Raw genomic sequence first — 57671 nt, 5'->3', positions numbered from 1 at the left:
CCCGCCGGACAGGGTCCGCAGTCCCTCGAGGTGTCCCGTCGTACGACGGGACAGTTGACCCGGGACGGCGGGACACACTTTGGGTGACAATGCAGCGGTGGGGGAGGACGCACGGAGGGGATGGGGGCCGGCTGCACTCGGGGCAGTCGCGCTCCTGCTGTCCGTCGCGACAGTCGTCCTCGATGTGCGCAACGGCACCGACATTCCAGCCGCGGCCGAGCTCGACGCGGGGTGGACCGCCGTCCTGTCCGGACTGGCTCAAGTCATTCCCGGCCTGCTCCTGCTGCGTCGTCTCCCGCGACACCCCATCGCCTGGATCCTGACCGGATCCGGTCTGCTGTGGATCGTCGACGGGTTCGCCTCGAGCTGGGCGACGTACGCGATCTACACGTCTCCCGGCCTGCCCGGCGCCTCAGCGGCGTACTGGTTCTACTCGCGCTTCGGAGCGTTCCTCCTACTCGGGCTGCCGCTGCTCATCCTGCTGTTCCCGGACGGCCGGCTGCCCACGGCGAGACTGTGGCGCGGCCTGTCGATCGCCAGCCTCGCGCTCACCACCCTGCTTCCGCTGCTGTTGCTCGTCGCACCGATCGACGTGATGGAGCGCTATCAGTCCGCCGCGCTCCCGCCCGAGATCCGGCAACTGAACCTCGACCCGATTAGCCTCGACCTGCCGTACAACGTGTGGGCCGCGCTGCTCCGTGTCGCGTACGCCGCTGTGATCGTCAGCCTGGTCGTACCGTTCGCCGTGACCGTCCATCGCTATCGCGCGGCCGAGCGGGAGCGACGCGCGCAGATCCGCTGGCTCATGTGGGCGGCCCTGGTCGACCTGATCGTGCTCGTCGTACCGCTCGAGAATCCACCCGCGGTGTCGGCGCTCCTGTTCGCCCTCTCCATCGCGCTGACCTCGGCCGCGATCGTCTTCGCGGTCACGAAACACCGCCTGTACGCCGTGGATCGGTTGCTCTCGGCCACCTTCCTGTACGGCGTCCTCGCGGTCCTCGTGGTCGGCGTCGACCTGGCCGTGTTCGCCGTAGCCGGTGGTGTGCTCGGCGAGCGGGATGCGGCGCTGGTCGCGATCGCGGTCGTCGCCGTGGTCTACGCGCCACTGCGGAGCCGGCTCTGGCAGTGGGTACGACGGCTCGTCCGCGGCTCCCGTGATGATCCGTACGCGACCATGTCCGCCTTGGCCGAACGGCTGGAGTCGGCCGCCGACCCGGACGAGCAGTTGCATGCCGTCGCCCGCACGGTGGCGGAGGCGTTCCGGCTGCCGTACGTACGGGTCGAGGTCGAGCGGTCCGGTGGAGGGTTGGCGATCGTGGAGCACGGCCGGGAGGTGGGCCCGACTCATGCGTTGTCGGTCGGTTATCGCGGTGAGTCGGTCGGTCGCCTGGTGTTCTGCCCGGGCGGTGGTACGGCGTTGTCCGACCGGGACCAGCGACTGCTGGGTGACCTGGTCAGGCAAGCCGCCGCGGCGGCGCGGGCGAGTGAGCTGAGCACCGAGTTGCAGCAGGGCCGCAGCCGCTTGGTCGCGGCGCGCGAGGAGGAGCGGCGGCGGCTCCGGCGCGACCTGCACGACAGCCTCGGCCCGAGCCTCGGAGCGGTGGCTCTGCGCATCGAGACCGCCCGGAACCTGGCGAAATCCGCGCCGGCCGAGGCGGATCGCATGCTGGATCAGGCGACGACGGAGGTCGCGGCTGCGCTCGCCGACGTACGGCGGTTGGTTCATGATCTACGGCCTCCCGCGCTGGACGAGCTCGGCTTGGTACGCGCGATCGAGCAGCAGGCCGAGCGGTTCCGGCTGAGTGGATTGGCGGTGTCGGTCGACGCGGATACGCTCGGCGCGTTGCCGGCCGGCGTCGAGGTCGCAGCGTTCCGGATCGCCTCGGAGGCGTTGACGAATGTCGCCCGGCACGCGGCGGCCTCGCGGTGCGACATCGCGCTGCATTTGGCCGGGACGGCGCTTGAGTTGTCCGTCAGCGATGACGGCCTCGGGATCGGCCCGGACGTGCAGGCGGGCGTGGGGATGCTGTCGGTGCGGGAACGAGCCGCCGAGCTCGGGGGAGTCTGTAGTGTCACGTGTCCGGCCGGCGGTGGCACCGTCGTACGTGTCAGGTTGCCGCTGGACGCCGTACCGGAGGATGTTCATGGGTGAGGCTGTGCGGGTGCTGCTGGCGGATGACCATCCCGTCTACCGCGACGGGCTGGCCGCCTTGCTGGGGTCGCTGGACGGCGTCGAGGTCGTCGGTACGGCGGCCGACGGGGTCGAGGCCGTGGATCGCGCACGGGACCTGCAGCCGGATGTCGTGGTGATGGACGTGCAGATGCCGCGGCTGGACGGCATCGAGGCGACCCGGGCGATCACCGCGGACAGTCCGCACATCGGCGTCGTCGTACTCACGATGGCCGAAGAGGATCAGACGCTGTTCGCCGCCATGCGGGCCGGTGCGCGCGGGTACCTGCTGAAGGGCGCGAACCAGGCCGAGATCGTCCGCGCGATCACCGCGGTTGCCCAGGGCGAGGCGATCTTCGGACCGGCGATCGCCCGCCGCGTCGCCGAGTTCTTCGCCGCGGCGCCCGTCGCCTTGGCCGGCAGCCCGTTCCCCCAGCTCACCACCCGCGAGCACGAGATCCTCGCGCTGGTCGCGGCCGGCCACTCGAACGCCCAGATCGCCACCGAGCTCTACCTGTCCCCGAAGACCGTCCGCAACAACGTCTCGAACATCTTCGCCAAACTCCACGTCGCCGACCGCGCCGAAGCCATCATCCAAGCCCGCAACGCCGGCCTCGGCCGCTGAGCCCAGGGTTCCTTGGCCGGGTTCCTGGGCCCGGCCCCTAGGTCCGGGCGATGCGGCGTACGGCGAGTTCGGCGAGGAGGGCGGCGGCGTCGGGGAGGATGGCGTCGTCGAAGTCGGCCAAGGGGGAGTGGTTGTCGGCGGCGGCGTCGGGGTGGGGGTTGCGGCAGGCGCTGAGGTTGAGGTAGACGCCCGGGACCTCCTGCAGGAGGTAGGACATGTCTTCGGCGCCGCACCTCGGATTGGGGCGCTCGCGGAACCTGTCGGGGCCGAAGAGGTCGACGATCGTCGACCGGGCGAACTCGTACTCCGTGGCGTCGTTGACCGTCACCGGGTAGCCGATCTGGTAGTCCACCTCCGCGGTGAGGCCGTGCGCGGTCGCCAGCGCCTCGACCAGTTGCACCGACGCCTGCTGTACCTTTGCGCGGGCCTCGGCGGAGAACGTCCGTACCGTCGCGTCGAAGAACGCGTCGTCCGGGATGATGTTCTCCTTCGTCCCACCCGCGATCCGCCCGACCGTGAGGACGACCGGGTCGAACACGTCGAACTGCCGCGTCACCATGGTCTGCAACGCACCGACCATCTCGCAGAGCACCGGGATCGGGTCCTTGCCGCGGTACGGGATCGATCCGTGTGTCCCGGCTCCGACGACCCGCACGTGCAACTGGTCGGCCGCGGCCATGAACGAGCCGGGCCGGCTGCTCCACATCCCCAACGGCTGGCCCGCGGACCCGACGTGCAGACCGTAGGCGGCATCCGCCCGACGTCCGGCCGCATCCAGCACACCTTCGCGGATCATGATCGGTGCGCCGCCGCTGGTCTCCTCGCCGGGCTGGAACATGAACACCACGTCGCCGGCCAGCTCGGCCTGCAGCGAGGAGAGGATCTTGGCCGCGCCGACGAGTCCCGCGACATGGAGATCGTGGCCGCAGGCATGCATCATCCCGGGATGCTGCGACACGTACGGTACGTCGACCCGCTCGGTCACCGGCAGCGCGTCCATGTCGCCACGCAGCAGTACGACGGGACCCGGTCCGCGACCACCCCGTAGTACGGCGGTGACCGAGGAGAGCTCCTTGCCGAGAGTGATCTCCAGGGGCAGACCCTCCAGCGCGTCGAGGATGAGGCGCTGGCTCTTGGGCAGCTCGAGGTCGTACTCCGGAACCTGGTGCAGCGCGCGGCGGAGCGTGACGATCTCGTCGCGGAACTGCTCGGCGAGCTCGCGGGTGCTCATCCACGTCCTCGCTTCGCTCCGGGCGCGGATGAGACACGAGATGCGCTGTGCTTGATGATGAACTCGCTTCGCTCGTTCATGCCTTCGGTCCCAGGTTGAGCGCGGACATGACCCGCTGGGCGCTGCCGCCGAGCTCGAGCAGCTCGACCAGGTCCAGCCAGCGCTCCGGGTCCTTCACCTCGTGCGGGATCGTCGGGTCGAAGGTGCCGACCGGCGCGTCCTTGGCGACCGCGACGACCTTCGGGGCGACGTCGAGGTAGTCGGCCGCCTCCAGGATCTTCCGCTTCACCGACGCCGACATCGGCGTACTCGCGTCTGCGGCGGCCGCGCGGATCGCGTCCAGATCGCCGTACGCCGTGACGAGTGAGGCGGCCGTCTTCTCGCCGATGCCCTTCACCCCGGGCAGTCCGTCGGAGGCGTCACCACGGAGGGTGGCGAAGTCGGCGTACCGGTTCGCGGGGATGTCGTACTTGACGAGCAGCGCCTTCTCGTCGTACACCTCGGCCCGGCCGACGCCGCGCGCGGCGGTGTATACGACGCGGATGCCGCGGCTGTCGTCGATCAGCTGGAACAGGTCGCGGTCGCCGGTGACCACGTCCACGGGCATCGTCGCCTGGTGCGAGAGCGTGCCGATCACGTCGTCGGCCTCGTGGTCGGGCGCGCCCACGATGGCGATACCGAGTGCCTCGAGGCAGGCGCGGATGTAGGGCACCTGGACCTCGAGTCGGTCCGGGACGTCCTCGACCTGCTCACCCTTCGGCGTGACGAACTCGACCCGCTGCGCCTTGTACGACGGGATCAGGGCGACCCGCCAGGACGGGCGCCAGTTGTCGTCCCAGCAGGCGACCAGGTGGGTCGGCCGGTGGTTCTCGGTCAGGCGGGCGATGAAGTCTAGGAGTCCGCGGATCGCGTTGGTCGGCGTACCGTCGGCGGCCTTCATCGTGTCCGGCACGCCGAAGAACGCGCGGAAGTAGAGCGACGCGGTGTCGAGCAGCATCAGCCGCTGTCCTGTCTCAGCCATGGGGCGATGCTTTCATGCCACGGCGTCGCGGCAGTAGGGTCGCCAGAATGGAGGACCTGGACCGCAAAATTGTCGGGCTGCTCGCCAGCGACGGCAGGATGAGTTTCACCGACCTCGGCAAGGCCACCGGCCTGTCCACGTCGGCGGTGCACCAGCGGGTGAAGCGGCTGGAGCAGCGCGGCATCATCCAGGGGTACGCGGCGAAGGTCGACCACACCGCCCTCGACCTCCCGCTGACCGCCCTGATCTCGATCCGCCCGATCGACCCGTCCCAGCCGGACGACTCACCCGAACGCCTCCGCGAGGTCCCCGAGATCGAGTCCTGCTACTCGGTAGCCGGCGACTCCAGCTACATCCTCGTCGTCCGCGTGGCGTCCCCCGCGGCCCTCGAAAACCTCCTGGCGATCATCCGAGCCCGAGCCAACGTCTCCACCACCACCACAATCGTCCTCAGCACCCCCTACGAACGCCGCCCACCAGCCTTCTAACCACACCGGCCAAAGGACACCGCCTTCGGCGGCGACAGCTCCTTCGGCCGTCAGTTCGCGGATCGGTCGCACGGCCTGAGGTGGTCGGCGAGGGCCATGTGGTCGGGCGGTCAGGCTGTTGAGGACGTGCATGTGTGGCGGTGGGTGAGGCCGGCAGACGATGGGTGCGGCGGCGTCTCCGATGGCTGGTTTCCGACCGCGGGGCTGATTCGCATGCGGACGGTTTGCGGTAAGTAGTTTGCGGTGAGAGGCGGTTTTGTTCCGCAAAGCGACATTGGGGCCGGGATAGGGTCGGCGTGTGCGCAGAGTCCTTTTGAGTGATCTGTTCAGCACTCTGGTTCCTGATGGTGAGGCCGAGCGGGATGTGATCCATGCACAGATGGCTCGGGTGTTGGGGGTCGACCCTGTGGCGTTCGCTCGGGAGTTCGAGGCGACCTCGCGGGAGCGGTTCGTCGGCGCGTACGGCGACCTGCCGAACACGATCCGGGTGATCAGCCGCCGCGCCGGCGGCGACCCGACGGACGAACAGGTGCAGCGGGCAACGAACGTCCGGCAGGGCCTGTCCCGCCGGCTGGTGGACGCCGTACCGGCCGGCACACTCGTCGCCTTGGCCGGGCTGAGATCGGCCGGTTGGCGGATTGGGCTGGTCAGCAACATCACCGCCCACACCGAGCTCCAGTGGCCGGCGAGTCCGCTTCCGCCGTACTTCGATGCGACGGCGTTCTCCACCCAGGTCGGCGCGGCCAAGCCGGATCCGAAGATCTACCTCGCCGCCTGCACCGCGCTCGAAGTACCGCCAGCCTCATGTGTGTACGTCGGTGACGGACGCGACAACGAGCTTCAGGCGGCGGCCGCGCTCGGTATGTACGCGATCCGGACGACGGAGCACTCGGACAGCGATCCGAGCTGGACCGGCCCGACGGTTTCGTCGTTCACCGAGCTGCCCGCCCTGCTCGGGGTGTGATCAGACCACCTCGAGCGAGGACGGCGTCGGGGCCGATCTGGAGGCGGGTGCCTTGGGGGAGGGTGAGGAGGTCGACGCCGCCGGTGGTGATGTTCTCGCCTGGTTCGCCGGGCTTGACGTCGTACCCGTGGTGTCGGAGCTCGTCGTGGATCTCTGACTGGATCAGGCCCGGATCACGCCTCCTCCGGTCGAGCTGCTGTTCAGTATCCGCCGGCGTCGATGAGTTGGGACTCGAAGGAGAGGAGGGTGATCTTGCCTGCGCCCTTGGCGGGGACCAGGAGGACGGCGTCGTGCAGGGTGGTTCGGGTGAGGGCGTTCTGGTACTTGACGGTGGCGGGGCTGAAACCGATGGGATCACCGCTGGACCAGTTGAAGCTGTAGTTGGTGCCGATGTCGAGCTTGAAGTCTTCGGTGACTGTGGCGAAGACGAGGGCCGCACCCGACTTGGTGACGAAGGCGGTCGGCGGGGTCGCGATGGTGAACTGGTCGCTGACGTGCTGGTAGATCTTCGGCTGCTTGGCCGCGGTCGAATGCCAGTCGGCGACGGTCGCGAGAAGCTTGGTGACGTCGGCGTTCGGAGTGAACGACGCGGCACGCGGGGACTTCGCACCCACCGTCAGGTACTCGGCGAGTGCCGTCGAGGCGGCCTGGGGTGCGGCGGCCAGCCTCTTCGCGTCGGCGTTCGTGACCGGATGCAGACCGGTGATGTCCGGGACCTTCGCCGCGGCTGCGGGAGCGGCGGCGAAGGTGAGCATCCACGGGCTGCCCGCGGTGGTGCGTTCCCAGACGCCGAGGTAGCGGTAGTCCTTGGTGTCGGAGATGCCCGCGGACACGACGAAGTGCATCGGGTACGTGCCGTAGTTCGGTGCCCCGACCACGGGCTTGGTGTACGTGAACGGCTTGATCAGGTCCTTGCCGGACTTGTCCAGCGTTCGGCTGATGGCGTAGCCGGCCTGGCTCTCGCGGACGACGGTCCCGGCCTCGATGGTCGCGATGAGCTTGTCGTCGCGGCGGCGGTTGGCGGCGTTGTTGACCTCGTTGTAGTGCTTGACGACGGCGGCCGCGGTCTCGTTGCTGACCGCCGGGCGGGTGAGGCTCTCGACGGTGTCCCGCTGCGGGATCGCCGAGCAGCCGGTGACGAGGCTCAGCGCCACCCCGATCACCGCAACCCGCCGCACCGACCCAGTAGGAGCCTGGGTAGGTGGCCCTTGAACAGGTTGTCCGTGAACATACGGTGCGAACACCGGCTGCGGTGAGGTGGGGCGACGTCGCCGGAACAGGAGCAGCAAGATGCCAATGGCAACCAAGAGCAGGCCGGCCACGAAGACACCCAGCGCGGTGAGGAATGCGTGCGGGATCTCGATCCCGAGGTCGACCTGAACGTCCGGCGCGGTCTTCCCATCCGCGCTCATAACAACCACGTCGTACGGCCCATCGCTGATCGGCCACGCGATCGACTGACTGCCGGTGCCGTTCGCCTTCGCGACCCACCAGTCGAGCGTCGCCGGCGCGGTGAGCGGACCGGCGGCGCCCTTCTTCTCCTGGGTGGTCAGCGCGATCGGGTACTGCACCTGAACCAGCGACGTGTGCGCGAAGCCCTTGAGATAGCTGGCGACATCGAAGTCCCGGGCGACGCCGACGAAGATCGGCTTGCCGTCGCTGGACCGGGCCTCGACATGCAGTACCGGTCCGTGCCGATCCAGGAGATCGGGGGAGCTGGCGATCGCGAGCCCCTTGCTGGTGAGGTGCTGATCACCCGACTTGACCGTGTCGTCCGGGCCGATCAGCCAGAACGCGGCCGCGGCGCCGGCCAGACCGACGAGCAGGCCGATGAGGGCAAGCAGGACACCAAGGACAGAGCGGACGACCCGCACGCAGACTCCCGAGATCTCGGCATGCCCCAGACATGCCGAACGATTGACGACGGAAGACTAGCGGCCACCCGGTGCACCGGAGCATCAGGTTGCAGCAGGCAACAAGAGAAGGCCTCCGGTGCCACCCCCTGCATTGGTGGCACCGAAGGCGGATCGGGGCGGGTTAGTTGATCTCGAGCAGTGTCTGGGCCTCGGCGGCGGTGCGGGAGGCGGCGGCGCGCTTCTCGGCCTCGGCCAGCGAGGTGCCGGCGTGCTGCTTCCACCACTCCTGGCCCTCGGCCGGAAGCGAGTCGATCGGGTCGTAGTACTCGTACGTGCGGTTCAGCGCCTCGGGGTCCTGCTGCTCGATGCCGGTGCGGTAGTTCTTCTTCCAGTACGAGATGCCGCGGACCTCGTCGTACTCCGACAACTGGTGCACCCATCGCTTGCCGACGTACGGGACGTCGCAGACGATGCGCGGGGTAGCGAAGCCGGGGAGGTAGCCGAGGATGCCGTGCTGCAGGTGCTGCGCGTCCTTCACCGACACCCGCCAGTGCTCGGAGAACGGGATCATGTCGCACATGTAGAAGTAGTACGGCGTGATCGTCGCGCCATCGAGCAACGCGAAGCACAGGTCCAGCAGCTGCGGCACCGAGTCGTTCACGCCGCGCATCAGCACACCCTGGTTGCGGACGTCACGCAGACCGGCCTCGAACATCGCCTTCGTTGCCTCGGCCACCAATGGCGTCACCGACTGGGCGGCGTTGACGTGCGTGTGCATCGCGATCATCACGCCTCGCTGCCGGCCGAGCTGAGCAACCCGCTCGACCCCGGCCCGGACGTCGTCCGACAGCCAGTGCTGCGGCATCCCCATCAGCGCCTTGGTCGCCAGCCGGATGTCGCGGATGTTCTCGATCTCCAGCAGGCTCGTCAGGAACGCCTCGAGGCGCGGCCAGGGCATGTTCGCCACGTCGCCACCGGACACGACGACGTCCCGGACTCCCGGCGTACGGCGCAGGTAGTCGAGCATGTCGTCGAGCCGGGCCTGCGGCTTCGCGACGAACTTCAGCTTCTCGATGACGGGAGTCGAGTTCCCGACCAGGTCCATCCGCGTGCAGTGACCGCAGTACTGCGGGCACGTCGGCAGGATCTCCGCGAGGACCTTGGTCGGGTATCGGTGGGTCAACCCCTCCGTGGCCCACATCTCGTGCTCGTGCAACGAGTCCCGGGTTGCGTGCGGGTGGGACGGCCAGTCGGCACGACGATCGCTGAACACCGGCAGCATGTAGCGGCGGACCGGGTCGGCGTAGAACGCTTCCGTGTAATCAGGAGCGCCCTGAGGAACGATCGTGTTGAGCATCTGCGGCGGCAGCAGCATCGACATCGTCGCCCGCTCGGCCTGGTCGCGGGTCAGGTCCTCGTAGACCCGTTCCTCGAGCAGATCGCCCATCACGTCACGCAACTGCTTGACGTTCTTCACACAGTGCGACCGCTGCCACTGCACCGAGCGCCACTCCTCGGCGGTGACGTTCTTCCACCCGGGGAGACGGGTCCAATCCGGCTCCACCAGCTCGGCCCGTCGGTACGCGTACGGCTGGCCGGCCAGGTCGGCAGGCTCCGGTACGGCGACATCAGGGCTGATCAAGTCAGTCATGCGGGCTCCGAAGGGGCTTCAGTGGTGATGCGGTCACATGTGAGGATAGCGATAGAACTTCCCTTAGATCCAACAGTATGCCGCAAGAATTCTCGTCACATCGCACTATCAGTAGTATTTTGCCTGACCGCAACGAGGAGGATCCGTGTCATCCAGCCCGGTAGGACTGCATCGCGTACTCGCGCCGTCCGGCGTGTTGCCGCAGGCGGCGGACAAGCTCGACGCGCGGGCCGAGATCTGGCCCGACGAGGTCCGGATCGCGGTCGAGCGACTGAATCTGGACGCCGCGTCGTACCGCCAGCTCGCCGAAACGCACGGCGGTGACGGTACGGCGATCCGCCGAGCGGTCCTCGACATCGTCGCGACCCGCGGCAAGATGCAGAACCCGGTCACCGGCTCCGGCGGCATGCTCGTCGGCGTGGTCGACGAGGCCGGTCCGGAGTCACCCCTCGGCGTCCGCAAGGGCGACCGCGTCGCCACGCTCGTCTCGCTCACGCTGACGCCGCTGCAGATCACCGACGAGCTCGCGAGCTGGGACGGCAGGAGCGAGCAGGTTCCGGCGCAAGGCCACGCGATCCTGTTCGCCCGCTCGATCGTCGCCAAGCTGCCTGACGACCTGAAGCCCGAGCTGTCGCTGGCCGTCATGGACGTCTGTGGCGCACCCGCCCTGACCGCTCGCGTGGTTCGCCAGTATGTCGACAAAGGCATAAAGCCTGTCGTGTCAGTTATTGGCGGCGCAGGCAAATCGGGGTCGCTGTCGCTGGCCGCGGCACGGGCTGCCGGAGCCGCGCGCACGATCGGGATCGTCCCCGTGCAGGCCGAGGTGGAGCGTCTCACTACTGCGGGGATCGCCGACGCGGTCACCTTGGCCGATGCCCGTGATCCGGTGGCGCTGGCGAAGGCGGTCGAGGAGGCCGGCGGACCGGCGGACATCACCGTTGTCTGCGTCGACGTACCGGGCTGTGAGCACGGAGCCGTCCTCTCGACGGCGGCCGGCGGCACGGTGATCTTCTTCTCGATGGCCACGTCGTTCTCCGCCGCGGCACTCGGTGCGGAAGGTCTCGCGGCCGACGTGACGATGCTGGTCGGCAACGGGTACGTGCCTGGTCACGCGGACTACGCGCTGGAGCTCTTGCGAGCCGAGCCGGGTGTCCGCGGACTGTTCGAGAGCAGGCTGGCGGAGGATTAGTTCGTGCGCACACTTCTGACGAACGGTTCCGTCTACTCACCCGTCGACCCTCACGCCACCGCGATCGCCTTCGACGACGGCGTGGTGACCTGGCTCGGTGACGACACCGGCGCGGGCTCGTACGCCGACGGCGCCGACGAGGTGGTCGACCTCGACGGCAAGCTGGTCACGCCGGCCTTCGTCGACGCTCACGTCCACACCGCGCAGACCGGCGCGCTGCTGACTGGGCTCGACCTCGCCGGCACGACCTCGTTGACCGAAGCCCTCGATCGCCTCGCCGCCTTCGCGCGGACTCTTCCGGCGGACGCGGTGATCGACGGCGCCGGCTGGGACGAGACGAGGTGGCCCGAGGGCCGCCCGCCGACGGCCGACGAGCTGGATCGCGCGGCCGACGGTCGCCGGGTGTACCTGTCCCGGATCGACGGGCACTCCGGGGTCATCTCGTCAGCTCTGGTCCCGGCGGCGAAGGGCGACGGTTACGACCCGAGTGGCCGCGTGGAGCGCGACGCGCATCACGCCGTCCGGGACGCGCTGAGCGAGCTGATCGGGCCGGAGCAGCGGCGCACGGACATCGAGGCCGCCCTCAAAGCGATGGCGTCGAAGGGGATCGGAGCCTTCCATGAGATGGCGGCTCCGCACATCGGGCCGTTGTGGGAACTTCCGCTGGTCCGCGAGATCGCACAGCAGGTCGGGCTGTCCGCGACGCTCTACTGGGGTGAGCCCGGTGTCTTCGAGCACATCGCGACGTACGACCTCGCGGGTCTCGCCGGTGACCTGAACGCCGACGGCGCGCTGGGCTCGCGGACGGCGGCGCTGCGGGAGACGTACGCCGATCGCTCGGACCACCGTGGTCACGCCTACCTGACGCCCGAGCAGATCGCCGAGCACGTGATCGCCTGCACCGAGCGGAACGTCCAGGCCGGCTTCCACTGCATCGGCGACCAGGCCCTCGACAACATCGCCCGCGGCTTCGACCTCGCCGCCGAGAAGGTTGGGGCCCAGGCGCTCGTCGCCGCGCGGCACCGGCTGGAACACGTCGAGATGGTCGACGAGGCAACGATCGCGACCCTCGCCCGGTACGGCGTCGTCGCCAGTGTGCAGCCGATGTTCGACGCGCTGTGGGGCGGGCCGGACGGGATGTACGCCGAGCGGGTGGGCGACCGGTGGCAGGGGATGAACCCGTTCGGTTCGCTCGCCCGGGCCGGCGTCGTACTGGCGTTCGGTTCGGACGCACCGGTCACCGAGCTCGGTGGCTGGGAGGCAGTGCGGGCGGCCGCATTCCACCACGAGAAGTCCGAGCGGGTGACCGTTCGGGCCGCGTTCCAGGCGCACACCCGGGGTGGCTGGCGGGCGGCCGGGATCGATGACGCCGGTGTCCTCGCGCCGAGCACGGCAGCGACGTACGCGATCTGGGAGAGCGACGCGAACCTGGTCGTGCAGACGCCGGACTCACGCGTTGCGGCGTGGTCGACGGACCCGCGCGCCGGGGTGCCCGTGCTGCCGGACCTGAGCGAGGGCGTCCCCACTTGTTTGCGAACCGCCGTCGGCGGCCGCGTGGTTTATGAAGCAGAAGGATGGTCGCTGTGACGCGTGCGGTGAAGAAGCTTGATCTTGATCCGGTGACCGTCCGGAAGGCGCGGAGCCTGGCCCGCAAGGCCGGGCGGCCGATCGTCAACCTGGCCCGGCAGCACACGACGGTGTCGGTCGAGCGAGCGGTACTGCGGTTGGCCGGGCTGTCCGGCGCGGACACGGAAGGGATCCCGTGGGTCAACCGGCTAGCGGACACCGTCCGTGCGGACGTCGGGCTGGAGCACGGGTTCGCCCTGCCGGTCTGGGACGCGCTGGTGCGCGGCCAGGCGGAGGACCTGGGCGTCCTGGCGCAGAAGGCGGCCTCAGGGTCCGTGACGTTCCGGCTGCCCGAGGGGCGGGACGCCGTCCGAGCGCGGGCGGCGGCACGGAAGGCGGCGGCCGCCGGGTTGAAGAAGGTCGACGGGCGGCGGCGCGAGCGCGACCGGATGATCAAGCGGTACGGCGACCCGGAACAGCGGCCGTGGATCTACCTGATCGTTGCCACCGGCGACATCTACGAGGACATCCCGCAGGCCCAGGCGGCGGCGCGGGCGGGCGCGGACGTCATCGCGGTGATCCGGTCGACCGGGCAGTCGTTGCTGGACTACGTTCCGGAAGGCGCGACCCGCGAGGGCTTCGCCGGGACCTATGCGACGCAGGAGAACTTCCGGCTGATGCGGGCGGCGCTGGACGAGTCGTCGAAGGAACTCGGGCGCTACATCCGGCTGACGAACTACGCGTCCGGGCTGTGCATGCCGGAGATCGCGACGCTGGCCGGGCTCCAGCGGCTGGACATGATGCTGAACGACTCGATGTACGGGATCCTGTTCCGCGACATCAACCCGATCCGCACGTTCGTCGACCAGCGGTTCAGCCGGCAGATCCACGCCCGGGCCGGGATCATCATCAACACCGGCGAGGACAACTACCTGACCACCGCCGACGCGGTCGAGGCCGCCCACACGGTGACGGTGTCGCAACTGCTGAACGAGTACTTCGCCAAGGAGGCCGGGCTGGAGGACTGGCAGCTCGGGCTCGGGCACGCGTTCGAGATCAACCCGGACCTGCCGGACTCGTTCCGGCTCGAACTGGCGCACGCGATGCTCGCCCGGCAGCTGTTCCCGGACGCGCCGCTGAAGTGGATGCCGCCGACGCGGCACATGACCGGCGACGTGTTCCGCGGGTACCTGCTGGACGGCTTCTTCAACCTGGCCGGGGCGATGACCGGGCAGGGCATCCTGCTGGTCGGCATGATGACCGAGGCGGTCGTGACGCCGTGGATCTCCGACCGCGATCTGGCCCTGCAGAACGTCCGCTACGTTCTGGGTGCCGCAGGCAACCTTCATGAGGACTTCCGGCCGGCTCCGGACGGCTTCATCGCGTCCCGCGCCCGGCAGGTGCTGGGGGAGTCGGTGGAGCTCCTCGAGGAGATCGTCGACGACGGCCTGCTGAACGCGATCGGCGACGGGACCTTCGGACTGATGAAGCGCCCGCAGGACGCCGGGCGCGGTCTGGACGGAGTGGCTCGCAGGTCCTCCGAGTACTACAACCCGGCGATCGAGCTGTTGGAGGAGGACCAGTGAGCATCATCCGGCCGTACGGCGACACCACGGGTGACGGCATGGTGCAGCTGTCGTTCACGCTGCCGATCCCGCACGACAAGCGGGCCGAGGGCGCCGCCGTCCAGCTCGCGAACAAGATGGGCATGGACCCGGCCCTCGTCGTCCACGCCAAGGCGATGGGTCCGGACTTCACCTTCTTCGTGGTCTACGGGCCGGTGAACCACCTGGTCGACACCGACAAGGTCGAAGTGATCGAGCGCGACTACCCGCTGCTGTCGCCGAAGGAGGTGAACCTCTCGATCCGCAAGACGCTGCGCCGCCGGCTGACCATCGTCGGTGCGTGTATCGGCACCGACGCGCACACCGTCGGCATCGACGCGATCATGAACATCAAGGGGTTCGCGGGGGAGAAGGGCCTGGAGTACTACCGCGAGCTCAAGGTGGTGAACCTCGGCGCGCAGGTCGCCGTACCGGAGCTGGTCCGGCGGGCCAAGGCGGAGAAGGCGGACGCGATCCTGGTGTCACAGGTGGTGACCCAGCGGGAGGCGCACGTACTGAACACCAAGGAGATGTCGGCCGCCTTCCGGGAGGCGTACGCCGAGGACGCCCGGCCGGTGTTGGTTGCCGGCGGCCCCCGTTTCACCGAGCAGATGGCCGGCGAGCTCGGTGTGGACCGGGTGTTCGGCCGCGGAACGACGCCTGGCGAGGTGGCCAGCTATCTGGTCGACGCACTCGTGACGAAGCGGATCCCGCACAGGCTGCGCACACTTGAGAAGACGGGGGCATAAAAGGTGTCAAAGGCAACTATTGGACTCACTGCGACGCATCGGCGGTACGTGCCGTACAGCCACGCGCACTACGCCGGGAACCTGGTCGACGGCGCGTACGTGCTCGCGCTGTTCGGGGACGTGGCGACCGAGGTCTGCATCCAGGCCGACGGCGACGAGGGACTGTTCGCGTCGTACTCCGACGTCCAGTTCCTGCAGCCGCTGCGCGCCGGCGACGTTGTGGAGGTGAAGGCAACGATCACCCGGGTCGGCAACCGCAGCCGCGACCTCGAGTTCAGCGCGTACGTCGTCTGCCGTGGCCGGCCGGACCAGTCCGAGTCCGCGGCCGAGCTGCTGGCCGAGCCCCTTGTGATCACGCGCGCAAAGGGAACCGTCGTCGTACCGGTTGGGTGACGAATAGTTGCCCTGGGTAACGAACACGTGGAGTGCCGAGACGGCTCTGTAACGTGACGGGGCTGAAAGAACCTCGTTTTTTCTTGGAGGGCAGCCGATAGTGTTACAACGGCCTCAAGGAGCCGGTGCAGAGGTTGACACCGTCGCCGTCAGCGAGCATCGTTTTGGGAGTCGTCATATCCCGTTTGAGCAACGGTCACACGAAGTTCGGCCACCGGATGATCCCGCGACGCTGACCAGGCCAGTGCCAGGCTTGAGTCGACGGGGGCTGAGATCGCTGGTGGTGAGCCCCCCGCGGGGCAGAGGTGGAAGAGGTTCGGCGCCCAGTAGACAACAGCCGGGCGGTTCGCAGCCAGTGGGCCGGCGGTTGGTCCGAAGGAGCGCCGAGCCTCTTTCCTCTTTGTGTGACGACATCCTCACTTTCCGCAATCGGTGCCCAATGGCTACTGACCGGATACATTTGCGTGTCCGGGACGTTGTACGGTCGTGCGACCGGCGTCCGCCGGAACAGTGAGGACAAGGGGTTACCGCGTGGACCGGTTGAAGGCTTTCGGGCGGTTGCTGCCGAGGATTGCCGTGGCGGTCGCGGCCGGCGCACTGCTCGGCCTGGCCTTCGAACCGCATGACCACCCCTGGCTCGCGATCGTCGCCGTACCGCTGTTCCTGGCCGCGCTGAACGGTGCGTCGGCCAAAGGCGGGTTCCTGATCGGTGCGGGCTTCGGCATCACCTACTACGCGGTGCTGATCCCGTGGATCACGGTGATCGGTGGCGACGCCGCGGTCGCGCTGGCGATCCTCGAAGGGCTCTTCTACGCCGTCTTCGGGCTGTTCGCGACGCAGGTGCTGAAGCTGAAGCTGTGGATGCTGTGGATCCCGTGCCTGTGGGTGGCGACCGAGTTCGCCACCGCCTCGGTGCCGTTCGGCGGCTTCCCGTGGGGCAAGCTCGCGTGGGCGTTCTCCGACCTCTCGCTCGGCAAGCTCGCCGCCTTCGTAGGCATTCCGGGGCTGAGCTTCGTGATCGCGTTCGTCGGCGTTCTCCTGTACGCCGTACTGCGGCCGGCCAGCGGCCTGCGGCTCCGGGCCGTCGCAGTGGTCGCCGGGCTGGCGATCGTCTTCGGCAGTTCGCTGATCAACCTGTCGACCGAGGGCGACGGCAAGACCGTGAAGGCCGCGATGGTGCAGGGCAACGTGCCCGGCAAGGGGCTGGAGTTCCTCGGCCGCGCGCGGACCGTCACCCGCAACCACCTGTCGGCGACCCTCGACCTGGAGAAGCGGGTCCAGGACGGCACCGAGATGAAGCCGGACCTGGTGATCTGGCCGGAGAACTCGACCGACATCGACCCGTACAAGGACGACGAGACCCGCGCCGACATCGAGGAGGCGGTCAAGGCCGTCGACGTACCGATCCTGGTCGGTGCCGTCACCGAAGGCCCCGGTCCGGACGAGCGGCAGACCACCGGCATCGTGTGGGACCCGGTCACCGGCCCCGGCCAGCGGTACGCGAAGCGGCACCCGGTGCCGTTCGGTGAGTACATCCCGTTCCGCGACCAGTTGCTGCCCTACATCAAGCGGCTGGAGATGATCGGCCGGCAGACCGCGCCCGGCACGGTCCCGGGCGTGATGCCGATCAACGGCGTGACGTACGGCGACATCATCTGCTTCGAGCTCGCCTACGACAACGTGATCTCGGACCTGATCAACGGTGGCGCCCAGGTCTTGATCGTCCAGACCAACAACGCGACGTACGGCGGGACCGGGCAGCCCGAGCAGCAGTTCGCGATCACCCGGATGCGGGCGATCGAGACCGGCCGGACCGTGCTGATCGCGTCCACCAGCGGGATCTCCGGCGTCATCCGGCCCGACGGGACGGTCGAGCACAAGTCGGCCCAGTTCGTGCCGGATGTGTACGTCGCCACGGTTCCGGTGCGCGACACCCACACTCTCGCGAGCACCATCGGCGGCTGGCCGCAGTGGATCCTGACCGGCCTCGGGCTGCTCGGCATCGTGCTGGCCCTGGTCGCCCGTCGTCGGCGCCGTACGAACGACGGCCCGCAGACGCCGCCGGCCGCGACCCCCAGCCGCGAGAAGGTTCCGGTCTGAGCCAGGGTCCTCTCAGGGTCCGTCGTTCCCACTCGTTCCGTACGCTGGTGTTTTAGGCCGCCTGGTGTTTAGGCCGTCTGATGTTCCAGGCCGGAAGGGGTAGGACATATGCCGTGGCTCGTGGCGCTCGCGTTGCTGGTGGTGCCGATCCTGGAGATCTACGTGATCATCCAGGTCGGCCAGGTGATCGGCGGCTGGCCGACGGTCGGGCTGCTGCTCGTGGAGAGCGCGCTCGGTGCGTGGCTGATCAAGCGTGAGGGCCGGCGGGCCTGGAACGCCTTGCAGGCGTCGTTCCAGAGCGGCAAGCTGCCCGGCCGCGAACTGTCCGACGCGGCCCTCGTCCTGGTCGGCGGCACCCTCCTGCTCACTCCGGGCTTCGTCACCGACATCTTCGGCTTCTTCTTCGTCCTCCCCTTCACCCGCCCCGTCGCCCGCCGGGCCATGTCCGCGTTCTTCAGCCGCCGGGTAGCCACCCAGTTCGGCACCCCGAACCTCGGCAACTTCATCCCCGGCGCCGATCCCACCCGCCCCCGCCCGACCTCCGACGACGTCATCCAAGGCGAAGTAATAGACCCCGACCAGAAGTAGTTTCCTCCCCACGCGGACCGCGGTGGGTCAGGCGACTGCGCTGACGCGTGCTGGGATGAGCCCACGCGTGCTTCGGTGTCGTGCGCGATCAACCACCCCGGGGCTGGTGCACGCCCGCGAGACGACCGTCGTCACGCCGACGGTCAGCTACCCGTGGACTGGGGAGGGTTTTACCCCCGAATCGGCAGAAAACCCTCCCCAGTCGATCGCGAGTTCACAGCTCTGGGAGAGCTGCTGATCACCGCCGCCTGACACCCAAACCCCCTGGGCGTCCGCGACGCGTTCCCACCCTCCGCGGGCTGTCGCGACAGGTAGCGCCGAGCACTAGCCTTGAGGGTGTCCGGCAGCGAGTTGGGGGTGTGCCGTGGCAGTACCGCGGGTGGTCGTTGTCGGGGGCAGCATGGCCGGGTTGTTCGCGGCGCGAGCCATGTCCGACCAAGCGTCGGTTGTCGTGCTCGAGCGCGAGCGGCTCACGGATGCCGTCGCACCGCGCGGCCATGTGCCACAGGGCCGGCACCTGCACCTGCTCTTGTCCGCTGGGTTAGATCTGCTGCGCGACTGGTTCCCCGGTATCGAGGACGAACTCGTGTCCCAAGGAGCCATGCATGCCGATGGATACGGAGCGTGGGTGTTCCAGGGCGGCGCCTACCGAGCCCGCGGGGACTGGGGCGGGCCGGTGCTCTGCCTTACCCGGCCGCTGCTCGAGCACGTCGTCCGTGCTCGCGTAGCCGCCTTGCCCGGCGTGTCCGTCGAGGACGGCGTGACCGTCGAGCGAGCTGTTGTCGAGGACCACCGGGTGACCGGGGTCGTGGTGGCCGGCGTCGAGCGGCCCGCCGACCTCGTCGTCGACTGCTCCGGGCGCAACTCACGCATCGCCCACGACCTCGCGACGTCCGGCCTCCTCGAGCCACCGGTCACCCGGGTCGGCATCGACATCGGGTATGCGTCCTTCCTGATGCGCCGCTCACCGGACGACTTCGAGGGCGAGCTCATTGTGTGCGTCGACAACCCGGGCTCATTCCGCGCCGGATCCGCGCTGCCGGTCGAGGGCGACCGCTGGCAGGTGACCGTGGCGGGTGTGCACGGCGATGCCCCGCCCACCGACGAAGAGGGCGTCCGCGCCTTCATGGCCTCCCTGCCGAGCCCCACCCTCGGGCAGCTCGTCGACCGCTGCGAGCGCTTGTCGGAGATCGTGGCGTACCGCTTCCCGTCGAGTCAGCGACGACACTACGAGAAGGCGTCGGACCTGCTGGAGGGGCTCGTCACGCTCGGGGACGCAGCCAGCAGCTTCGACCCGATCTACGGCCAGGGCATGTCGTCGGCGGCGTTACAGGCGGCCGTTCTGGGCGAGGTGGCGCAGGCTGCCGGGGTGGTCTCCCCGGAGCTGCCGAAACGATTCCACCGCAAGGCCGCTCGCGTCATCGACGCGCCTTGGCGCATCGCAGTGGGTGGTGACTTCGGCCACCCCGCCACGGTAGGTCCCAAGCCCACGGGAACCGCCCGACTCAACGCCTACATCCTGCAGGTCATCCGGGCAGCTCACGTCTCGGTTCCCGTGGCGGGGGCCTTCAACCGTGTACTCCAACTGACCGACCCGCCAACGGCCCTGCTACGCCCGTGGACAGTCGCCCGTGTCCTCAGCAAGTCTCGCCGTTCCCCAGCCATCACAGGCGCCACGATCCAGCACCCCCGCGTCGGCCCCGAGCCTCCCAGCTGACCAGCCGGGAGGCTCGCGTCGATCGTGAAAGGCCAGCGTCAGAAGTCGATCTGGACGTGGGTTCCGGCGGGTACGCCCGGGTGGCGGAGCCATAGGATGCCGAGCTCGGCGTCGTACTGGATGTCGGTGAGGTTGGCGTCGTCGGCTCGGACGGCCGTTGGATTGGTTGGGACGCGCAGGGCGCTGGTGACTTGGACGCCGCGGGGTGCCTCGGAGGTGAAGCGGATGCCGGTCTGGTGGCTTTCCCAGCCCACTACTCGGCCGGCCGAGGCGAGCAGGGGTTCCTCGTCGTAGGTGAGGTCGCGGAGCCAGGTCAGTTGGCCTGGGCCGAGCTCTCGCTGGCGGACGATGCCGAGCTGCGGGTCGAGGACGTCGAGGTAGGTGCCCTCGACAACGTGTGAGCCGCCGGCCTCTTCCAGTACGGCGCCGACGAGGTACGGGCCGCGCTGGACCGACAGCCAGTTGGTGGACTCCCAGCTGTGGCCGCCCGCCTCGGCCAGTTCGCGGATCGCCGCGACCAGCTCGGCGGCGTGTTCCGGTGATTCGGTGAAGGCGGCCGGCCGGGACGGGAGGAACCGGACCCGGCCCTTGCCGATCGGCTGGACACCGTCGTGGTTGCGGTCCGCGCCGAGTGCCTCGGCCAGGTGGTCGGCGCAGGTGTCGTAGCGGCCGGTCCACCAGGAGCGGATCTCGTGGTACGGGTCGGCGCCGTCGCCGACGTACAACAGGCTGCCGCCGCGGCTGACCCACCCGGCCAGCGCGTAATGGATGCCGGGGGCAAGCGGCTTCTGGAACTCGTAGCTCAGGACGACTACGTCGACATCGTCGAGTGCATCAGGAGTGTCGATCACGTTCTCCAGCTGGACCGGGCAGACCTTCTGCCCGTCGCACAGCGGTGGCAGCGCCAGACCGTAGAAGTCGGAGAAGTGCAGCTGCTCGCGGCCTTCGAGTGCCAGGGCGTCCTGCAGGCCGTCGTAATGTCCGCTCTCGCCACCGGGTGCCCAGCGCTGGAACATGGCGGTGTCCGAGAGCGCGATCCCGATCCGCGGTCCGTCGTTGGCCCAGCGCACCTCCGGCTGATCCAGGTCGCGCAGGCTGTTCATCGCGATGAGGTAGCTGGTGGCGGTGTCCTGCGGAATCGATTCCCGTTCAGTGGATCCCTCGCGCAGGTACGGGCGGTTGAAGATCCGGTTCGGCCACGGCGCGACCTCGTACCGCGAGACGCCCGGGTGCAGCAGCGAGGCAATAAGTGTGCGCTGCCAGTTGGCCAGGTAGTCCTCCCAGGTGCGGTCCGGGTGGTCCTCGATCGGGTCGTGCAGGAACCACATGCGGCGGTCGGTGCCGCGGGTGAGGTCCTGGGCGATGCCGTATTCCAGGTAGGCCGTCTCGAAGGTGCGCTCGGCAACCTTTCCGGCGTACGCGTTGGGCGTCCGGGAGGTTCCGGTCCACACCTGCGCGATGGCGCCGTCGATCGAGGGCAGCGCCCGCAGGCGTGATTCGGGGCTGATGATCTGCCACTGGGTGTAGTTCAGGAGGCTGTGCGTCGGGACGTAGAAGCGCACCAGGCGGCCCTGCTGGAGCGCTTCGTCGCGGAGCACGGAGGTGACCCGGTCGAGGCTGCGGGACAGCAGGTGCTGCTTGAGCTGCCCGGAGCGGAAGTGCGCTTCGGCGGTGCTGTGCGGGGCCTGCCACGGCTCGCCGAAGAAGGCCTGCCACTCCCGCTTGAACGATTCCGAGTAGCCGGCGCGCGCCCAGAACTCCGGCTCTTCGAGGTGGATGCCTTCGACGCCGAGCTCGATGATCGGGCGGAGTTTCCGCACCAGGTACTCGGTGAAGCCGAACGTCGGGACCATGTACGGGATATCGGTGCTCTGCCCGTGCAGGATCGGCGATCCGTCGCCCGCCGTCTGCGCGTCGGCCCAATGGTCGGAGCCGTCCCACCGTCCATCCAGGTAGTCCTGGTAGTTGCCCCAGGAGATGCCCGTCATCAGGTGGACGCGATAGCCGGCCTCACGCCAGCGGGCGATGCGCTGCGGGGTGGTGTCGTTGAGACCGTAGACCATCACGAAATCGGTGCGCAGGTCGATCGATTCGTCGTACGGCGCCTGCTCCTGGAAGCCGGTCGCCTCGCGGTCCTTGCCGGTGCTGGTGTCCGTCATACGTCAACCCTTGCGGGTCCGGTACGCCGGGCGCCAGCCCGCTGTCAGGAACTGGACACGGGCCGTGAGGTCAGCGGGGGAGCACGTCGGCGGCCTGGAGCTGTTGCCAGATCTCGGACTGGTCGACGACTGTGACGCCGAGCTTCTCGGCCTTGGTGAGTTTGGACGCACCGACATCGGCGCCGGTGATGAGCAGGTCGGTACTCGCCGAAACCGACGAGGCGATGGTCGCGCCCGCCCGTTCACAGAGGCGCTGGAAGGCCGGGCGGGTGACCTTCTCACCGGAGCGTGGGTCGCTGATGGAGCCGGTCACCACCACTGTCTTGCCGGCCAGTGGTGCACCGGCTGCCACGACAGGTGGGAGGTCCTCCTCGCGTACGTCGAGCGAGACGCCGGCCGCGCGGAGCCGTTCGAGCTCGGGGCGCAGCCGGGTGAGGTGCTCGATCAGTGAGGCGGCGACCTTCTGGCCGATGTCGTCGACGGCGACGAGCCCGTCGACGCCAGCCTCGGCGACCTCTTCCAGGGAAGCGAATCCGGCGCGGCACAGCCTGGCCGCGGTGCCTTCGGAGGCCATCGGGATCGCGAGGCCGATGAGTGCCCGGCGGAGGCCGACCTGGCGGCTGGTGTCGATCGAGTCGATCATGCGGGCGGCTGACACCTCGCCGATGCGGTCGAACTCCAGCAGCCCTTCCTTGGTGAGCTGGTAGAAGTCCGAAGGGTGTTCCAGGATCCCGGCCTCGGCCAGCCGCTCGATCCAGACTCCGCCGATCGCATCGATGTCGGCGGCCGCCCGGGACGCCCAGTGGATCAGCCGCCGTACGGTCTGGGCTGGGCAGCTGACGTTGGTGCAGAACAGTTCGCGGCTGTTGCCTTGCTCGATCAGCGGCTGCTCGCATGACGGGCACACCGACGGCGGCACGATGTCTCGCTCCGCTCCCGTGCGCTTGGAGGCGTCGAGTACGCCGGCGACGAACGGGATCACGTCGCCGGCGCGGCGGACCAGGACCGTGTCGCCGATCTTGATGCCGCGGGCACGGATCACCTCCTGGTTGGCCAGCGTCGCGCGCGTGACCGTCGTACCGCCGACGAAGACGGGCTCCAGCCACGCGACCGGCGCGATCTTGCCGGTCTTGCCGACGTCCCAGACGACGTCGGCCAGCACGGTCGTCTTCTCTTCGGCGGCGAACTTGAACGCCAGTGCGCCGCGTGGCGAGCTGGACCGGGTGCCCGCGGCGGCGAAGGCGTCGCGATCGGCGAGACGCAGTACGGCGCCGTCCAGGTCGTAGTCCAGGTCGTTGCGTTGCTGCTCGATCGTGGTGATCACCGCCTGCGCCGCGGCGGCGTCGTCGCAGTGCCGCATCTCGGCGACGGTGAATCCCATCGTCTGCAGCGCGCGCTCGAGATCGGCGTCGGCGTTGTCGGAGTCGCTGAGCAGGTCGAAGGCGAGGAACTGCAGGCGTCGTTCGGCGACGGTCGCCGGGTCCTTGGCGCGGAGTGTGCCGGCGGCGGCGTTCCTTGGGTTGATCAAGGGCTTGTCGAGGTGAGCGGCGTTGTAGGCGGTGAAGGTGGAGCGCAACATGACCGCCTCACCGCGGACCTCGGTGCGGTCTTGTACCTCGAGCCGGTCCGGGACTCCGTCGGCGAGTGCCCGCACGAGCGGGGTCACGTCGTCGCCGGTGGTCCCGTCGCCGCGGGTGATCGCTCGTGCGAGTTGCCCGTTCTCGTAGACCAGGGCCAGTGACAGGCCGTCCAGCTTCGGCATGACCACGACCGACTGGCCGGGGAAGCGGCTGAAGAAGGCCTCGACCTGTTCGGGGCGGGTCGCCTTCTCCAGTGACAGCATCGGCCGCGAGTGCCGGATCGGCGCGTGCAGCACCGCGGGCGCGCCGACCTGATCCAACGGGTTCGGGTCGGGCGCCAGCTCCGGGTTGGCCTCGATCAGCGTCCGCAGCTCGTCCTCGATCACGTCGTACTCCGCGTCGGCCACCGCCGGCGAACCCCGGTAGTAGGCGTCCCGCAGGACGACGATCCGATCGGCCAGTTCCTGAATGCGCTCCCCAACGTCCACGGGCCAGGACACTACCTGCGTGCCCCGACAAACCGCGTCATTCCGCGGCCACCGTGATGATGGTTCTGCCGCGGGTGCTGAAGGCGGCTGGGGCGTCGGCGAGGGGGCGGACGCTGGTGACGAGCGGTGTGAGCCGACCCTCGCGGAGGCGGGTGGCGAGTTGGGTCAGTTGTTCGCGGTTGGGCTCGACGACGAAGAAGATCGCCCGGCCGTCGCGGGGCTGGATGGTCGGCGGCTCGGCGACGGTGACGAGGGTGCCACCGGGGCGCAACAGCGTGGTGGAGCGGTCGCGGATCTCGCCGCCGATGACGTCGAACACCACGTCGACCTCGCCGGCGTCCTCCAGGCGCTCGCCGTCCAGGTCGAGGAACTCGTGCACGCCCAGGGTGCCGGCCAGGTCCCGGTCGGAAGCCCGGCCGGTGCCGATGATGTGGGCTCCGGTCTCGCGGGCCAGTTGTACGGCGACCGAGCCGACGGAGCCGCCGGCGCCGTGGATGAGGACGGTTTGGCCTGTTTGCAGGTGAGCGTGGTCGAACAGCGCTTGCCAGGCGGTCAGACCGGGCATCACCGCGGCGGCCGCGGTCATGTGGTCGACATCGGCGGGGAGCGGGGCCAGGTTGCGGGCCTCCACGGCGGCGTACTCGGCGAGCGAACCGTTGCGGCGCCAGTCGGTCAGCCCGAACACCCGCTGACCGACCGTGAGACCGGTGGTGCCGTAGCCGAGTTCGACGACCACACCGGACAGCTCGTGGCCGAGGACGCTCGGCGTGCGGTCGCGGCCGGCGCGGTCGGTCCAGGTCCCGGGCCAGTCCGGCTCGCCGCGGAGGAAGCCGGCGGCGTGGACCTGCACGATCACGTCGTTCTCGGCGGCGGAAGGGTAGGGGAGCTCGGTCAGGGACAGCCCGTGGTCGTCGGCCTCGCGGTTCTGGGCAGTGATGGCACGCATGGTGGTCCTTGCGGTAGTCGATGTAGTGGGTTGGGTTTCGACGGTACGCGCTCGTGGTCCGCTGTCTGTGGGCCACTTGGCGGCGTAGCTGATGGGCCGCTTCCGTGGTGAATGGCCCATGATCGTGGCGTCGGAGTGGACCAGCGACGCGGGCCTTCAGCGCCGTATCGTTGAAGTATGAACGACCTTGTGATTCCTGATACCGCCGCCGCGTCCGCGGCGCTGGAGGTGGCCTCCGCGTACCTGTCGCCCGCGTTGCTGAGCCACTCGCGCCGCGTGTATGTGTGGGCGGCGGCCTTCGGCAGGCAGGAGGGCATCTCGTACGACGCCGAGCTGTTGTTCCTGGCCGCGATGTTCCACGACATCAGCCTGGTACCGGAGTTCGACAGCCACACCGTCTCCTTCGAGGATGCCAGCGGCCATGTCGCCCGCGTGTTCACCGCTGGTGCCGGCTGGTCGAACGAGCGCCGCGAACGGCTCGGCGAAGTCATCGTGCGGCACATGTGGCCCGATGTGGAGGTGGCCGACGATCCCGAGGGTCACCTGCTGTCGCGGGCGGCGGCGTTCGACATCGTGGGGAAGAACCTCGACGACCTGAGTCCCGACGTCCGGGCCGACGTACTCCGGCAGTACCCCCGCCTGGGGCTGACGGACGAGTTCCTCGCCTGCTTCCAGGCACAGGCCGACCGCAAAGCCGGCAGCTCCGCCGCCCGCGCAATCCGGTCCGGCCTGACCACCAGAATCGCCGCGAATCCGCTCGACACCGCCTCGCTCTGAGCTCTGAGCAGGTGTGGGGTCGGCCGATTGGGGGATGGCGGGGTCCACCGGGGGATCGGCTGGGTGGGGGATCGTGAGAGTGGGCGAATGGATGGAGTGTTGCTTTCAGACGGTACGGAACAGCCGAACCGCACAGAGAAAGGAACACAAGAAATGTCAAGCACGACCGCCACCGCTTCCAGGCCCAAGGGATGGATCATCGCGACTGCCGTCACCAGCTGCCTTGCGGTGGCAGGGATTGTCGCCGCCGCCGTCGTCGGAGTGGCAGGGCCCGCCCACGCGGACGCCCCCACCGGACCGGCCCAGTCGGGCACCAGCACGTCGGGTCAGTACCAGACTGCGAACAACCGGCCGGTGAGGCCGGCGGCCCCGTCCGCTGCCATGAAGCTGCTGCAGCAGCAGCTCGCGCAGCTCAACTACTACAACGGGCCGATCACGGGGTATGAGAACACCCAGACGATGAACGCCATCATGTACCTGCAGCGCGACGCGCACCTTCCGCAGACCGGGCACATGAACGATGCCACCCGCGACGCCCTGAGCTCCATGCTGATGCACGGCAACAACCAGATGGCCAACTGAATCGGAACGCCACCACCCTTGCGGCCCGCGACGAGCGGGCCGCAAGCCTGTGCTCAGACCAGCGGAACCTCCACCTCGGCGACCGTGCCGTGCGGTTCGGCGTCCCGCAACCGCATCCATCCGCCGGCCGCTTCCACCCTGATCCGCCGCGACGCGAGGCCGAGGTGCCCGTTCCGCAACCGGGCCTCGAGGTCCACTCCGCCGAGACCTCGGCCATCGTCGATGACCCGCAGGGTCGCAACGGCGTCGGTCCGCCCCAACTGGACGACGACCTTGCGGGCCGAGGCGTGCTTCACCACGTTCGTGAGCAGCTCGCGAACCGTCACCAGTAGCAATTCGTCGGCGGCGGTGCGCGTCGACTCGTCCCAGTCGTGCGTCACGACGTCGATCGAGAACCGGCCGCGGGACCGGGTGGCGTCGGCGACGTCCTTCAGCACCGGCAGCAATCCGGCCGATTCCAAAGCTGCCGGATGAAGCTGCGACATCGTGGCCCGCAGCAACCGGGTCGTCTCGGCCAACGCGAATTCGACCCGCTCGAGACATTCGGCGTCACCGGCGGCTGCCGGCTCGACATCCTGGCGGGCGGCCAGCACATACTGCAGCGCTCCGTCGTGCAGCGTCTCAGCCAGGTTGCGTTGTTCGCGCTGCTCGATCTGAACCATCTCCTCCAGCAGGTGGTTCCGTTCCTGCAGCAGCCGGGCGATGGTCAGAACCCGTGAGCGCTGCAGCGCAGACAGCAGCACACACGCCAGCCCGACGAGGGCGAGCAGCAGCGACCGGAGTACGACGTACGAGATCGGCTCCTCGTCGATCGGCCGGATCAGCAGCCCGGAGACGAGATAGGCGGCCACCGCGGGCGCCGTGGCGAGTGCGCAGACCAGGGGACTGAGTTGCGTCGCTGCCAGCAGCGGGACCACGAAGAGCCCGTTCAGCAAGGTGTACGCCGTCCAGGTGGTGTCTGCGGACGTGTCAGCGACCAGGGTCAGCCCGGTGAGTGTGATCACATCGACTGCCAGGGCCACCCAGGTGTACGGCAGCATGCCCGGCCCGCCGATCCGCAGGATCACCGTGGTGGCCGCAGTCCAGATCACGTAGCACAGGACGATCACCCAGCAGAGCACGAGGTGGTCGGACGGTGGTTGGGTCACCAGGACCGCCACCAGGAACCCGGCGAGCAGCAACCGCAGCAGCGCCTGGATCCGCGCAGCCTGGTGCAGCGATGCCTGGATTCGCGCAGCCTGATGCGGTAGTCCGGCGATCTGGTCCGACCCTTTCATTCGAGCAGGCCCCGTCGCATACCTTCGGCGACCGCAGCGGCCCGGTCCGATACCCCCAGCTTCTCGTAGAGATGTTGGGTGTGCGTCTTGACCGTACTCACGCCCAGGTACAGCTCGGCCGCCAGTTCGGGGATCGACAGGCCGCGAGCGAATCCGGTCAGTACCTGCGTTTCGCGTTCACTGAGCACCGGAACGGCGGAGGTCGCACGCAGCCTGATCTGATCGGCCAGCCCCGCGGCCAGTTCCGGAGGGACCACAGTCTCGCCCTGGCCCACCCGCCGTACGGCGTCGACGATCTCCGAACGGCGAGCCTCCTTCGACAGATAGCCCTGAGCACCCTCCTCCAGAGCCCGGAAGACGATCGCGCTGTCGGTCACGGCCGACAGGATCAGCGTCCGGGTGGGCAGTCCCTGCCGGACGATCGCGTGGACGACGTCCAGCCCGGTGAGGTCCGGCATCTGGTAGTCGAGAACCGCCACGTCCGGGCGCTCGTCGGCGATCACCTCGAGTCCTTCCCGGCCGGTGGAAGCCTCGCCCACCACCTGGAGGTAGCCGCTCTCGGGCAGGCCCCGGATCAGCCCGTCCCGGAAGAACGGATGGTCGTCCACGACCACGACCCGCGCCGACTCCCTCGTACCGGTACTCCGCCCGCTCCCCACCATGTCCGCTCCCAAGCCCCACCTCCGCCGTGCGGAGGCCATCACCAGGATGCCGTTCGCTCACCACACTGGTCCAGTGCGGCGATCAGCGACAGGGCCGGGTCAGTCGACGGGGGTTGTGAAGGGGCCTTTGGGGGTGAAGGTGTGGGTGGTGAAGCGGTCCGCCATGGTGCGATGGGTCTGCGCGTCGGGGTGGAGGTCGTCGGGGAGGGGGTGGGCCGCGTTGTCGGGTTCGCCGTACAGGGTGCGGCCGTCGAGGTAGTGGAGGTTGGGGTCGTCGGCCGCGCGCTGGGTGATGATGCGGGACAGCTCGGCACGGATGATCGAGAGGGTCAGTTTGCCGGCGGGGATCTCCTCGGGGTTGCCGGTGGCGGTGAAGCGGAGTTCGCCGTCGGCGAGTGCCGACAGGTCCCAGCCGGTGGGGCCGGGGGTGTCCTCGTGGATCGGGCAGAGGATGGGGGAGATGACCAGGAGCGGTGTGTCCGGATGGCCTTCGCGGATGGTGTCGAGGAGGCCGTGGACGGCCGGGGTGAAGCTGCGGAGGCGGAGGCCGTCGGTGTTGACGATGTTGATGCCGAGTTTGAGGCTGATCAGGTCGGCGGGGGTGTCGCGGATGGTGCGCGCGATGAAGGGTTGGAGGAACGCACTCCCGCCGAAGCCCAGGTTGACGAGTTCCACACCGGCCTGAGCGGCGGCCAGGGCCGGCCAGGTGCCGGTGGGATGGGTGGCGTTGGAGCCGTGGCTGATCGAGCTGCCGTGGTGGAGCCATACCCGGCGAGTGACCGGGACCGGCTCGACCGGGGCATCGGTGCGGAGGGCAACGAGTTCGGTGGTCTCGTCGTGCGGCAGCCAGATCGCGACGGTCTTGGGTACGTCGGCCAGCCGGTCGAACCGCAGCGTCCCCGGCTCACCGCGCCGGGTCTCGGCAGAACCGGTCGTCAGGTCGATCGTGATGATGTCACCACCAGGCACGCTCGCCTGCGCCACCAGCTGGCCATCGACGAGGACGTCGTACACACCGTCCGGACGCGGGGGAGCGCCGACGTAGTCCCGCTTCGTCGGCAGCGTCTCCAGCTCGATGACAGTTGCCCGGCTGGAGAACACGAGCCGTATGCCGGAGGGCTGCGACTCGACCATCGTCATCTGCCCGTCGTCGTACTGCTTCCGGGCCCAGGCAGGCAACCGATGCGGGAGCACCCCGCGATCCGTCTGCTCGAGATCGAGCGCGCCGCGCAGAAGGTCAAGGGTGATGGGGGTGGTGATCAACGGAAGAACCTCTACTCGTGGTCGGGCCAGCTGCGCAGGAGAGCGTCGAGCGCGTCCAGGATGCGTGGCCAGCTCTCATGGCTCGGGGGTTTGCTGTGGCTGAACGAGCCGGCCAGCTCCAGGCTGACGTAGCCGTGGAACACGCTGCCCAGCAGCCGGATCGCGTCGGTCTGAGCGGGCTCGGTCAAGTCGTAGCCGCGCAGGATCGCTCGGGTCATCTCCGCGTGCCGCCCGCCGGCGCTGGCGGCGGCAGCCGAGGGATCGAGCGGGAACTGGGCGGCGGCGTACCGTCCGGGATGTTCGCGGGCGTAGTCGCGATAGACGTTCGCCAAGGCGGCGAGAGCATCGCGACCGGCACGTCCGGCCAGCGCCGCGGCGCCCAGATCGGCCATCTCCTCGAGAGCGAGCAAGGCGATCCGCGTCTTCAGGTCATGGGAGCTGCGAACGTGCGAGTACAGGCTTGCGACCTGTACGCCGAACTGCCGGGCCAGCGCCGACACGGTGACCTGCTCGAAGCCGGCCTCGTCGGCCAGCTCGGCCCCGGCCCGCGCCACTCGCTCGGTCGTCAACCCTGCTCTTGCCATACCTGATTATGAAATAACCTAAAACCTTTAGGCAAATCAGCACAACAAAAACGGACCCCCACCGCGCCGTTGCGGTGAGAGCCCGTCAGGGCCTGAAGGTCAGGCGGTGCGCTTCGTGCGGTGCAGGTGCGCCGGGCCGATCTCGCCCTTGCGCAGCAGCTCCACGCGCTCGGCCAGGAGCTCCTCGAGCTCGCTGATGCTGCGACGCTCGCGCAGCATGTCCCAGTGCGTACGGGCCGGCTTCTCCTGCTTCGGCTCCGGCTTCTCGCCGGTGGACCGGGCGGCCTCGCTGCCGCAATGCGGGCACTCCCAGATCGCGGGCACCTCGGCGTCGTGCGCCATCGTGACCTCGACCACATGGCCGCGGGGGCAGTCGTACGTGATCATCTGGCGCGGAGCGAACTCCACACCGCGGTCATCCTCGAAGCTGACCCCACCCAGCCCCGAACCACGCAGTACGCGATTAGACATGTCAAACCTCCGAGATCGTCATCCGTGCCAACGGTCGGCCGGCCCGGATCATTCCCATTTTGGCATGCCCGAGCCTCATGTACGCACCTGACAGCACCGTCGTGACGCCCTGTACTCGCGCGTTCACTCATCACGGTGTGTCGCGGACCGTCCGACGTACGACGCACCGAACCGATGCAGAGTTCACAGGCAGTTGCCAGGAATCGAGCATCACTTCCTCAGCAAGCGGCTTTAGCGTCTGCTGCCATGGTGCTACCCCGCCACAAACTCCGTGGCCTCAGCTTCGTCAACGTGGCCCTGGTGGCCATCGTCCTGACCATCGCCATCACCGCCTACTTCCTCTTCTTCAAGAAGGACCCGCCGGCCGCCAGTGCGACGCGTCCGACGGCGGAGGTGGCCCGTGGCGAGGTGACCGCGAGCGTCAGTTCCAGTGGCACCCTGCAGAGCTCCCAGACCGCGTCACCGCAGTTCGAGACCTCGGGCACGGTCACCCAGATCCTGGTGAAGGTCGGTCAGGTGGTGGCCAAGGGCGCGGCGATCGCCAAGGTCGACCCGTCCGCCGCGGAGCGGCAGCTCCGGATCTCCGACCAGAACCAGATCGCGGCGGCCAACTCGGTCACCGCCGCGCAGGAGTCGCTCGACGACGCCGAGGATGCCGCGCAAGAGGCCGAGGAGGCGTCGGCCTCACCGACCCCGACGGCCACCAACGGACAGCAGCAGACCCAGAGCCAGAACCAGGGCCAGACCCAGAACCCGGAAGTTGCCGTCAGCAACGCCGAGGCGAGCCTGGCCCGGGCCAAGGCGGACAAGGAGCAGGCCGACCAGGACGTCGAGGCGGCCCAGGCCGCGGTCGACGCGACCACGCTCAAGGCGCCCATCGCCGGCACGATCACCGCGATCAACGGCTCGGTCGGCTCGGTCACCGGCGGTTCGAGCTCCGGATCAGGGTCAGGCTCGGGCAGTGGTTCAGGCTCGACCTCAGGTCAAGGTTCAGGGTCCAGCACCTCGAGTACGACGACGACCTCGGGATCCGGCTTCGTGGACATCTCGGACCTGAAGGCGCTCCAGGTCGTCGCGTCGTTCGCGGAGGCGGACGCGATCAAGATCAAGGCCGGCCAGTCGGCGACCGTCACGCTCAACGCCGAACCGGGTACGACGCTCACCGCATCGCTGGCGTCCGTCTCGCCGATCCCGACGACAACCAACGGCGTCGTCTCGTACGCGGCCACCTTCTCCCTGGCCAAGCTCCCGGCGAACACCAGGATCGGCCAGACCGCCAACGTGACCGTCCAGACCGCGAAGGCGACCAATGCCCTCTACGTCCCGACCACGGCGATCGCGACCAGCGGTACGACGTACACCGTGACGATGGCCGACGGCGCGGGGACACGCGAGGTGAAGATCGGCGTCCGTGGCGACAGCTACACCCAGATCGTCTCCGGCCTGAACGAGGGCGACCGGATCGAGCTGCTCCAGGGCGCCATCGGCGGGACCAACAGCCAGACCGGCCAAGGCCGGCAGGGACAGTTCGGCCAGGGGCAGTTCCCCGGCGGTGGCGGCCAGTTCCCGGTCGGCGCGGGTACGGGCGGCGGGGGTAACCGTGGCCGCTGACGCCCTGATCGACATCCGGGACGTCACCAAGACGTACGGCAGCGGCGAGACCGCCGTGCACGCGCTCCGCGGGGTGTCTCTGCGAGTCGCAGCCGGTGAGTACGTCGCCGTGATGGGCTCGTCCGGATCCGGCAAGTCGACCCTGATGAACATCCTCGGCTGCCTCGATGTCCCGAGCCAGGGCGAGTACTGGCTGGACGGCAGCAACGTGGCCCGGCTGACCGAGGACCAGCAGGCCCTCGTCCGCGGCCGCAAGATCGGATTCATCTTCCAGTCCTTCAACCTGATCCCGCGGACCACCGCGCTCGCCAACGTCGAGCTCCCGCTCACCTACGCCCAGCTGCGCCGGGCCGAACGGCGTCAGCGGGCCGGCCGCGCGCTGGAGCTGGTCGGGCTGACCGACCGCGCCGGCCACCGGCCGAATCAGCTGTCCGGCGGTCAGCAGCAGCGAGTGGCGATCGCGCGGGCACTGGCGACCGGGCCGCGGATCCTGCTCGCCGACGAACCGACCGGCAACCTGGACCTGCACTCGACCGACGAGGTGCTGGACATGTTCGACCAGCTGAACGCCGACGGCCGGACGGTCGTGGTGATCACCCACGAGCATGAGGTGGCGGCCCGGGCCCGGCGGCTGATCCAGGTCGCGGACGGCCGGATCGTCGCCGACGAGGTGACTCGCTGATGTCACCTCGCGACCTGTTCGGGGCCGCCCTGCGCGGCCTCAACGCGAACAAGCTGCGCTCCCTGCTGACCATCCTCGGCGTCTCCATCGGCGTCGGCGCGGTCATCGTGCTGGTTGCTGTCGGCAACGGTTCGGGCAAGGCGGTACAGGCCCGGCTGGAGGCGATGGGCACCAACCTGCTCACGGTGTCCACGACCGGCGGTGGCGGCGGCTTCCAGCGCGGCCAGGCCGGCCCGTCGTCCCAGCAGTACAGCCTGACGCTGGCCGACGCCACCGCGCTGGCCGACGAGCGGCTGGCGCCCGACGTGTCCGCCGTCGCCCCGGTGATGACCAGCAGCGGTGCGACGGCGACGAACGGCGACACCAGCTACACGGTGAGCCAGGTGATCGGTACGACGCCGGAGTACATGCCGGCCACCAACACACCGGTCGGGATCGGAGCGTCCTTCACCCAGCAGGACGTCGACGACTCCGAACGGGTGGTCCTGCTGGGGCAGACGACCGCGACCGAGTTGTTCACCCGGCCCGCGAGCGCGGTCGGTCAGACGATCCAGCTCGGCGCCATCGACTTCGTCGTTCGCGGCGTACTGGCGAGCAAGGACAGCACCGGGTTCTCGGACCCGAACGCGACCGCGATCATGCCGATCAGCACGCTCCGCGCGACCCAGGCCGGGTACGGCGCACTCAGCCAGATCGTGGTCCAGGCGGCGGACACCGATCGCGTCGACACCGCGCAGGCGGAGGTCACGCAGTTACTGACCGCACGCCATCAGGTGCCGGCCGATCAGACCTCGCCGTTCCGGATCACCAACTCCGCGCAGATCCTGCAGACCAGCCAGGACACCGCAGCGACCTTCACCGCGCTGCTGGCGACCGTCGCAGCGATCAGCCTGGTCGTCGGCGGCATCGGGGTCACCAACATCATGCTGGTCACCGTCACCGAGCGGACCCGCGAGATCGGCATCCGCAAGGCGCTCGGCGCGCGGCGGCGGACGATCCTCGGCCAGTTCCTGATCGAGGCGACCCTGCTCAGCCTGATCGGCGGTGCGGTCGGGGTCGGCGCCGCGCTGATCGTCACCCGATTCCCGTTGGCCGGCGTGGAGCCGGTGCTCGTGCCGTCGTCGATCGGACTCGCGCTCGGCGTGTCCGCGGCGGTCGGCCTGTTCTTCGGCAGCATGCCGGCGCACCGAGCCGCCGGTCTTCGTCCCATCGATGCATTACGTCACGAGTGAGAGGCAACCTCCGATGAGCAACCAGACGCCCGATGATTTCGCCCAGATCGGGTCCGACGAGGAGGTCGACTCGGCGCTGAAGCCGAAGAAGAGCCTCAACCTGCCGCTGGCGACAGCGATCCTGGCCGGCATCGTCGTCCTGGCCGTCGGCCTGGCCGGTGGCGCGGGTCTGCACGCGGCCTTCGCCTCGGACAGTACGTCGAACCAGCCGCAGGCCGGCGGCCGTGGCTTCGGGAACGGGTACGGCGGCTACCGCGGCCAGAACGGCAACGGGCCGGGCCAGGGCCAGCTGCCGGGCGGCGCCGGCGGTCAGGGCGGCGGCGCGGCGATCGGCACGGTGGTCTCGGCGACCGCGACCGAGCTCGTGGTGAAGACGCAGAACGGCAACGTCACGGTCAAGCTCACCGGCGACACGACGTACGAGATCACCTCGAAGGGCACTGCCACCGACCTCAAGGCCGGCGAGCAGGTCGTCGTCAGCGGCCAGAGCGCCGACGGCTCGATCACCGCAACCTCCGTCCGCCAGGGCGCCTTCGGCGGCGGCTTCCGCAATCCAGGCGCCACCCCCTCCTCCCGCTAGTCCCACAATCCGTGCGCCCGGCCAGCACCCCGGCCGGGCGCACGTCACTTCCGAGTGGCGGTAAGTGCGACAGCGACGGAGTCGATGCCCACGCCGGAGGACGTGCGGAAGCTCGTCGGCTCCGTCGGACCCGGTTAGACGACGGTGGGCTGGGCGTTGCCGGCTTCGGTGATGCCGCGGCGCATGTCGACGCGGGAGAGCAGGATCAGGCCGACGACGAAGAACAGGCCGAGGGCGACGATGGCTGGGCGGTAGGAACCGGTGATCTGGTGGACCAGGCCGAAGACCAGCGTGCCGAGCCAGGACGTGCCGCGCTCGCCGGCCTGGTAGAGCGAGAAGTACTCGGCCTCGCGGCCCTTCGGGATCAGCTGGCTGAAGGCGGACCGCGACAGCGCCTGGGTGCCGCCGAGGACGATGCCGATCGCGACGCCCATGGCCAGGAACGGGACGATCTGGTGGGCGGGCAGCAGGAAGCCGGCGATCACGATCACGATCCAGATCACCAGCCCGCCGGAGATCGTCCGGTGCGCGCCGTACCGCTGGGCGAACCGGCCGAACGCCAGCGCCCCGAAGAACGCCACGAACTGCACCAGCAGGATCGTCGCGATCAGGATCTGGGTCTCGAACCCGAGCTGCTTCTCGCCGTACGTCGATGAGACCGAGATGACCGTCTGGATCCCGTCGTTGAAGAACAGGTACGCGATCAGGAACAGCATCGTCATCCGATAGCTGCGCAGGTGCTTGAGCGTCGCCGACAGCTGCCCGAAGCTCTGGCGCACCAGACTCCCGCTCCGGACTTGGACGACGCTCGTCGGAGGGCGATCCCGCAGACGCAGGAACGGGAAGAAGGTGAACAGTCCCCACCACAGCCCGGCGCTGAGCAGACTGAGGCGGACCGCCGTGCCCTGACTGACCCCGAGCGCGTCGTGCGCGGTGACGAAGGCGAGGTTGACCAGCAGCAGGATGAACCCGCCGGCGTAACCGAACGCCCAGGCGCGGGACGAGACGGCGTCGCGCTGGTCGGGCGGTGCGATGTCGATCAGGATCGAGTCGTACACGACGAGGGACGACCCCAGGCACAGATTGCCGATGAACAGCAGCAGCGCGCCGAGCCCCCAGCGGCCGCCGCCGACGAACACCATGCAGCATGCGGCCAGCGCGCCGGTCCAGGCGAACGCGCACATCAGGAGCTTCTTGCGCGTCAGCCGGTCCGCGATCGCCCCGACCACGGGCAAGAACAGCGCCGACACCAGCGTCGCCACAGTGACGACGTAGAAGGCGAGCGAACCGGGGGAGATGCCCAGTCCCAGGACGTCGAGGTTGGTGTGACAGGGCTTGTCCGTGGTCCCGACGTACCCGCAGGCGGCCTGCTCGGCGACCGAGGTCAGGTACGGCGCGAACAGCACCGTGCCGACCGTGGTCACATAGCCGGAGTTCGCCCAGTCGTAGAGACTGAAACCCCAGTACTCGCGCTTGTCCACCGACGCCGGGGCGGAAAGAAGTCCCATGCGCGGAAGTGTGTCAGGTCCCGGGGACTTAGCGGCGTACCCGCGGATAACACTTCAATCCCACTGGCCGCGCTCGATCAGTACGTCGCGGAGCAGGTCGGTGCGGTCGGTGATGATGCCGTCGACCCCGGCGTCGAGCATCCGCCGCATAGTGGCCGGATCGTCCACGGTCCACACGTGCACTTGCTTGCCCCGGGCATGCGCTCGTTTGATCAGCCCCGGCGTGAGCACGCGGAGCGGTCCGTAGCCCTGGGGGATCTGCAGGCACGCCCCGCCCGCCGGCAGCGCGATCGGGAGGAACCGGATCAGCACGATCTCCCACTCGCCGTACCCGGTGCACAGGCGAGGCCCGAGCAGTTTGCGCATCCGCCGGACGCGGGACTGGGAGAACGACGAGACACAGACCCGGTCGATCGCGCCGGCCGAGCGCAGTACGTCGGCCGCCGGCCGCAGACCGTTCTCCGCCTTGATGTCGAGGTTGAACCGGATGTCCGGGAAGTGCTCGAGCAGCTCGTCCAGCCGGGGGATGGGCTCGTGGCCGTTGATCTTGGCCTTGCTCACCTCGGACCAGGGCAGCTCGGCGATCACCCCGGTCCGGTCGGTGACGCGGTCCAGCTTGCTGTCGTGGAAGGCGATCACGACGCCGTCGCTGGTGGCGTGCAGGTCCGTCTCGAGGTACCGGTACCCCAGATCCACCGCGTTCTGGAATGCGTGCAGCGAGTTCTCGTAGCCGATGTTGTCCGGGTGCAGCGCGCCGCCCCGGTGAGCCATCGCGATCGGCCCGCCGTGGTCGAGGTAGGGATACACGACAGGAAGTATGTACCGTTTGGGTGGTGACGCTACTCACCCCCCGCCCCGACCTCTGGACCCTCGACCCCGAGGTCCTGCACCTCAACCACGGTTCGTACGGCGCTGTGCCGCGCCGGACCCAGGACAGGCTGGCCGCCCTGCGGGCCGAGACCGAGGTGAACCCGATGGCGTGGTTCCGGTCGGTCGCCGGCCAGTTGACCACGAGCCGCCTCGAGCTGGCGTCGTACCTGCGGACCGACCCGGCCGGCTTCGCCCTCGTGCCGAACGCCAGTGCCGGGGTCACAGCCGCGCTCGCCACGCTGCCGATCCGTGCGGGCAGCCGGATCGTCCTGACCAACCACGCGTACGGCGCGGTCCGGTACGCCGCCGAGCGGTTCGGCCGGACCCACCAGGCCGAGGTGGTCGTGGTCGACGTACCGCTGGAGGCCGACGACGAGACGGTCGTGTCGCTGATCGCGGCTGAACTGAAGGATGCCGCCGTACTGATCGTGGACCACATCAGCTCGGGCACTGCTGCCGTGTTCCCGATCGCGGCGCTGGTCGAGGTGTGTCACGACCGCGGTGTCCCGGTCGTGGTCGACGGTGCGCATGCTCCGGCGTTGATCGATGCACCGGCGGCCGACGGCGCCGACTTCTGGACCGGCAACTTCCACAAGTGGCCGGCGTCGCCGCGCGCGACGGCCGGTCTGGTGGTGGCCGAGCAGTGGCGGTCGGCAACGGTTCCGCTGATCGTGTCGTGGTCGGAGTACGACGAGCGCCTGCCGGAGCGGTTCGACATGCAGGGGACGTACGACTACACGCCCTGGATCGCCGCGCCGGAGTCGCTGCGCGTCCTGGCCGAGCTCGACTGGCCGGTACGTCGTGCGCAGCTGAGCGCCATGCTCGACGAGGGGGCGAAGCTGGTGGCGAAGGCGCTCGGGACCGGGGTGGCGGAGGTCGCCCACCCCGCCCCGACGATGCGCCTCGTCGAGCTCCCCTCGACCGTGGACCTCAGCGCGGGCGAAGCGATCAAGGAACGCGTGTCACGCGACCTCAAGGCGGAGATCACCCTGACCGGCTTCGACGGCCGGGGCTTCATCCGCCTCTCCGCCCACGCCTACAACTCACTGCAGGATTACCAGAAACTGTCCGAGCTCCTCCCTGCGGCGCTCACCCCTTGATCGCGCCCGAGGTCAGGCCGGCCACGATCTGACGGTTGAAGAACAGGAACATGATCAGCGGCGGGATCGTGATCAGCAGGATGTCCATGAACAGCAGGTTGTACTGGGTGCTGAACTGACCGGAGAAGTTGTAGAGGGTCAGCTGGACGGTCGCGTTCTTGTCGCCGGGCAGGAAGTACAGCGGATTCACGAAGTCGTTGAACACGTTGACCGACTGGACCACGACGACGGTGATGATGACGGATCTGAGCAGCGGGAAGATGACCCGGAAGAACAACCGCAGCGGCCCGGCCCCGTCGATGATCGCGGCCTCGTCGAGCTCCCGCGGGATGGTCGCGACGAACGCCCGGAACAGCAGGATGCAGAACGACAACCCGAACGCGATCTCGATCAGGATCAGCCCCGGCATGGTCCGGAACAGCCCGAGCTTCTGCAGCACCCAGATCGTCGGTACGACGGCCGGCGGGATGATCAGCCCGGACAGCACCAGGAAGTTGATGAAGCCGTTCCACTTGCTCTTGCGGCGTTGCAGCACGAACCCCGCCATCGCCGCCAGCACCACCATGCCGGTCACACTGGCCACGGTCAGGATCGTGCTGTTGATGAAGGCGATCACCAGCATGTAGTCGCGGGCCTGGACCACCTCGATGAAGTTCTGCACGAACCGGAACTGGTGTGGCCAGGTGAAGTCGAGGTCCGCGGCCTGCGTCCGGTCCTTCACCGCGGTGAGTACCATGAACGCGAACGGGATGACGAACACCACGATCGAGGACACGATCGCGACCGCGCTGAGCAGGTACTTGCGGCCCGGTCTGTGGTTGACAAGCTCGGCGGTGCTCACATGTCCACCTCCTTACGGTTCAGGAACCACGACAGCGGCAGGATGATCGCGGTGACCACCAGGAAGAGGATCACGTTGCCCGCCGTCGACAGGCCGTAGAACCCGGCCTGGTACTGCTTGTAGATCACCGACGAGATCACGTCCGAGGTGAAGCCGGGGCCACCCCGCGTCATCGCCCAGATCAGCTCGAACGACCGCAGGCCGCCGATCAGGGACAGGATGATCACGGTGACGGTGGCCGGCTTGCACAGCGGCAGCACGATCCGGCGGAACGTCTCCCACGACCCGGCGCCGTCCACCCGGGCGGCCTCCATGTACTCGCGCGGGATCGACACGATGCCGGCGATGTAGATCAGGGTCGCCAGCCCGACGCCCTTCCACACGTCGACGGCGGCGATCGACATCAGCGCCCATTTCGGGTCGGTCAGCCACCCGGGGCCGTTGATGCCGATCACCCCGAGTGCGCCGTTGATGATGCCGCGCTCGGGATTCATCAGCACCTGGAACAGCAGGCCGACGCCGACGGTGCTGACCAGCACCGGGAAGAAGACGACCGACCGCAGATACCCGCGCCCCACGATCTGGGACGTCAGCAGAACGGCGAGCAGCAGGCCGAGCACGACCTTGGAGCCCGACGTCACGACGGCGAAGATCAGCGTGTTGGTGAAACCCTTGACCAGCGCGGGCTCCTGGAAGAACGTGACGAAGTTCTCCAGCCCGATGAACTTCGACTCGAACAGGCTCCACCGGGTCAGGCTGTAATAGAACGACGCGAACGTCGGAACCAGGAACAGGACGGCGTAGATCACCGCGGTCGGCAGGTAGAACCAGAACGAGTACGGCGAGTAGACCTTCCCCCCGGCCGCCGAAGCGGCCGGGGTTGCGTCAGCGCCGGTGCGCGGACGGGCCGAGGAGGTGATGGTCATGGGACCTCCCGTCCTGGACTGAGGAGTGGAGGGAGCGCAGCGACTGGAGCGACGAGGGAAGGACGGGAGCAAAGCCCCATGACCCGCCGAGCCGGAGGCGAGGCCAAAAGCACAGTCATGGGACCTTCACCAACCCGCGAGCCCGAGCTGCTGGGCCTGCTTCTTGACGTCCTCGTCGTACCGGGCGGCGCCGTCCTTCGCCTTCCGGATGCCGGACCCGACCTCGACGGTGATCTGCTCCAGGGAGGGGCCCTTCACCGGCGAGAGGAACTCCAGCGCCAGGCTGGACGCGCCCGGCTTGTCGAGGTACGGCTGCATGTCCTTGATCGCCTGCGGTACGTCGTCCGGCAGCGTGCAGCCCTTGACCGCGTACGGACCCGTCGGCGCACCCGCCTCGGACTGGGACTTGCAGCCGTCGGGGCTGGCGACGAAGGCCATGAACTTCTTGGCCGCGTCCAGCTTGTCGCCCTCGGTGGTCTTCGGGATGTAGAGACCGCCCGGCGTCCACAGCGTCAGGCCGTTCTTGCTCGCATCGTCACCAGGCAGTGCGAACAGGCCGACGGTCTTGGCCGCGTCCGGGTAGGTGGCGATCATGTTCGCGACCACACCGGACAGGATCGGGTAGTGCGCACCCTTGCCAGTGGCAAGCATCTTGAGGCCGTCCGGCAGCTTCGCCGAAGCGAAGTCCTTGTTCTCGTACCCGGCGTCATGGACGGCCTCGGTGTGCTCGAAACCCTTCAGCGCGGCCGGCGACGTCGCGTACTTCGCCTCGTTCTTGGTGTACTTGTCGGCGAAGTCCGGCTCGGCGGCGGCCACGTTGTGGAAGTCGCCGAGGACGAACAGCTGCGACGTCCAGGTCTCGCCGTAGGTCTGGATCACCGGCGCGACGCCGCCGGCGGCCTTGATCTTGGCGTTGTTGGCCATGAACTCGGCCCAGGTCGTCGGTACCTGCAGCCCGAGCTTGGTGTAGACCGGGATGCTGTAGAGCACCGCGCCGCCCATGAACCCGCCGACGGGTGCGCCGTACACCTGGTCGTCGGCGGTCACGGTCTTCTTGAAGTTGTCGTCCAGGTCGGCGACCCACGGCTCGTCGTTCATCGACAGCAGGTTCTTCTGCGGTGCGATCGCATTGAACAGTGACCCGGTGTTGTAGTTGAACACATCGACCATGTCCCCGGTGGACAACCGGGTCTTGATGATGTTGTCGCCCTCGGTGCCACCGGGACGGGTCTCCACCTTCACGGTGATGGTCGGGTTCTTCGCGTGGAAGTCCTTGGCGAGCTGCTCGGCTTCCTTGACGTCCTGATCCTGATTCGTGGTCAGGTACGTGATCTCGACCGAGCTTCCACCGCCCGCGTCGTCACTGGAACCGAGACTGCCCGCGCTGCACGCGGTCAGGGCGAGCGAGCAGACGGCAATGACGGCCAGTCCTCTCGCGCCTGGGCGGAACGTCATCATGACCTCCAAGTGGATGTTTCTTCAGGGCATCTGCAGCGGGGCGGACATCGGTGCAAAGGTTCAGTTGTGAGCAGGATCAGTTGTCGAGCAGGGCGTCGAGTTTCGCCTGCAGGGCTTGGGTTGCGGGGGAGAAGTCGCGCCGGCTGATCGCGTCGACCAGCTGGCCGGCCGGCAGGTCGAGGTAGCGCTCCAGCCGCGCGGCCAGGTCGGCGTCGTCGGTGACGACGTCGGCCTCGACAGCCGCGGCCACGAGGGCGTCCCAGCTGGACTCGTGGTCGATGAGCTGCCGGACGGTCGGTTCGGCGGCCAGCCCGGGCGTCTCGCCGGCCGGGTCCGTCGCGGTCCATTCGTGCGTGCCGTGCCCGACCTCGACCGGCTCACTCTCACCCGGTACGGCGACCTTCGCCGTCGACCCGACCGGCACGGTCACGCTGAGCCGGATCTCGCCGTCGGACCGGGTCCACTCGACCGCGGCCTCGCCGTACGGCGTGACGTGCTTGGCGGACGCCTTCGTGAGGTGCGAGGTGAAGAGCGGGCGTACGTCGATCGTCCGGTAGCCGGGGTCGGCGGCAGCCAGCCCGGCCACGCGACGGTGCAGCCAGTCGGCGACGGCACCGAGGGCGTAGTGGTTGAACGACGTCATCTGGCCGGGGTTGATGCTGCCGTCGGGCAGCATGCTGTCGAAGCGTTCCCAGATCGTCGTCGCGCCCATCGTCACTGCGTACAGCCAAGAGGGGCAGCCTGTCTGTAGCAGAAGGCGGTACGCGAGGTCAGGATGTCCGGAATCGGCCAGTGCGTCCGCGACCAACGGCGTACCGACGAATCCGGTACTGATCCGGAAGCTCGCCGTCCGGATCAGATCGGCGAGGCGCTCGCCGGCCCGCTGACGCTGGGTCTCGGTCGGCAGCAGGGCCCACTGCAGCGCAAGGGCGTAGTTCGTTGCCGCGTCACTCAAAACCCGTCCGCCCTCGGTGGCGTACTCGCTGGCGAAGGCCTGCCGGACGCGCGCGGCCAGGTCGGCGTACTCACGGGCCAGGTCGGCGTCGCCGACGACCTCGGCGGCCTTGGAGACCACTTCGGCCGAGCGGGCCAGGTGGGCGGTCGCGAGCACGTCCGGGTCCGCCTTCGCGCGGAACGGGTTCTCCGGCGGCGCGGTCGGGTCGAGCCAGTCGCCGAACTGGAAACCGCCGGACCAGAGCAGGTCGCTGCCGGCCAGGTCGGCCATCTTGTCGACCCACGCGCGCATGCTCGGCAACTGCCGGGCGAGCAGCCCGGCGTCGCCGGTGCGCTCGTAGATCACCCAGGGCACGATCGTTGCCGCGTCACCCCAAGCCGCGGTGGCGGGGGCCTTGTTCTTCAGGACATCCGGTACGACGTACGGCACCGAGCCGTCCTTCTGCTGCTCGGCGGCGAGGTCCGCGAGCCAGTTCGTGAGGAAGCCGGCGCTGTCGAACAGGAAGCTCGCCGTAGGGGAGAAGACCTGGATGTCGCCGGTCCAGCCGAGCCGCTCGTCACGCTGCGGGCAGTCGGTCGGTACGTCGAGGAAGTTGCCACGCATGCCCCAGACGACGTTCTCGTGGAACCGGTTCAGCAGGTCGTGTGACGAGTCGAACCAGCCGGTTCGCGTCAGGTCGCTGCCGACCACGATCGCCTCGAGGTCTTCCTTGCGCAGCTCGCTGACGCCGGTGACCTCGGCGTACCGGAAGCCGTGGAACGTGAGCGGCGAGTCGAGGGTGACCTCGTCGGAACCGGCCAGGACGTAGGTGTCGGTGGCCTTGGCGGTCCGGAGCGGCCGAACCCCCAGCTCGCCGTTCTCGAGCACCTCCGCGTGCCGCAGGACGATCTGGTCGCCTTCGGCGCCACCACGGACGGTCAGCCGGACCCGGCCGACCAGGTTCTGGCCGAAGTCGACCAGGGTCTTGCCCGACGGCGACGTACTGATCTCGACCGCGGGCAGGACCTCGGTGATGCGGACCGGCGGGCCGTCGGGTGCGACGAGCAGGCTGAGGTCGGCGTCGAGGACATCCACCGGCCCGGCTTCTCCCGGCGTACGGCGGAGGTCCGTGCTCTGGCCGTCGTACAGGTCGTCGGCCGTGATCGCGCTCTCGCGGGTGGTCCAGGTGCCGTCGCTGCCGATCGTGTGAAGCCGGCCGTCGGACGTGGTGACCTCGAGCTGGGCGAGGACTGCGAGGCGGGTGCCGTACACCTGGTCCTGGTCCTGGAAGCCGAGCCGGCCGCGATACCAGCCGTTGCCGAGGAGGAACTCCAGCTGGTTCGCACCGTCCTTGACGAGGCTCGTCACGTCGTAGGTCTGGTAGCGGAGCCGGTACTGGTACGCCGTCCAGCCGGGCGCGAGCTCTTCGTCGCCGACCCGCTCGCCGTTCAGCTCGGGACGGTAGACGCCGTGCGCGGTCGCGTAGAGGCGGGCCTTCACGATGCCGGCCGGCAGATCGGCGACACCGGCGATCAGGGGAGCGGGAGAGCCGAGCGCGTTGTCGCGCGGGCTCACGAACTGCGCGCTCCAATCGGCTGGGTTGAGTAGACCGGCCTCGACGGTCGCGGGCTCACTCCACTCACTCCAGTCGTCGTTGCCGCGGACGCGCACCCGAACCTGCGCGGACTCGCGGGACTCAAGCGGATCGCCCGGCCAGGACACCAGGACCTGGTCGGGGGACTGGACGGTGTAGACCTGCGTCGTGCCCGTGCTGATCTCTACCTCGTACGCCGTCTGCGCGTAGCCGGCGTCCGCGGCCGGGACCTGCCAGGACAACCGTGGCGTCGCGGTGCCGATCCCCAGGACGGGGGCGGCCCGATGCTCGAAGCGGAGAGACGTGGGTGCGGCGAGGTTCGACATGTGACTCCTACCGACGAGTGAAACGATTCATTGGGTGCTCCGACGAAACATCTCGTGCTGTTGCGGATTGATGGCTGCGCCGTTCCAGGGACGTTTCGCCTGTTCCCCAACCCTGCGGCCGGTACTCGTCGAGGACTAGCCCGCAGTGCACTCGTGGTAGCACAAAATGCACCTTGGCCCGTATCGTGAGGCATGGCCGACGAGCCGGTGAGGACCCGCGGGACGGTGCTGCACTTCGTCGAAGGGACGCTGGTGCACGCCGGTCCGCACGTGCACGAGGACTCCCATCCACTGCACACCCACAGCTTCTTCGAGATCGCGCTGGTGACCGGCGGCGAAGGGGTGCACCACAGCCTGGCCGGCCGGCAGCGGCTCCAGGTCGGCGACGCGATCCTGCTGCGTCCGGGGGTCTGGCACGAGTACGAGGAATGCCGTTCGCTCGAGGTCTACAACTGCTGCTTCTCGGCCGATCTGGTCCGCCGCGAATTCGCCTGGGCGCGCGAGGATCCCTTGCTGGGTTACCTGCTGTGGACCGGACCTTTCTCTGGGCAGCGCCGGGGAATGCTGACCACCCATCTCGATCCTGCCGAGCTCAAGGAGGGCATCGGCCATCTCGAGGGATTGCGGCAGTTACGCAACGAGCCGGTGAGCCGGCATCGGGCCGAGGTGATCGGCTGGCTGTCGCTGTACCTGAGTTGTGTCGCGCGGACGGTGGCCGGACGCGACGATCGTGGTGAGCAGACGCATCCCGCCGTACTGGATGCGATGCGGATGATGGAAGCCGACCCGGCGCGACAGTGGACGCTGACCGAGTTGGCGCACGCTCTGCACCTTGCTCCGGGGTACGTGGTGCGCCTGTTCAAGTCGGTGACCGGGATGCCGCCGATGGCCTACCTGTCGCGGCACCGGGTCGAACTCGCGGCCGATCGGCTGCTGCACACGGACCTGCCGATCAACCGGATCGGCGAGTCGGTCGGCTGGCCGGACCAGAACTATTTCGCCCGCCGCTTCAAGTCCCACTACGGGCTCAGCGCATCGGCCTATCGGCAACGTTTCAATTCGAAGAAGCTCAGTCCTTCCGTGCGGTGATCAGCAACTCGAGACCGTCCAGGATGCGGTCGAGACCGAACTCGAGGCCCTGATTCTCGCTGCCGGCCGCGGTGCGCATGGCCGCGGTGAGGCTCGGGAAGCGATCGCCCTCGGTGCTGAGGATCTCGGCCAGCGACTGGGTGATCTCCTCCTCGGTGAGGCCGACGCTGTGACCGGGGAAGGTCGTGGACTGCTGGGCGATGTTCCGGACGTGGCTGGTGATGACGAGGATCGAGTCGAGTTGCTCGCCGCCGCGCAGGCCCGAGTCGACCAGGGCTGCGATGCCACGCTCCATCCAGGCCAGCTCGTTCGGCCCGAGCAAACGGCGCCCGATGGTCGACTGCAGGAGCCAGGGGTGGCCGGTGAATCCCGCGTAGAGATCCATCGCCCACGTGTGCAGCGCCTCGCGCCACGGTAGGGCGGGGCGCTCCGGCGGCGGGCCCATTGCCAGGTCGCTCATCACCGCGATCAGCTCGGTCTTGCCCGGCACGTACCGGTAGAGCGCCATCTTGGTGACCGGCAGCTCGCCGGCGATCCGCTGCATGGAGACCGCGTCGAGCCCCTCCGCGTCGGCGATCCGGATCGCGGCCTCCGCGATCCCGGCCAGGGTGATCGCCGGTTTCGGGCCGCGGCTCGGCACCGGCTGGGTGCCCCAGAGCAGTTCGGTCATCGGTGTCCTTCCGCTTTCGCTTGAACTGTGTCTACCATACACATTACTGTGTCCAGCGGACACAATTACTCAGGAGGAAGCGATGAAGGTTCTGGTATCGGGTGCGAGTGTCGCGGGCCCGTCGGTGGCGCTCTGGCTGGGACGGGCCGGGCACGACGTGACCGTGGTCGAGATCGCGCCGGCGCTCCGGCAGGGTGGGTACGCCGTGGACTTCCGTGGCGAGGTGAACAAGGAAGTCCTGCGGAAGATGGGCGTGCTCGACGACCTGCGGGCGCTCCAGACCGGCGGTACGGCGATGCGGTTCGTCGACGAGTCCGGGCAGCAGTTGATGCGACTGCCGATCGAGTTCGCGGGCGGCGAGCTCGAGGTGCTGCGGGCAGACCTGTCCCGGGTGCTGTACGAGCACAGTCGCGACACTGCGGCGTACCGGTTCGGCGACTCGATCGCGAGCCTGCGTGAGCATGCGGGCGGCGTGGACGTGCGGTTCGAGAGCGGCCTGGAGGAGACCTACGATCTGGTCATCGGCGCGGACGGGATGCACTCAGTGGTACGCCGGCTCGCCTGGCCGGCGGAGCGGGTGACCGAGCGTCATCTCGGGTACTACGTCGCCGGGTGGGAGGTGCCGAACACGCTCGGCATCACGGGCGACTCGCTGAATTACAACGTGCCAGGGAAGCTGGCCAGTGTGGGGGAGGACCGACGCAATCCAGAGCTGGCGCAGACGCTGTTCGTGTTCAAGTCACCGCAGCTGAGCTACGACCGGCGCGACCTGGACGAGCAGAAGGCCATCGTGCGCGAGCACTTCGCGGAGGTCGGCTGGCATGTCCCCACGCTGCTCGATGGGTTGCCGACGGCAACGGAGTTGTACTTCGACTCGATCAGCCGGGTGCACGTGGATCGCTGGTCGCAGGGCCGGCTGGTGCTGCTCGGCGACGCTGGGTACGGCGCCACCTTCGGAGCACTCGGCACGGGGACGGCGGTGGTCGGGGCCTACGTCCTGGCGGGGGAGCTGGCGCGGGCGGGCAACGACCATCGAATCGCGTTCGAGCAGTACGAGGCACGCTTGCGCAAGGCGGTCTCGGCCACGCAGGACGGCAGCCGGTCGGGTCAGTTCCTCGCACCGTCCACGCGCTTCGGGATCACCGCGCGGAACCGGATGCTCGACACCCGGTTCTTCCTCAACCAGATGCTGAAGATGGCCCAGAAGATGAGCAACCTTATCGAGCTGCCGGACTACGACTCAGCCGAGCAGCGGGAGCTTGCGCAGGAATGACTCCCAGGGGTCCGGGAACCAGCCCGGCACCCCGAGGACGGCGAGGTAAAGCCAGATGGCGACGATCACACAGAGGAACAGTGCGACTGTGCCGAGTGCCTTCAGCCAGGCGGGCTGTTTGCCGGTCCAGGTAGTGAGGGCCTTGACCCAGTCCTTCACTTTGTAGAGCAGGCGCTGGGCCCACTCGAACTCGCTGGACAGCACGGCGAGGCCCGCGATGAACAACGGGATGCCGCCCGGCCCCGGCAGCCAGCCGGTCAACGGTGCGGCGATGATCAGCAGGCCACCGACCACCCCGACCCCGATCCGGTAGAACAGGAGCTTCTTCGGGTTCTCCCGGATCCGCCGCCGCCACTCCCACCGGTCGTCTTTCGCGTCCAGGGTGATGTTGTGATCAGTGCGGTCGGGAGTCTCTTGCTCGGCCACGAACCAAGACTACGCGGTGGCAGGGTTGCCGAACTCCCAATGCCACGGTTCCTCGCGGTTGCCGCCCTGATCCGCCCACGCCGGATGGACCCAGCCGAAGGTCTCGGCGTGGGACTTCATCCACTGGTACTGCGCCGTACCGTACTTGTCGATGCCACCGCACAAGTCGACCGCGACACCCCAACCGTGGTTCGACGTCCCCGGAAGGGCGGCCAGGGACGGCTTGCGCGCGTACAGGTCGACCTGCGAGGAGTACGAGCGGTACGAGTCGGTGATGCAGAGCGTCCTGCCGAACTGGGCGCGGTAAGCGGTCGCCAGTTTCAGGTACGCCGCCGCGGCGTCACACCGGAGCCGGTGGACCGACCCGATCGCGCACAGCTTGCTCGCCGGGATCATGCCGTTGCTGAAACCGCCCCACCCGACGCTCGCGGACCCGGTGGCCAGGAACGGCATCGGGTTGACCGGGTCACCGCCGAGGTGCACCTCGAAGTGCAGGTGCGGTCCGGTCGAGTTGCCTTCGGTGCCGACGGCACCGATCCGCTGGCCGGCGGTCACCTGCTGGCCGTCGGCGACATCGATCTGGCTGAGATGTGCGTAGAGCGTCTCCAGGCCGTTGCCGTGGTCGATGCGGACCAGGTTCCCGGCCCAGGCCGGGTGCTCGACCCGGACGACACCCGAGGTCACCGCGCGCACCGGCGTACCGACGGCGGCCGGGAAGTCCTGGCCGGTGTGGAAGCCTGTCTCCCACATCGACCCGGCCTGGCCGAACGCCGTACCGATCTCGAAGGTCCCGTCGGCCAGCGGCCAGGTCCAGGCGCCGGAGCCGACGTTGACCGACGTTGCCGTGTTGCCGCAGCGGAACGCGACGGCGTTGGAGGTTGCGGTGGGGGCGACCTGCGGCTTGGCCGGTGCGCCGAGCGTCGGGCGCAGAGCGGCGTACAGGTTGTCCGGGACGGTGGTGACGACGACCGAGCCCTTCGCCTCGTCCGCGGCGATCATCTCGCCGTTGTCGAGGGCGACACCGATGTGGACGAGTCCGAGCGATTTGCTGCCCATCACGAGCAGGTCGCCCGGCTGGATCTGGGTCGTCGGCACAGCCTGGTAGTCGGGGTAGACCTTGCCGACCAGGTTGGGGAGCGTCGTGTAGGGCTGCCAGGCGACCCGCGCCGCACCGAGGCAGCCGTACTTGTCCGGGCCGGTCGCGGCCACGCCGTACGGCTTGCCGAGGAGGCTGAAGGCCTGGTTGACCGCGCGGATCGTCTCGGCGGACAACACTCGGACGGTCCGGCCGCCGTCGACCACGGTCGCGACGCCGGCGACCGAGGCGCCGCGGCGAGTCAGCGGCTGCAGGCCGGCCGGAAGCTTGGCAGGGTTCTTCAGTACGGCGGCTGCCGGGGGTTTGACCTTCGCGGCCGCGAGCTCGGTCAGGTAGGTCTGCCAGCGGCTGAGGGCCTGCTGGTTGCGGGCGAGCTGCAACTGCTTGGACAGCTCGGACGCGCCGTCGAGGTCCGCGGCCTGTCCTTCCATCGCGGCCGCGGCGAAGGCGGCCTTCTGCTGCACCTGCAGGCTGAGCTCCTTGGCCTTGCCCGCGGCCTCGTTCGCGGCCGCCCGCTTGCTTGCGGCGTCCGCGGTCAGCCGGTTGGACTCGGCTTCGGCCACCATCGCGGTCCGGTACTGCGCGACCTGAGTGCTGCCGAGTTGGGTGATGGCGGTCTGCCGGTCGGCGATCTCCTGCAGGTTCTCCGCGATCGGTGCCAGCGACCACAGCATCGACTCGGTGCCGAGCACGGTCGGGATGCCCATTTGATAGGCCTGTGCGGTCAGCAGTCCGAGGTGGCGACGCTCGGTGTCCGCCCTGCTCTTGGAGACGGTCGCGCTGGCTTCCGCGTTCTTCGCGGCGGCTTCGGCGGTCTGCGCGGCCTTGAGCGCGTTCGTGTAGGCGATGGTCGCCTTGGCGAAGTCGGCCTGGACGGCAGCGGCCTCGGCCTGGAGCTGCTCGAGGGAGCGGTTCACGTCCGTGACGGACGCGGGTGGGGGAGGTGTCGGGTCATCGGCGTACGCCGGCAGCGCTACCGCCGCCAGCAGTGTGCCGAGTGCCGCCAATCGCAGCCCCCGACGGCTCCCCAGCACCATCAGGCCCCCATTCGTCTCGCCTCACGCGCGCGGAGGGAGACGGCCCCCGCGCGTGCCCAGCGTAGGCGGCGAACGGTCCTGACGGAACCCGGATGAACGGACTGTAACCGCACAGGGCGTGCAGCGGCGGTGAACACTGCCCGATCGGGACGTTCCAGTGACCCCGGTCACGCCTGCGGGCGAGCGTCGTACCAGTGGTCCGATCGGCTGGTGCGACCCACTAAAGTTCACACCATGGCCTCGCACTTTGACGTTGTTGTCCTCGGCGCGGGTCCGGGTGGGTACGTCGCGGCGATCCGCGCTGCCCAGCTCGGCCTCAAGACCGCCATCATCGAGAAGAAGTACTGGGGCGGTGTCTGCCTGAACGTGGGCTGTATCCCGTCCAAGGCGCTGCTGCGCAACGCCGAGCTGGCGCACATCTTCCGGGCGGAGGCGAAGACCTTCGGTATCAGCGGCGAGGTCAGCTTCGACTTTCCGACCGCGGTGCAGCGCAGCCGCAAGGTCGCGGACGGCCGGGTCAAGGGCGTCCACTTCCTGATGAAGAAGAACAACATCACCGAGTTCGACGGCTGGGGCTCGTTCACCGACGCCAACACGCTCGACGTGACGCTGAACGACGGCTCCTCGGAGACTGTCACCTTCGGCAGCTGCATCCTGGCCACCGGCGCGACCACCAAGCTGCTGCCGGGCACGCAGCTGAGCGAGCGCGTGGTGACCTATGAGGAGCAGATCCTTACCGAGGAGCTGCCAGGTTCGATGGTCATCGCCGGCGCAGGTGCGATCGGTGTCGAGTTCGCCTACGTGCTGGCGAACTACGGCGTGAAGGTGACCATCGTCGAGTTCCTGGACCGGGTCGTCCCGCTCGAGGACCCGGAGGTGTCGAAGGAGCTGGCCCGGGCGTACAAGAAGCTCGGCATCGACCTGCTGACCTCGACGCGGGTCGACTCGATCGACGACTCCGGCTCGCAGGTCAAGGTGACGGTGACCGGCAAGGACGGCGTACAGCAGACGATCGCGGCCGACAAGGTGCTGCAGGCGATCGGCTTCCAGCCGCGCGTCGACGGCTACGGCCTGGACAAGATCGGCGTCCAGCTGACCGAGCGCGGTGCGATCGGCATCGACGGCTACTGCCGGACCAACGTGCCGAACATCTTCGCCATCGGTGACGTGACCGCGAAGCTGATGCTCGCGCACGCGGCCGAGGCGATGGGAGTGGTCGCGGCCGAGACGATCGCCGGGCACGAGACGATGGAGCTCGACTACGCGATGATCCCGCGGGCGACGTTCTGCCAGCCGCAGATCGCCAGCTTCGGGTACACCGAGGAGGAGGCCCGCAAGCTCGGGCACGACGTCAAGGTCGCCAAGTTCCCGTTCACCGCGAACGGCAAGGCGCACGGTCTCGGCGACCCGACCGGCTTCGTCAAGGTGATCAGCGACAGCAAGTACGGCGAACTGCTCGGCGCGCACCTGATCGGCCCCGAGGTCACCGAGCTCCTCCCCGAGCTCACCCTGGCCCAGAAGTGGGACCTCACCACCAAGGAACTGGCCCGCAACGTCCACGCCCACCCGACCCTGAGCGAAGCCCTCCAAGAGGCCTTCCACGGCCTCGAAGGCCACATGATCAACTTCTGATCAAGGCGTATCCGGACCACGCTCGACGGTCCCCGGAACGGCGGCAGACAAGGGACCTCGCCACTCAGCGGTTCCCATCGTCTGCCGCCGTTTTCGATGGCGGCGGAGATCTTGTGAGAATTTCTTCTGGCATGGCGTCGGATCCGGGGCGAGTCGTTCGTAGAACAGGCGAGAGGCGGTCGGAGAGGCCGCCGGGACAAGGGAGTCATGGGATGCCGGAGTACTTGATCTCGTTCAATGACGGTGCGATGGACCACATCCCCGCCGAGGATTGGCCCGACGTGGGCAAGGCCTCGCACGAGGTGGTCGAGGAGGCCGTGAACGCCGGCGTGTGGGTGTACGGCGGCGGGCTCGAGAGGCAGCGGGCGAGCGTCGTGGCTACGGACGGGATGGTCACCGACGGGCCGTACCCGGAGACCAAGGAGGTCATTGGCGGGTTCTCGGTCGTCGACGTGGCCACCCGCGAGGAGGCGCTGGCGTGGGCTGCCAAGATCGCGGCCGCTTGCCGCTGCGCGCAAGAGGTGCGGGAGCTCATGCCCGACCCCGAAACAGACGCGATGCTCCGCGAGGCCGCCAGGCGGAGGTGACATCCCGACGTCGTCAGCTGTGGTGGGTGATGCCGGCCCCGGCCGCGACCCGAGATCCTGGACCTGTCCCACGGTGACCCGCTGATCCTGGGACCCAGGTCCCTGTGATAGGGGACTTTCGGCCGGGGTGGTGGAGGGGTGCCGGCTGGTGAACTTCAGTGGGCGGGATTTCTCACTGAGGGCGGGACGAATGACATCGTGCGACCAGTACGAGCCGGACAGCACCCACGAGCTGCACGCGGATGTGGAGACCTACCACCAGGGCGGCACGTGGTACACGCGGCGTTGTGACACTACGGAGCCGTTCGCCTCCGGGGCGAGCCGGCTGCGGCTGATCGCGATCGGAGTCGAGGTCGCCCGATGGAACGGGCTGCGGCACGTGATCAGGGACGCCGACGGCACGATCGCGGAGGTCAACACCTACCTCACCGGCCCCTACCCGAGCCGGTCTCCGATCAGCGGTCGGCGACGTCCCCGAGCACAGGCTTGACGTCGACGATCGGGGTGTTGTCGAGAGCTTCGAGGTTGTTCACGAGCAGGCGCAGACCGTCGACGGCGAGGACGGTGACCCGGTGCAGGCCGAGCGGGTTGGGGCGGTCGGGGGATCGGGTGCTGAAGACGCCGGTCGGTGGCCGGGTGCGGTCGCCGCGCGGGTACACCGTGAGGACGTCGCGATCGGCCCGATCGAACCAGCTGACCAGGATGATCTCGTCGCCGGCCGCGAGGTCGGCGAGAGCGGCGCGGACAGACTCGTCGAAGACGACCCACGCGTCCGGGGCGCCTTCGTCGCCTTGACGTGGCGCGTCGGCTCGGCTGGCCAACGGGGACTCGACTCGACCGAGGACCCGCAAGGCGAGATCGGTCATCGGACCGGGTAGCGATAGACGGTTTGGAGGGGCTCTCCGGCTACGTGGACGTGGAGGGCGAAGCCGGGGTGGGCGGTGGGGTCGACCAGGGTGCCGGCCGTGGTGGCGGGCTCGAAGGGGAGCGGCACTGAGGACCGGATGCCAGGGGCGACGCGCAGCGGGATCCCCGCGAACGTCGCCGAGATGGCGTTGTGGACGTGACCGGCGAACAGCGCGGTCACCGGCTTGCCCTCGAGGACCGCCGCGAACGGCTCGCGAGTACGGAGCATCCACTGATCCATCGTGGGGTGATGGAGGTCGAACGGCGGCTGGTGGAACGCAACGAACAGCGGTCCGTCGACGGGCTCCCGCAGTACGCCGTCCAGCCACGCCAGCGACTCCTCGGGGAGCAGGCCGTGGTTCTCACCGGGAACGGTCGTGTCGAGCAGGACGAACCGTGCCTCGCCGACGTCCCGAACCTGGTGCACCGGATGGCCTTCGCCGGCCGCGTCGACGAACGACGCCAGCCCGGATCGCAGGGGCGCACTCACATCGTGGTTGCCGGGCAGCACGAGCACCGGCATGTCCAGCTTGAGCTCCGCCGCCAGTTCGGCGTACTCCTCTTCCAGCGCGTGATCGGCCAGGTCGCCGGTGACCAGTACGACGTCGACCGGACGCCGGAATTCGCGGAGGTACGACGTGATCCGCCGGAGCCGGCCGCGCGCCTCCTCCGAGCCGTCGAGATGCGGGTCACTCAGGTGCGCGATGACGTACATGCGTGCACCTTAACCACAGAACCCGGTCGGGAGATCGCCACACGGGACCAAGCCGCTGCGCTCGAGCACCGGGCGGGCCGGCGACGACCGCAGGTAGTCCAGGAACGCCGCGGTCAGCGACCCGGCCTCCGGCACCTGGTAGGTGTACGCGTGCTCGACCTCCCAGAACTTGTAGGACCCCGACGCCACCTTCGACGGATCGGGTACGACGTTGTCGACCGTCGCGACCGCGATCTCCGGGAACTTGCGGGCACCACCGAGCTCGGCGTACCCGATCGCGCCGTCGATCTCGTTGACCCGGGTGAGCAACTCCTCCGTCGCACCGACCTCGCAGCGGTGGTACTTGGCGATCGCATCGTCGTCGCGCCGGCAGTCGTCGGAGGAGATCCCGAGCTCCTGATCACCGCCGAGCACCTTCTCCCGGAACACCCGCCGCGATCCCGAGTCCGGTCCGACCCGGCTCACCATCCGGATCGGCAGATCCCGGCCGCCGACCTGCTTCCAGTTGGTGACCTTCCCGCTGTAGATCTCGCGCAACTGCGCCGTACTCAGCGCCGTGACGTCGGCCGCCCGGTTCAGCATCACAGCGAACACGACGACAGCGACGGGCTCGCTGCGCAGGTTGGGTGCGTCCTCGGCCGGCCCGTCCGACATCGCGATGACCTTGTCCGCGGCCTTCGCGTCCATCTCGTTCAGGCTGCGAACCCCGCTGCGGCTGCCGTTCGCGTCAATGGTGATATCGGCGTGCGTGCACTCGGCCGCGTACGCCGTCCGCAGCTCCCGCATCGTCGGCTCCACCGCCGTCGAGCCGATCACCCGCAGCTGACCCGACACGCAGTCGTCCGGCGGCTGAAAGACGTCGACCAGGAAGAACGCGACCAGCGCACCGACCAGCACCAGCGACAGCGCACCGAACATCAACGTACGCCGACCTGGGCCGCGCGGCCGCGGTTCGTGATAGACCCCGCCACCGGTCGACCCGCCGGCCAGATAGCCCGAGTGACCGACGCCCTTGCCGGTCCCGGACAACACGAGCAGGAACTTGAAGTGGTCGCCGCGGTTGATCGCGATCCGGGGCAGCACCAGCTTGCTGGTGTCGACGAAGTTCGCCGGGACCATCCGGCGCTGCAGCATCTCGCCGAGCGACTTCGGGTGCGCCTCGGTCACCTTCAGCCCGACGATCTTGCGGTCCGGGAAGGCGAACGACACCTTCTCGTGCATGTCGTGCGGGTCGATGTCCATCCCGCCGGCGTTGTCCAGCCGGAGCAGCACGATGCTCGGGTCCTCGACCACGGCGCCCTGGTGCCGCACCTCGACGTCGACCATCCGCTGGGTCTTGTCCTGGCTCGGATACACCCCCATCTGGGCGTCCACCTGGACCCGGTAGACGAGCCGCTTGCGGCGCAGCACGTACCGGTCGAGCAGCCAGGCGACGGCCGTACCTATCAGGGCGATGGCGGCGATGACGGTTTCGAGATTGATGCTGCCGAAACCCGAGAAATCGAACAACTGCGATCCCCACTTCTCTGAGCCCCGACCGTAGCCCGGCGCAGTGAACGGATGCTTACCGCGCGATGACACGCAGGCTCAGCGCTTGGCCGGTTCCGGCCGGTCTGCGAGATTGGGCGGCATGGCTGACAACGTGGATGTGGTCGTGATCGGGGTGGGCGTCGGTGGCGAGGAGACGAGCGGCCGGCTGGCGCAGGCGGGGCTGCGGGTGGTCGGTATCGAGTCCCGGCTGGTCGGCGGCGAATGTCCGTACTACGGGTGCATCCCGAGCAAGATGATGATCCGGGCCGGGAACCTGCTCGCCGAGACCCGTCGCGTCCACGGCATGGCCGGTACGGCGACGGTCGAACCGGACTGGGCTCCGGTGGCCAGGCGCATCCGGGAGGAGGCCACCGACACCTGGAACGACAAGGTCGCGGTGGACCGGCTGGTGAACAAGGGCGCCACGATCATCAAGGACCGCGCCACGATCACCGGGCCGACCACGGTCCGGGCCGGTGACCGCGAGTACGAAGCATCCCGCGGTCTGGTGATCGCGACCGGCACGATCCCGACGATCCCGCCGATCGAGGGCCTCGCGGGTACGCCGTACTGGACGAACCGGGAGGCGATCGAGGCGGACACGCTCCCGGCCTCGATCGTGGTCCTCGGCGGCGGGGCGATCGGGATGGAACTGGCCCAGGTGTTCGCCCGGTTCGGCACGCAGGTGACCGTGGTCGAGGGCGCCGCCGAGGTGTTGTCGATGGAGGAGCCGGAGTCCGGCGTACTGGCCCGTGAGGCGCTGGAGCGCGACGGCGTCACTTTCTTCACCGGGGCGCGGGCTCAGCGGGTCGGGTACTCCGGTGACACGTTCACCGTCACGCTCGCCGACGGGTCCTCGGTCAGCGGCGAAAAGTTGCTGGTGGCAACGGGACGCCGGATCGCGACCGACGAGCTCGGCCTCGAAAAGCTCGGGCTCGACCCGAAGGCCCGCCGGATCGAGGTGGACGAGCATGTCCGGGCGGGGGACAAGGTGTGGGCGATCGGCGACGTCACCGGCGTCGGGGTGTTCACCCACAACGCGATGTACCAGGCCGACATCGCGGTCCGCGACATCCTCCAGGAGCCGGACGCGCCGACCGCGAGCTACCACGCCATGCCGCGGGTGACCTTCACCGATCCCGAGATCGGCGCGGTCGGGATGACCGAGAAGCAGGCCCGGGAGGCGGGGCTGGACGTCCGCACCGCGTTGACCCAGATCCCGGCCTCGACCCGCGGCTGGATCCACAAGGCCGGCAACGAGGGCTTCATCAAGCTGATCGCCGACACCGAGCGCGGCATCCTGGTCGGCGCGACCAGCGCCGGCCCGACCGGTGGCGAGGTGCTCAGCGCGCTGTCGGTCGCGGTACATGCGCGCGTTCCTGTGCACTCTCTGCAACAGATGATCTACGCCTACCCGACGTTCCACCGAGCGATCGGGGCGGCCCTGCAACAGTTATGAGATCCCTTGTTGCGAATCGGTCGCAACTAGATCAAGAATGAGGCCGTGCATGTTCCTGATGGCTTCTTCGATGCGCCGACGTCCGTCGCCACCGGCCTGATCGCGGCCGGTGCGGTCGGGTTCAGCCTGCAGCGGGCGAACCGGGAGATCCGCGAGACCGGTCCGGCGCTGGCCGGGCTGACCGCGGCCTTCGTGTTCGCGGTGCAGATGGTGAACTTCCCGGTCGGCGCGGGGACCAGTGGGCACCTGCTCGGTGGTGCGCTGGCGGCCGCGCTGGTCGGCCCGTGGACCGCCGTGCTCGTGATGTCGACGGTGCTCCTGGTCCAAGGGCTGCTGTTCGCGGACGGCGGGCTGACCGCGCTCGGCACGAACATCACGTTGATGGGCCTGATCACGGTGCTCGTCGGGTACTTCCTGACCCGCGCGGTGCTGCGGGTGCTGCCCCGCCGGGTGGGCAGCGTCGTACCGGCGGCGACCGTCGGCGCACTCGTGTCGGTGCCGATCGCCGCGCTGGCGTTCACCGGGCTGTACGCAATCGGCGGCGCGGTCGACATCCCGCTCGGCAAGCTGGCGACCGCGATGGTCGGCTGGCACATCCTGGTCGGGATCGGCGAGGCCGTCATCACCGCCGCCGTGCTCAGCGCGGTCGTGGCCACCCGGCCCGACCTCGTGTACGCCGCCCGGCACCTGCAGCGGGATCTGATCCTCGTCGATGCCGACGGCAACACCTCCACGGTTTCGCCGGACAAGCCGATCGCGGCCAAGCCCGCCGGGCGCTCACTCGGCGTCGGCGTCGCGGTCACCCTCGTGGTGGCCGGTGGAGTGAGCCTGTTCGCGAGCGCGCATCCGGACGGTCTGGAGTTCGTCGGCGCCAAGCTCGGCTTCGAG

The 57671-nt window shown here is 68.7% G+C and carries 50 protein-coding genes; 26 read left to right on the top strand and 24 right to left on the bottom strand.

Annotated elements, in window-relative coordinates; genetic code table 11:
- Window positions 1-97: 97 nt before the first annotated feature.
- Window positions 98-2152, top strand: coding sequence for a sensor histidine kinase (locus AB0E63_RS19480; RefSeq protein WP_360367645.1), 2055 nt, complete (start codon window positions 98-100; stop codon window positions 2150-2152).
- Window positions 2145-2795 carry a response regulator transcription factor gene (locus AB0E63_RS19475; protein ID WP_360367642.1) on the top strand — a complete coding sequence of 217 codons (651 nt, stop codon included), beginning with the start codon at window positions 2145-2147 and terminating at the stop codon, window positions 2793-2795. The genes AB0E63_RS19480 and AB0E63_RS19475 overlap by 8 nt, the downstream gene beginning before the upstream one ends.
- A 37-nt stretch (window positions 2796-2832) precedes the next feature.
- Here AB0E63_RS19475 and AB0E63_RS19470 read toward each other — a convergent pair whose 3' ends face one another.
- Together AB0E63_RS19470 and AB0E63_RS19465 are read right to left on the bottom strand one after the other, a co-directional pair.
- Entirely contained in the window at window positions 2833-4026 is a 1194-nt protein-coding gene (locus AB0E63_RS19470; RefSeq protein ID WP_360367639.1) for a M20 family metallopeptidase, read from the bottom strand.
- A 76-nt stretch (window positions 4027-4102) separates the two neighbouring features.
- Window positions 4103-5023, bottom strand: a complete 921-nt coding sequence (locus AB0E63_RS19465; RefSeq protein WP_360367813.1) for a 5'-3' exonuclease H3TH domain-containing protein — start codon at window positions 5021-5023, stop codon at window positions 4103-4105.
- 71 nt (window positions 5024-5094) lie between these two features.
- Between AB0E63_RS19465 and AB0E63_RS19460 the strand changes: the two genes are divergently transcribed.
- On the top strand, window positions 5095-5535 hold the full coding sequence (locus tag AB0E63_RS19460) for an Lrp/AsnC family transcriptional regulator (protein WP_360367636.1): 441 nt from the start codon (window positions 5095-5097) through the stop codon (window positions 5533-5535).
- 298 nt (window positions 5536-5833) lie between these two features.
- A complete protein-coding gene (locus tag AB0E63_RS19455; RefSeq protein WP_360367633.1) occupies window positions 5834-6499 on the top strand; it encodes an HAD family hydrolase in 666 nt (221 codons plus the stop codon).
- A 200-nt stretch (window positions 6500-6699) separates the two neighbouring features.
- Here AB0E63_RS19455 and AB0E63_RS19450 read toward each other — a convergent pair whose 3' ends face one another.
- Entirely contained in the window at window positions 6700-8373 is a 1674-nt protein-coding gene (locus AB0E63_RS19450; protein ID WP_360367630.1) for a hypothetical protein, read from the bottom strand.
- A 163-nt stretch (window positions 8374-8536) separates the two neighbouring features.
- On the bottom strand, window positions 8537-10006 hold the full coding sequence (locus tag AB0E63_RS19445) for a lysine 2,3-aminomutase (RefSeq protein ID WP_360367627.1): 1470 nt from the start codon (window positions 10004-10006) through the stop codon (window positions 8537-8539).
- 145 nt (window positions 10007-10151) lie between these two features.
- On the opposite strand from AB0E63_RS19445, the gene AB0E63_RS19440 reads away from it, so the two are divergent.
- The 8 genes from AB0E63_RS19440 (at window position 10152) to AB0E63_RS19405 (ending at window position 19912) form a co-directional block, all read left to right on the top strand.
- Entirely contained in the window at window positions 10152-11195 is a 1044-nt protein-coding gene (locus AB0E63_RS19440) for an L-erythro-3,5-diaminohexanoate dehydrogenase (RefSeq protein WP_360367624.1), read from the top strand.
- Window positions 11196-11198: 3 nt separating this feature from the next.
- Window positions 11199-12782: an amidohydrolase gene (locus tag AB0E63_RS19435; protein WP_360367621.1), complete on the top strand. Its 1584-nt coding sequence runs from the start codon at window positions 11199-11201 to the stop codon at window positions 12780-12782.
- Window positions 12779-14347 carry a lysine 5,6-aminomutase subunit alpha gene (locus tag AB0E63_RS19430; RefSeq protein ID WP_360367618.1) on the top strand — a complete coding sequence of 523 codons (1569 nt, stop codon included), beginning with the start codon at window positions 12779-12781 and terminating at the stop codon, window positions 14345-14347. The genes AB0E63_RS19435 and AB0E63_RS19430 overlap by 4 nt, the downstream gene beginning before the upstream one ends.
- Complete coding sequence (locus tag AB0E63_RS19425; RefSeq protein WP_360367615.1) at window positions 14344-15114, top strand: OAM dimerization domain-containing protein; 771 nt, start codon at window positions 14344-14346, stop codon at window positions 15112-15114. Before AB0E63_RS19430 ends, AB0E63_RS19425 begins: the two co-directional genes overlap by 4 nt.
- 48 nt (window positions 15115-15162) lie before the next feature.
- Window positions 15163-15507: a hotdog domain-containing protein gene (locus AB0E63_RS19420; protein WP_360367613.1), complete on the top strand. Its 345-nt coding sequence runs from the start codon at window positions 15163-15165 to the stop codon at window positions 15505-15507.
- 531 nt (window positions 15508-16038) lie between these two features.
- The gene (gene lnt / locus AB0E63_RS19415) at window positions 16039-17607 is read left to right on the top strand and encodes an apolipoprotein N-acyltransferase (protein ID WP_360367610.1); all 1569 of its coding nucleotides are present in this window, start codon (window positions 16039-16041) and stop codon (window positions 17605-17607) included.
- A gap of 108 nt (window positions 17608-17715) precedes the next feature.
- Window positions 17716-18195: an FxsA family protein gene (locus tag AB0E63_RS19410; RefSeq protein WP_360367607.1), complete on the top strand. Its 480-nt coding sequence runs from the start codon at window positions 17716-17718 to the stop codon at window positions 18193-18195.
- Window positions 18196-18559: 364 nt separating this feature from the next.
- A complete protein-coding gene (locus AB0E63_RS19405) occupies window positions 18560-19912 on the top strand; it encodes an FAD-dependent monooxygenase (RefSeq protein WP_360367604.1) in 1353 nt (450 codons plus the stop codon).
- Window positions 19913-19950: 38 nt separating this feature from the next.
- Here the strand turns inward: AB0E63_RS19405 and AB0E63_RS19400 are convergent, their stop codons facing one another.
- The 3 genes from AB0E63_RS19400 to AB0E63_RS19390 all read right to left on the bottom strand — a co-directional run bounded on the left by AB0E63_RS19400 (window position 19951) and on the right by AB0E63_RS19390 (window position 25085).
- The gene (locus tag AB0E63_RS19400) at window positions 19951-22071 is read right to left on the bottom strand and encodes a hypothetical protein (protein ID WP_360367601.1); all 2121 of its coding nucleotides are present in this window, start codon (window positions 22069-22071) and stop codon (window positions 19951-19953) included.
- A gap of 70 nt (window positions 22072-22141) precedes the next feature.
- Window positions 22142-24139, bottom strand: a complete 1998-nt coding sequence (gene ligA / locus AB0E63_RS19395; protein WP_360367598.1) for an NAD-dependent DNA ligase LigA — start codon at window positions 24137-24139, stop codon at window positions 22142-22144.
- A gap of 37 nt (window positions 24140-24176) precedes the next feature.
- Window positions 24177-25085 (bottom strand): NADP-dependent oxidoreductase, encoded by a 909-nt coding sequence (locus AB0E63_RS19390; protein WP_360367595.1) that lies wholly within the window; start codon window positions 25083-25085, stop codon window positions 24177-24179.
- A gap of 177 nt (window positions 25086-25262) precedes the next feature.
- Here AB0E63_RS19390 and AB0E63_RS19385 point away from each other — a divergent pair, with 177 nt between their 5' ends.
- Window positions 25263-25862: an HD domain-containing protein gene (locus tag AB0E63_RS19385; RefSeq protein ID WP_360367592.1), complete on the top strand. Its 600-nt coding sequence runs from the start codon at window positions 25263-25265 to the stop codon at window positions 25860-25862.
- Between the two features lie 87 nt (window positions 25863-25949).
- Window positions 25950-26444 (top strand): peptidoglycan-binding domain-containing protein, encoded by a 495-nt coding sequence (locus AB0E63_RS19380; protein ID WP_360367589.1) that lies wholly within the window; start codon window positions 25950-25952, stop codon window positions 26442-26444.
- A 53-nt stretch (window positions 26445-26497) separates the two neighbouring features.
- Here the strand turns inward: AB0E63_RS19380 and AB0E63_RS19375 are convergent, their stop codons facing one another.
- The 5 genes from AB0E63_RS19375 to AB0E63_RS19355 all read right to left on the bottom strand — a co-directional run bounded on the left by AB0E63_RS19375 (window position 26498) and on the right by AB0E63_RS19355 (window position 30701).
- Entirely contained in the window at window positions 26498-27721 is a 1224-nt protein-coding gene (locus AB0E63_RS19375; protein WP_360367586.1) for an ATP-binding protein, read from the bottom strand.
- Complete coding sequence (locus tag AB0E63_RS19370) at window positions 27718-28383, bottom strand: response regulator transcription factor (RefSeq protein ID WP_360367583.1); 666 nt, start codon at window positions 28381-28383, stop codon at window positions 27718-27720. Before AB0E63_RS19370 ends, AB0E63_RS19375 begins: the two co-directional genes overlap by 4 nt.
- A 99-nt stretch (window positions 28384-28482) precedes the next feature.
- A complete protein-coding gene (locus tag AB0E63_RS19365; protein WP_360367580.1) occupies window positions 28483-29646 on the bottom strand; it encodes a GDSL-type esterase/lipase family protein in 1164 nt (387 codons plus the stop codon).
- Between the two features lie 11 nt (window positions 29647-29657).
- Window positions 29658-30215 (bottom strand): TetR-like C-terminal domain-containing protein, encoded by a 558-nt coding sequence (locus AB0E63_RS19360; RefSeq protein WP_360367577.1) that lies wholly within the window; start codon window positions 30213-30215, stop codon window positions 29658-29660.
- A gap of 114 nt (window positions 30216-30329) precedes the next feature.
- Complete coding sequence (locus tag AB0E63_RS19355; RefSeq protein ID WP_131296220.1) at window positions 30330-30701, bottom strand: RNA polymerase-binding protein RbpA; 372 nt, start codon at window positions 30699-30701, stop codon at window positions 30330-30332.
- 246 nt (window positions 30702-30947) lie between these two features.
- Here AB0E63_RS19355 and AB0E63_RS19350 point away from each other — a divergent pair, with 246 nt between their 5' ends.
- The 4 genes from AB0E63_RS19350 to AB0E63_RS19335 are packed head-to-tail and all read left to right on the top strand — an operon-like array spanning window position 30948 to window position 34806.
- Window positions 30948-32312 carry an HlyD family efflux transporter periplasmic adaptor subunit gene (locus tag AB0E63_RS19350; RefSeq protein WP_360367574.1) on the top strand — a complete coding sequence of 455 codons (1365 nt, stop codon included), beginning with the start codon at window positions 30948-30950 and terminating at the stop codon, window positions 32310-32312.
- Window positions 32302-32994, top strand: a complete 693-nt coding sequence (locus AB0E63_RS19345) for an ABC transporter ATP-binding protein (RefSeq protein WP_360367571.1) — start codon at window positions 32302-32304, stop codon at window positions 32992-32994. The genes AB0E63_RS19350 and AB0E63_RS19345 overlap by 11 nt, the downstream gene beginning before the upstream one ends.
- Complete coding sequence (locus tag AB0E63_RS19340) at window positions 32994-34226, top strand: ABC transporter permease (RefSeq protein ID WP_360367568.1); 1233 nt, start codon at window positions 32994-32996, stop codon at window positions 34224-34226. The genes AB0E63_RS19345 and AB0E63_RS19340 overlap by 1 nt, the downstream gene beginning before the upstream one ends.
- 13 nt (window positions 34227-34239) lie before the next feature.
- Entirely contained in the window at window positions 34240-34806 is a 567-nt protein-coding gene (locus tag AB0E63_RS19335) for a hypothetical protein (RefSeq protein WP_360367565.1), read from the top strand.
- 134 nt (window positions 34807-34940) lie between these two features.
- Here AB0E63_RS19335 and AB0E63_RS19330 read toward each other — a convergent pair whose 3' ends face one another.
- Entirely contained in the window at window positions 34941-36314 is a 1374-nt protein-coding gene (locus tag AB0E63_RS19330; protein ID WP_360367562.1) for an MFS transporter, read from the bottom strand.
- Window positions 36315-36368: 54 nt separating this feature from the next.
- Window positions 36369-37121 carry a glycerophosphodiester phosphodiesterase gene (locus AB0E63_RS19325; protein ID WP_360367559.1) on the bottom strand — a complete coding sequence of 251 codons (753 nt, stop codon included), beginning with the start codon at window positions 37119-37121 and terminating at the stop codon, window positions 36369-36371.
- A gap of 26 nt (window positions 37122-37147) precedes the next feature.
- Here AB0E63_RS19325 and AB0E63_RS19320 point away from each other — a divergent pair, with 26 nt between their 5' ends.
- A complete protein-coding gene (locus AB0E63_RS19320; RefSeq protein WP_360367553.1) occupies window positions 37148-38284 on the top strand; it encodes an aminotransferase class V-fold PLP-dependent enzyme in 1137 nt (378 codons plus the stop codon).
- Here the strand turns inward: AB0E63_RS19320 and AB0E63_RS19315 are convergent.
- The 4 genes from AB0E63_RS19315 to AB0E63_RS19300 all read right to left on the bottom strand — a co-directional run bounded on the left by AB0E63_RS19315 (window position 38274) and on the right by AB0E63_RS19300 (window position 44363).
- Window positions 38274-39125 (bottom strand): carbohydrate ABC transporter permease, encoded by an 852-nt coding sequence (locus AB0E63_RS19315; RefSeq protein ID WP_360367550.1) that lies wholly within the window; start codon window positions 39123-39125, stop codon window positions 38274-38276. The genes AB0E63_RS19320 and AB0E63_RS19315 overlap by 11 nt on opposite strands.
- Complete coding sequence (locus AB0E63_RS19310) at window positions 39122-40051, bottom strand: sugar ABC transporter permease (protein ID WP_360367547.1); 930 nt, start codon at window positions 40049-40051, stop codon at window positions 39122-39124. The genes AB0E63_RS19315 and AB0E63_RS19310 overlap by 4 nt, the downstream gene beginning before the upstream one ends.
- Window positions 40052-40177: 126 nt before the next feature.
- Window positions 40178-41506 (bottom strand): ABC transporter substrate-binding protein, encoded by a 1329-nt coding sequence (locus AB0E63_RS19305; RefSeq protein ID WP_360367544.1) that lies wholly within the window; start codon window positions 41504-41506, stop codon window positions 40178-40180.
- 79 nt (window positions 41507-41585) lie between these two features.
- The gene (locus tag AB0E63_RS19300; protein ID WP_360367541.1) at window positions 41586-44363 is read right to left on the bottom strand and encodes a family 78 glycoside hydrolase catalytic domain; all 2778 of its coding nucleotides are present in this window, start codon (window positions 44361-44363) and stop codon (window positions 41586-41588) included.
- A 192-nt stretch (window positions 44364-44555) separates the two neighbouring features.
- Between AB0E63_RS19300 and AB0E63_RS19295 the strand changes: the two genes are divergently transcribed.
- Window positions 44556-45452, top strand: a complete 897-nt coding sequence (locus AB0E63_RS19295; RefSeq protein WP_360367538.1) for an AraC family transcriptional regulator — start codon at window positions 44556-44558, stop codon at window positions 45450-45452.
- Here the strand turns inward: AB0E63_RS19295 and AB0E63_RS19290 are convergent.
- Window positions 45433-46122 carry a TetR/AcrR family transcriptional regulator gene (locus tag AB0E63_RS19290; RefSeq protein ID WP_360367535.1) on the bottom strand — a complete coding sequence of 230 codons (690 nt, stop codon included), beginning with the start codon at window positions 46120-46122 and terminating at the stop codon, window positions 45433-45435. The genes AB0E63_RS19295 and AB0E63_RS19290 overlap by 20 nt on opposite strands.
- An 82-nt stretch (window positions 46123-46204) precedes the next feature.
- Here AB0E63_RS19290 and AB0E63_RS19285 point away from each other — a divergent pair, with 82 nt between their 5' ends.
- Complete coding sequence (locus AB0E63_RS19285; protein ID WP_360367532.1) at window positions 46205-47395, top strand: FAD-dependent monooxygenase; 1191 nt, start codon at window positions 46205-46207, stop codon at window positions 47393-47395.
- Here AB0E63_RS19285 and AB0E63_RS19280 read toward each other — a convergent pair.
- Window positions 47363-47821 carry a PGPGW domain-containing protein gene (locus AB0E63_RS19280; protein WP_360367529.1) on the bottom strand — a complete coding sequence of 153 codons (459 nt, stop codon included), beginning with the start codon at window positions 47819-47821 and terminating at the stop codon, window positions 47363-47365. The two genes, AB0E63_RS19285 and AB0E63_RS19280, sit on opposite strands and share 33 nt — an antisense overlap.
- A 9-nt stretch (window positions 47822-47830) precedes the next feature.
- Window positions 47831-49954 (bottom strand): peptidoglycan DD-metalloendopeptidase family protein, encoded by a 2124-nt coding sequence (locus AB0E63_RS19275; protein ID WP_360367526.1) that lies wholly within the window; start codon window positions 49952-49954, stop codon window positions 47831-47833.
- Between the two features lie 234 nt (window positions 49955-50188).
- Here AB0E63_RS19275 and lpdA point away from each other — a divergent pair, with 234 nt between their 5' ends.
- From lpdA to AB0E63_RS19260, 3 genes are all read left to right on the top strand, one after another.
- A complete protein-coding gene (gene lpdA, locus AB0E63_RS19270; protein WP_360367523.1) occupies window positions 50189-51586 on the top strand; it encodes a dihydrolipoyl dehydrogenase in 1398 nt (465 codons plus the stop codon).
- Window positions 51587-51798: 212 nt separating this feature from the next.
- A complete protein-coding gene (locus AB0E63_RS19265) occupies window positions 51799-52173 on the top strand; it encodes a YciI family protein (protein WP_360367521.1) in 375 nt (124 codons plus the stop codon).
- 190 nt (window positions 52174-52363) lie between these two features.
- The gene (locus AB0E63_RS19260) at window positions 52364-52663 is read left to right on the top strand and encodes a hypothetical protein (protein ID WP_360367518.1); all 300 of its coding nucleotides are present in this window, start codon (window positions 52364-52366) and stop codon (window positions 52661-52663) included.
- Here AB0E63_RS19260 and tsaA read toward each other — a convergent pair.
- From tsaA to AB0E63_RS19245, 3 genes are read right to left on the bottom strand one after another with little or no spacing between them, the layout of a single operon-like run.
- A complete protein-coding gene (gene tsaA, locus AB0E63_RS19255) occupies window positions 52629-53039 on the bottom strand; it encodes a tRNA (N6-threonylcarbamoyladenosine(37)-N6)-methyltransferase TrmO (RefSeq protein ID WP_360367515.1) in 411 nt (136 codons plus the stop codon). The genes AB0E63_RS19260 and tsaA overlap by 35 nt on opposite strands.
- Entirely contained in the window at window positions 53036-53794 is a 759-nt protein-coding gene (locus AB0E63_RS19250; RefSeq protein WP_360367512.1) for a metallophosphoesterase, read from the bottom strand. The genes tsaA and AB0E63_RS19250 overlap by 4 nt, the downstream gene beginning before the upstream one ends.
- A gap of 9 nt (window positions 53795-53803) precedes the next feature.
- Window positions 53804-55303, bottom strand: coding sequence for a substrate-binding domain-containing protein (locus tag AB0E63_RS19245; RefSeq protein ID WP_360367509.1), 1500 nt, complete (start codon window positions 55301-55303; stop codon window positions 53804-53806).
- Window positions 55304-55424: 121 nt separating this feature from the next.
- On the opposite strand from AB0E63_RS19245, the gene AB0E63_RS19240 reads away from it, so the two are divergent.
- Together AB0E63_RS19240 and AB0E63_RS19235 are read left to right on the top strand one after the other, a co-directional pair.
- Window positions 55425-56783, top strand: coding sequence for an NAD(P)/FAD-dependent oxidoreductase (locus AB0E63_RS19240; protein ID WP_360367506.1), 1359 nt, complete (start codon window positions 55425-55427; stop codon window positions 56781-56783).
- A 45-nt stretch (window positions 56784-56828) separates the two neighbouring features.
- A partial coding sequence (locus AB0E63_RS19235; protein ID WP_360367503.1) for an energy-coupling factor ABC transporter permease occupies window positions 56829-57671 on the top strand: 843 nt, incomplete at its 3' end.

Origin of the sequence: Kribbella sp. NPDC026596 (genome assembly GCF_040638415.1) — a bacterium.
Taxonomy (GTDB): domain Bacteria; phylum Actinomycetota; class Actinomycetes; order Propionibacteriales; family Kribbellaceae; genus Kribbella.
This window is presented reverse-complemented; position numbering and strand designations above follow the sequence as displayed.

Excerpts from the sequence above, each read along its gene's own strand:
- AB0E63_RS19305 (WP_360367544.1), bottom strand. The coding sequence starts at position 41,506 with ATGACGTTCCGCCCAGGCGCGAGAGGACTGGCCGTCATTGCCGTCTGC.
- AB0E63_RS19470 (WP_360367639.1), bottom strand. The coding sequence starts at position 4,026 with ATGAGCACCCGCGAGCTCGCCGAGCAGTTCCGCGACGAGATCGTCACG.
- AB0E63_RS19475 (WP_360367642.1), top strand. The coding sequence starts at position 2,145 with ATGGGTGAGGCTGTGCGGGTGCTGCTGGCGGATGACCATCCCGTCTAC.
- AB0E63_RS19355 (WP_131296220.1), bottom strand. The coding sequence starts at position 30,701 with ATGTCTAATCGCGTACTGCGTGGTTCGGGGCTGGGTGGGGTCAGCTTC.
- AB0E63_RS19350 (WP_360367574.1), top strand. The coding sequence starts at position 30,948 with ATGGTGCTACCCCGCCACAAACTCCGTGGCCTCAGCTTCGTCAACGTG.
- AB0E63_RS19375 (WP_360367586.1), bottom strand. The coding sequence starts at position 27,721 with ATGAAAGGGTCGGACCAGATCGCCGGACTACCGCATCAGGCTGCGCGA.
- AB0E63_RS19300 (WP_360367541.1), bottom strand. The coding sequence starts at position 44,363 with ATGTCGAACCTCGCCGCACCCACGTCTCTCCGCTTCGAGCATCGGGCC.
- AB0E63_RS19410 (WP_360367607.1), top strand. The coding sequence starts at position 17,716 with ATGCCGTGGCTCGTGGCGCTCGCGTTGCTGGTGGTGCCGATCCTGGAG.
- AB0E63_RS19310 (WP_360367547.1), bottom strand. The coding sequence starts at position 40,051 with ATGACCATCACCTCCTCGGCCCGTCCGCGCACCGGCGCTGACGCAACC.
- AB0E63_RS19340 (WP_360367568.1), top strand. The coding sequence starts at position 32,994 with ATGTCACCTCGCGACCTGTTCGGGGCCGCCCTGCGCGGCCTCAACGCG.
- tsaA (WP_360367515.1), bottom strand. The coding sequence starts at position 53,039 with ATGACCGATCTCGCCTTGCGGGTCCTCGGTCGAGTCGAGTCCCCGTTG.
- AB0E63_RS19265 (WP_360367521.1), top strand. The coding sequence starts at position 51,799 with ATGCCGGAGTACTTGATCTCGTTCAATGACGGTGCGATGGACCACATC.
- AB0E63_RS19260 (WP_360367518.1), top strand. The coding sequence starts at position 52,364 with ATGACATCGTGCGACCAGTACGAGCCGGACAGCACCCACGAGCTGCAC.
- AB0E63_RS19285 (WP_360367532.1), top strand. The coding sequence starts at position 46,205 with ATGAAGGTTCTGGTATCGGGTGCGAGTGTCGCGGGCCCGTCGGTGGCG.
- lpdA (WP_360367523.1), top strand. The coding sequence starts at position 50,189 with ATGGCCTCGCACTTTGACGTTGTTGTCCTCGGCGCGGGTCCGGGTGGG.
- AB0E63_RS19390 (WP_360367595.1), bottom strand. The coding sequence starts at position 25,085 with ATGCGTGCCATCACTGCCCAGAACCGCGAGGCCGACGACCACGGGCTG.
- AB0E63_RS19445 (WP_360367627.1), bottom strand. The coding sequence starts at position 10,006 with ATGACTGACTTGATCAGCCCTGATGTCGCCGTACCGGAGCCTGCCGAC.
- AB0E63_RS19275 (WP_360367526.1), bottom strand. The coding sequence starts at position 49,954 with ATGGTGCTGGGGAGCCGTCGGGGGCTGCGATTGGCGGCACTCGGCACA.
- AB0E63_RS19240 (WP_360367506.1), top strand. The coding sequence starts at position 55,425 with ATGGCTGACAACGTGGATGTGGTCGTGATCGGGGTGGGCGTCGGTGGC.
- AB0E63_RS19460 (WP_360367636.1), top strand. The coding sequence starts at position 5,095 with ATGGAGGACCTGGACCGCAAAATTGTCGGGCTGCTCGCCAGCGACGGC.
- AB0E63_RS19465 (WP_360367813.1), bottom strand. The coding sequence starts at position 5,023 with ATGCTGCTCGACACCGCGTCGCTCTACTTCCGCGCGTTCTTCGGCGTG.
- AB0E63_RS19330 (WP_360367562.1), bottom strand. The coding sequence starts at position 36,314 with ATGGGACTTCTTTCCGCCCCGGCGTCGGTGGACAAGCGCGAGTACTGG.
- AB0E63_RS19290 (WP_360367535.1), bottom strand. The coding sequence starts at position 46,122 with ATGACCGAACTGCTCTGGGGCACCCAGCCGGTGCCGAGCCGCGGCCCG.
- AB0E63_RS19380 (WP_360367589.1), top strand. The coding sequence starts at position 25,950 with ATGGATGGAGTGTTGCTTTCAGACGGTACGGAACAGCCGAACCGCACA.
- AB0E63_RS19250 (WP_360367512.1), bottom strand. The coding sequence starts at position 53,794 with ATGTACGTCATCGCGCACCTGAGTGACCCGCATCTCGACGGCTCGGAG.
- AB0E63_RS19295 (WP_360367538.1), top strand. The coding sequence starts at position 44,556 with ATGGCCGACGAGCCGGTGAGGACCCGCGGGACGGTGCTGCACTTCGTC.
- AB0E63_RS19370 (WP_360367583.1), bottom strand. The coding sequence starts at position 28,383 with ATGGTGGGGAGCGGGCGGAGTACCGGTACGAGGGAGTCGGCGCGGGTC.
- AB0E63_RS19335 (WP_360367565.1), top strand. The coding sequence starts at position 34,240 with ATGAGCAACCAGACGCCCGATGATTTCGCCCAGATCGGGTCCGACGAG.
- AB0E63_RS19400 (WP_360367601.1), bottom strand. The coding sequence starts at position 22,071 with ATGACGGACACCAGCACCGGCAAGGACCGCGAGGCGACCGGCTTCCAG.
- AB0E63_RS19385 (WP_360367592.1), top strand. The coding sequence starts at position 25,263 with ATGAACGACCTTGTGATTCCTGATACCGCCGCCGCGTCCGCGGCGCTG.